This window comes from Kribbella sp. NPDC050470, assembly GCF_044458365.1.
GTDB lineage: Bacteria > Actinomycetota > Actinomycetes > Propionibacteriales > Kribbellaceae > Kribbella.
In genome coordinates this window covers 167458-221950 of record NZ_JBITHV010000008.1, presented here as the reverse complement: position 1 = coordinate 221950, position 54493 = coordinate 167458, and the positions used below count along the sequence as shown (strand labels likewise).

The 54493-nt window shown below is 68.3% G+C and carries 58 protein-coding genes and 1 pseudogene (2 of these 59 running past the window's edge); 28 read left to right on the top strand and 31 right to left on the bottom strand.

The genetic code is table 11. The annotated features are described in order from the left end of the window. Window positions 1-792: the 5' portion of an adenylate/guanylate cyclase domain-containing protein gene (locus tag ACIBGM_RS25140; RefSeq protein WP_396386910.1), read on the bottom strand. The gene continues 444 nt to the left of window position 1, outside the view; only the first 792 of its 1236 coding nucleotides appear in the window; the start codon lies at window positions 790-792; its stop codon lies beyond the left edge, outside the window. Beyond that, window positions 789-1340, bottom strand: coding sequence for a class I SAM-dependent methyltransferase (locus tag ACIBGM_RS25135; RefSeq protein WP_360531777.1), 552 nt, complete (start codon window positions 1338-1340; stop codon window positions 789-791). The genes ACIBGM_RS25140 and ACIBGM_RS25135 overlap by 4 nt, the downstream gene beginning before the upstream one ends. A gap of 135 nt (window positions 1341-1475) precedes the next feature. Between ACIBGM_RS25135 and ACIBGM_RS25130 the strand changes: the two genes are divergently transcribed. Genes ACIBGM_RS25130 through ACIBGM_RS25120 form a run of 3 tightly spaced genes read left to right on the top strand, consistent with a single transcriptional unit; the run spans window position 1476 to window position 4175 of the window. Next, window positions 1476-2912, top strand: a complete 1437-nt coding sequence (locus ACIBGM_RS25130; protein WP_396386909.1) for an MFS transporter — start codon at window positions 1476-1478, stop codon at window positions 2910-2912. A 39-nt stretch (window positions 2913-2951) separates the two neighbouring features. After that, a complete protein-coding gene (locus tag ACIBGM_RS25125) occupies window positions 2952-3350 on the top strand; it encodes a DUF6632 domain-containing protein (RefSeq protein WP_360531783.1) in 399 nt (132 codons plus the stop codon). Between the two features lie 9 nt (window positions 3351-3359). After that, window positions 3360-4175: a DUF3152 domain-containing protein gene (locus ACIBGM_RS25120; protein WP_360531786.1), complete on the top strand. Its 816-nt coding sequence runs from the start codon at window positions 3360-3362 to the stop codon at window positions 4173-4175. A 42-nt stretch (window positions 4176-4217) separates the two neighbouring features. Here ACIBGM_RS25120 and ACIBGM_RS25115 read toward each other — a convergent pair whose 3' ends face one another. Both ACIBGM_RS25115 and ACIBGM_RS25110 read right to left on the bottom strand, forming a co-directional pair. Further along, on the bottom strand, window positions 4218-5003 hold the full coding sequence (locus ACIBGM_RS25115) for an arginase family protein (protein WP_360531789.1): 786 nt from the start codon (window positions 5001-5003) through the stop codon (window positions 4218-4220). A gap of 222 nt (window positions 5004-5225) precedes the next feature. Further along, entirely contained in the window at window positions 5226-5786 is a 561-nt protein-coding gene (locus ACIBGM_RS25110) for a DJ-1/PfpI family protein (RefSeq protein ID WP_360531792.1), read from the bottom strand. 388 nt (window positions 5787-6174) lie between these two features. On the opposite strand from ACIBGM_RS25110, the gene ACIBGM_RS25105 reads away from it, so the two are divergent. Then, window positions 6175-7476, top strand: coding sequence for an ABC transporter ATP-binding protein (locus tag ACIBGM_RS25105; protein WP_360531795.1), 1302 nt, complete (start codon window positions 6175-6177; stop codon window positions 7474-7476). 14 nt (window positions 7477-7490) lie between these two features. Here the strand turns inward: ACIBGM_RS25105 and ACIBGM_RS25100 are convergent, their stop codons facing one another. The 4 genes from ACIBGM_RS25100 to ACIBGM_RS25085 all read right to left on the bottom strand — a co-directional run bounded on the left by ACIBGM_RS25100 (window position 7491) and on the right by ACIBGM_RS25085 (window position 11125). Beyond that, window positions 7491-8159, bottom strand: a complete 669-nt coding sequence (locus tag ACIBGM_RS25100; RefSeq protein WP_396386908.1) for a hypothetical protein — start codon at window positions 8157-8159, stop codon at window positions 7491-7493. Window positions 8160-8349: 190 nt separating this feature from the next. After that, window positions 8350-8826: a hypothetical protein gene (locus ACIBGM_RS25095; protein ID WP_360531801.1), complete on the bottom strand. Its 477-nt coding sequence runs from the start codon at window positions 8824-8826 to the stop codon at window positions 8350-8352. Window positions 8827-8856: 30 nt separating this feature from the next. Further along, window positions 8857-9255: a phosphotransferase gene (locus ACIBGM_RS25090; RefSeq protein WP_396387067.1), complete on the bottom strand. Its 399-nt coding sequence runs from the start codon at window positions 9253-9255 to the stop codon at window positions 8857-8859. Window positions 9256-9739: 484 nt separating this feature from the next. Next, on the bottom strand, window positions 9740-11125 hold the full coding sequence (locus ACIBGM_RS25085; RefSeq protein WP_360531807.1) for a helix-turn-helix transcriptional regulator: 1386 nt from the start codon (window positions 11123-11125) through the stop codon (window positions 9740-9742). Window positions 11126-11495: 370 nt separating this feature from the next. On the opposite strand from ACIBGM_RS25085, the gene ACIBGM_RS25080 reads away from it, so the two are divergent. Both ACIBGM_RS25080 and ACIBGM_RS25075 read left to right on the top strand, forming a co-directional pair. Further along, on the top strand, window positions 11496-11756 hold the full coding sequence (locus ACIBGM_RS25080) for a hypothetical protein (RefSeq protein WP_396386907.1): 261 nt from the start codon (window positions 11496-11498) through the stop codon (window positions 11754-11756). 26 nt (window positions 11757-11782) lie between these two features. Then, window positions 11783-12106, top strand: coding sequence for a hypothetical protein (locus ACIBGM_RS25075; protein ID WP_360531813.1), 324 nt, complete (start codon window positions 11783-11785; stop codon window positions 12104-12106). 328 nt (window positions 12107-12434) lie between these two features. Here the strand turns inward: ACIBGM_RS25075 and ACIBGM_RS25070 are convergent, their stop codons facing one another. The 6 genes and pseudogenes from ACIBGM_RS25070 to ACIBGM_RS25045 all read right to left on the bottom strand — a co-directional run bounded on the left by ACIBGM_RS25070 (window position 12435) and on the right by ACIBGM_RS25045 (window position 15647). Further along, window positions 12435-13169, bottom strand: coding sequence for an SDR family oxidoreductase (locus ACIBGM_RS25070; RefSeq protein ID WP_360531816.1), 735 nt, complete (start codon window positions 13167-13169; stop codon window positions 12435-12437). A 318-nt stretch (window positions 13170-13487) separates the two neighbouring features. Beyond that, window positions 13488-13952: a hypothetical protein gene (locus ACIBGM_RS25065; protein ID WP_360531819.1), complete on the bottom strand. Its 465-nt coding sequence runs from the start codon at window positions 13950-13952 to the stop codon at window positions 13488-13490. A 96-nt stretch (window positions 13953-14048) separates the two neighbouring features. Further along, window positions 14049-14177 carry a hypothetical protein gene (locus tag ACIBGM_RS25060; RefSeq protein ID WP_360531822.1) on the bottom strand — a complete coding sequence of 43 codons (129 nt, stop codon included), beginning with the start codon at window positions 14175-14177 and terminating at the stop codon, window positions 14049-14051. A gap of 296 nt (window positions 14178-14473) precedes the next feature. Then, window positions 14474-14878 carry a DUF6855 family protein gene (locus tag ACIBGM_RS25055; RefSeq protein ID WP_360531825.1) on the bottom strand — a complete coding sequence of 135 codons (405 nt, stop codon included), beginning with the start codon at window positions 14876-14878 and terminating at the stop codon, window positions 14474-14476. Next, window positions 14878-15243: pseudogene (locus ACIBGM_RS25050) on the bottom strand (SRPBCC domain-containing protein); the annotation flags it as partial. The pseudogene ACIBGM_RS25050 and the gene ACIBGM_RS25055, both read right to left, overlap by 1 nt. A 77-nt stretch (window positions 15244-15320) precedes the next feature. Next, complete coding sequence (locus tag ACIBGM_RS25045; RefSeq protein WP_360531828.1) at window positions 15321-15647, bottom strand: metalloregulator ArsR/SmtB family transcription factor; 327 nt, start codon at window positions 15645-15647, stop codon at window positions 15321-15323. A 168-nt stretch (window positions 15648-15815) separates the two neighbouring features. On the opposite strand from ACIBGM_RS25045, the gene ACIBGM_RS25040 reads away from it, so the two are divergent. The 5 genes from ACIBGM_RS25040 (at window position 15816) to ACIBGM_RS25020 (ending at window position 19940) form a co-directional block, all read left to right on the top strand. After that, window positions 15816-16349 (top strand): hypothetical protein, encoded by a 534-nt coding sequence (locus ACIBGM_RS25040; RefSeq protein WP_360531831.1) that lies wholly within the window; start codon window positions 15816-15818, stop codon window positions 16347-16349. Window positions 16350-17073: 724 nt separating this feature from the next. Next, window positions 17074-17784 (top strand): hypothetical protein, encoded by a 711-nt coding sequence (locus ACIBGM_RS25035; RefSeq protein ID WP_360531833.1) that lies wholly within the window; start codon window positions 17074-17076, stop codon window positions 17782-17784. A gap of 1 nt (window position 17785) precedes the next feature. After that, a complete protein-coding gene (locus ACIBGM_RS25030; RefSeq protein ID WP_360531836.1) occupies window positions 17786-18211 on the top strand; it encodes a phage holin family protein in 426 nt (141 codons plus the stop codon). Next, window positions 18187-18807: a DUF3618 domain-containing protein gene (locus tag ACIBGM_RS25025; protein ID WP_360531839.1), complete on the top strand. Its 621-nt coding sequence runs from the start codon at window positions 18187-18189 to the stop codon at window positions 18805-18807. Before ACIBGM_RS25030 ends, ACIBGM_RS25025 begins: the two co-directional genes overlap by 25 nt. A gap of 218 nt (window positions 18808-19025) precedes the next feature. Continuing rightward, entirely contained in the window at window positions 19026-19940 is a 915-nt protein-coding gene (locus ACIBGM_RS25020) for a cation diffusion facilitator family transporter (RefSeq protein ID WP_360531842.1), read from the top strand. Window positions 19941-19994: 54 nt separating this feature from the next. On the opposite strand, the gene ACIBGM_RS25015 is transcribed toward ACIBGM_RS25020, so the two are convergent. From ACIBGM_RS25015 to ACIBGM_RS25000, 4 genes are read right to left on the bottom strand one after another with little or no spacing between them, the layout of a single operon-like run. After that, window positions 19995-20651: a class I SAM-dependent methyltransferase gene (locus ACIBGM_RS25015; protein WP_396386906.1), complete on the bottom strand. Its 657-nt coding sequence runs from the start codon at window positions 20649-20651 to the stop codon at window positions 19995-19997. A gap of 25 nt (window positions 20652-20676) precedes the next feature. Beyond that, window positions 20677-23109 carry an FtsX-like permease family protein gene (locus ACIBGM_RS25010; protein WP_396386905.1) on the bottom strand — a complete coding sequence of 811 codons (2433 nt, stop codon included), beginning with the start codon at window positions 23107-23109 and terminating at the stop codon, window positions 20677-20679. Continuing rightward, window positions 23106-23813 (bottom strand): ABC transporter ATP-binding protein, encoded by a 708-nt coding sequence (locus tag ACIBGM_RS25005; RefSeq protein ID WP_396386904.1) that lies wholly within the window; start codon window positions 23811-23813, stop codon window positions 23106-23108. Before ACIBGM_RS25005 ends, ACIBGM_RS25010 begins: the two co-directional genes overlap by 4 nt. Beyond that, entirely contained in the window at window positions 23810-24010 is a 201-nt protein-coding gene (locus tag ACIBGM_RS25000; protein WP_396386903.1) for a hypothetical protein, read from the bottom strand. Before ACIBGM_RS25000 ends, ACIBGM_RS25005 begins: the two co-directional genes overlap by 4 nt. Before the next feature lie 162 nt (window positions 24011-24172). Here ACIBGM_RS25000 and ACIBGM_RS24995 point away from each other — a divergent pair, with 162 nt between their 5' ends. Together ACIBGM_RS24995 and ACIBGM_RS24990 are read left to right on the top strand one after the other, a co-directional pair. Next, window positions 24173-25354, top strand: a complete 1182-nt coding sequence (locus ACIBGM_RS24995; RefSeq protein WP_396386902.1) for a sensor histidine kinase — start codon at window positions 24173-24175, stop codon at window positions 25352-25354. Further along, the gene (locus tag ACIBGM_RS24990) at window positions 25351-26043 is read left to right on the top strand and encodes a response regulator (protein WP_396386901.1); all 693 of its coding nucleotides are present in this window, start codon (window positions 25351-25353) and stop codon (window positions 26041-26043) included. Before ACIBGM_RS24995 ends, ACIBGM_RS24990 begins: the two co-directional genes overlap by 4 nt. Here ACIBGM_RS24990 and ACIBGM_RS24985 read toward each other — a convergent pair. Both ACIBGM_RS24985 and ACIBGM_RS24980 read right to left on the bottom strand, forming a co-directional pair. Beyond that, complete coding sequence (locus ACIBGM_RS24985; RefSeq protein ID WP_396387066.1) at window positions 26010-26618, bottom strand: cytochrome c oxidase assembly protein; 609 nt, start codon at window positions 26616-26618, stop codon at window positions 26010-26012. The genes ACIBGM_RS24990 and ACIBGM_RS24985 overlap by 34 nt on opposite strands. 126 nt (window positions 26619-26744) lie before the next feature. Then, window positions 26745-28547 (bottom strand): BTAD domain-containing putative transcriptional regulator, encoded by a 1803-nt coding sequence (locus tag ACIBGM_RS24980; protein WP_396386900.1) that lies wholly within the window; start codon window positions 28545-28547, stop codon window positions 26745-26747. A 121-nt stretch (window positions 28548-28668) separates the two neighbouring features. Between ACIBGM_RS24980 and ACIBGM_RS24975 the strand changes: the two genes are divergently transcribed. Beyond that, window positions 28669-29241 carry an OsmC family protein gene (locus ACIBGM_RS24975; RefSeq protein ID WP_360531869.1) on the top strand — a complete coding sequence of 191 codons (573 nt, stop codon included), beginning with the start codon at window positions 28669-28671 and terminating at the stop codon, window positions 29239-29241. Between the two features lie 18 nt (window positions 29242-29259). After that, window positions 29260-30564: an NAD(P)/FAD-dependent oxidoreductase gene (locus tag ACIBGM_RS24970; protein ID WP_396386899.1), complete on the top strand. Its 1305-nt coding sequence runs from the start codon at window positions 29260-29262 to the stop codon at window positions 30562-30564. Here the strand turns inward: ACIBGM_RS24970 and ACIBGM_RS24965 are convergent. Beyond that, window positions 30504-31163 carry a metalloregulator ArsR/SmtB family transcription factor gene (locus ACIBGM_RS24965; protein WP_360531875.1) on the bottom strand — a complete coding sequence of 220 codons (660 nt, stop codon included), beginning with the start codon at window positions 31161-31163 and terminating at the stop codon, window positions 30504-30506. The genes ACIBGM_RS24970 and ACIBGM_RS24965 overlap by 61 nt on opposite strands. A gap of 100 nt (window positions 31164-31263) precedes the next feature. Between ACIBGM_RS24965 and ACIBGM_RS24960 the strand changes: the two genes are divergently transcribed. From ACIBGM_RS24960 to ACIBGM_RS24945, 4 genes are read left to right on the top strand one after another with little or no spacing between them, the layout of a single operon-like run. After that, entirely contained in the window at window positions 31264-32040 is a 777-nt protein-coding gene (locus ACIBGM_RS24960; protein WP_396386898.1) for a methyltransferase domain-containing protein, read from the top strand. Continuing rightward, on the top strand, window positions 32037-33365 hold the full coding sequence (locus ACIBGM_RS24955; protein WP_396386897.1) for a rhodanese-like domain-containing protein: 1329 nt from the start codon (window positions 32037-32039) through the stop codon (window positions 33363-33365). The genes ACIBGM_RS24960 and ACIBGM_RS24955 overlap by 4 nt, the downstream gene beginning before the upstream one ends. Further along, a complete protein-coding gene (locus ACIBGM_RS24950) occupies window positions 33365-34606 on the top strand; it encodes an MFS transporter (protein ID WP_360531884.1) in 1242 nt (413 codons plus the stop codon). Before ACIBGM_RS24955 ends, ACIBGM_RS24950 begins: the two co-directional genes overlap by 1 nt. Further along, entirely contained in the window at window positions 34603-35733 is a 1131-nt protein-coding gene (locus ACIBGM_RS24945) for a cysteine desulfurase family protein (RefSeq protein WP_396386896.1), read from the top strand. Before ACIBGM_RS24950 ends, ACIBGM_RS24945 begins: the two co-directional genes overlap by 4 nt. A 313-nt stretch (window positions 35734-36046) precedes the next feature. On the opposite strand, the gene ACIBGM_RS24940 is transcribed toward ACIBGM_RS24945, so the two are convergent. Next, window positions 36047-37222 carry a cytochrome P450 gene (locus ACIBGM_RS24940; protein ID WP_396386895.1) on the bottom strand — a complete coding sequence of 392 codons (1176 nt, stop codon included), beginning with the start codon at window positions 37220-37222 and terminating at the stop codon, window positions 36047-36049. Between the two features lie 76 nt (window positions 37223-37298). Here ACIBGM_RS24940 and ACIBGM_RS24935 point away from each other — a divergent pair, with 76 nt between their 5' ends. Beyond that, window positions 37299-37883: a TetR/AcrR family transcriptional regulator gene (locus ACIBGM_RS24935; protein ID WP_360531892.1), complete on the top strand. Its 585-nt coding sequence runs from the start codon at window positions 37299-37301 to the stop codon at window positions 37881-37883. A 30-nt stretch (window positions 37884-37913) separates the two neighbouring features. Here ACIBGM_RS24935 and ACIBGM_RS24930 read toward each other — a convergent pair whose 3' ends face one another. After that, window positions 37914-38498 carry a hypothetical protein gene (locus ACIBGM_RS24930; protein ID WP_396386894.1) on the bottom strand — a complete coding sequence of 195 codons (585 nt, stop codon included), beginning with the start codon at window positions 38496-38498 and terminating at the stop codon, window positions 37914-37916. After that, entirely contained in the window at window positions 38480-38824 is a 345-nt protein-coding gene (locus tag ACIBGM_RS24925) for a helix-turn-helix transcriptional regulator (protein ID WP_360531898.1), read from the bottom strand. Before ACIBGM_RS24925 ends, ACIBGM_RS24930 begins: the two co-directional genes overlap by 19 nt. 63 nt (window positions 38825-38887) lie before the next feature. On the opposite strand from ACIBGM_RS24925, the gene ACIBGM_RS24920 reads away from it, so the two are divergent. The 5 genes from ACIBGM_RS24920 to ACIBGM_RS24900 all read left to right on the top strand — a co-directional run bounded on the left by ACIBGM_RS24920 (window position 38888) and on the right by ACIBGM_RS24900 (window position 44906). Then, on the top strand, window positions 38888-39637 hold the full coding sequence (locus tag ACIBGM_RS24920; RefSeq protein WP_396386893.1) for an ABC transporter ATP-binding protein: 750 nt from the start codon (window positions 38888-38890) through the stop codon (window positions 39635-39637). Next, on the top strand, window positions 39634-40428 hold the full coding sequence (locus tag ACIBGM_RS24915) for an ABC transporter permease (RefSeq protein ID WP_396386892.1): 795 nt from the start codon (window positions 39634-39636) through the stop codon (window positions 40426-40428). The genes ACIBGM_RS24920 and ACIBGM_RS24915 overlap by 4 nt, the downstream gene beginning before the upstream one ends. A 43-nt stretch (window positions 40429-40471) precedes the next feature. Then, the gene (locus tag ACIBGM_RS24910) at window positions 40472-42094 is read left to right on the top strand and encodes a LuxR C-terminal-related transcriptional regulator (protein ID WP_396386891.1); all 1623 of its coding nucleotides are present in this window, start codon (window positions 40472-40474) and stop codon (window positions 42092-42094) included. A gap of 97 nt (window positions 42095-42191) precedes the next feature. Continuing rightward, window positions 42192-43007, top strand: a complete 816-nt coding sequence (locus ACIBGM_RS24905) for a class I SAM-dependent methyltransferase (protein ID WP_396386890.1) — start codon at window positions 42192-42194, stop codon at window positions 43005-43007. A 63-nt stretch (window positions 43008-43070) separates the two neighbouring features. After that, window positions 43071-44906, top strand: coding sequence for an ABC transporter ATP-binding protein (locus tag ACIBGM_RS24900; RefSeq protein WP_396386889.1), 1836 nt, complete (start codon window positions 43071-43073; stop codon window positions 44904-44906). Window positions 44907-44923: 17 nt separating this feature from the next. Here the strand turns inward: ACIBGM_RS24900 and ACIBGM_RS24895 are convergent, their stop codons facing one another. The 5 genes from ACIBGM_RS24895 to ACIBGM_RS24875 form a co-directional block, all read right to left on the bottom strand. Further along, a complete protein-coding gene (locus ACIBGM_RS24895; protein WP_396386888.1) occupies window positions 44924-45811 on the bottom strand; it encodes a Clp protease N-terminal domain-containing protein in 888 nt (295 codons plus the stop codon). A gap of 302 nt (window positions 45812-46113) precedes the next feature. Beyond that, window positions 46114-46515: a hypothetical protein gene (locus ACIBGM_RS24890; protein WP_360531921.1), complete on the bottom strand. Its 402-nt coding sequence runs from the start codon at window positions 46513-46515 to the stop codon at window positions 46114-46116. 708 nt (window positions 46516-47223) lie between these two features. Then, window positions 47224-47565, bottom strand: a complete 342-nt coding sequence (locus ACIBGM_RS24885) for a hypothetical protein (RefSeq protein ID WP_396386887.1) — start codon at window positions 47563-47565, stop codon at window positions 47224-47226. A 101-nt stretch (window positions 47566-47666) separates the two neighbouring features. Then, window positions 47667-48047: a hypothetical protein gene (locus ACIBGM_RS24880; protein WP_396386886.1), complete on the bottom strand. Its 381-nt coding sequence runs from the start codon at window positions 48045-48047 to the stop codon at window positions 47667-47669. A 116-nt stretch (window positions 48048-48163) separates the two neighbouring features. Beyond that, complete coding sequence (locus ACIBGM_RS24875) at window positions 48164-49204, bottom strand: hypothetical protein (protein ID WP_396386885.1); 1041 nt, start codon at window positions 49202-49204, stop codon at window positions 48164-48166. 73 nt (window positions 49205-49277) lie between these two features. On the opposite strand from ACIBGM_RS24875, the gene ACIBGM_RS24870 reads away from it, so the two are divergent. Together ACIBGM_RS24870 and ACIBGM_RS24865 are read left to right on the top strand one after the other, a co-directional pair. After that, the gene (locus ACIBGM_RS24870; protein WP_360538956.1) at window positions 49278-49868 is read left to right on the top strand and encodes a TetR/AcrR family transcriptional regulator; all 591 of its coding nucleotides are present in this window, start codon (window positions 49278-49280) and stop codon (window positions 49866-49868) included. A gap of 1012 nt (window positions 49869-50880) precedes the next feature. Then, window positions 50881-52035, top strand: coding sequence for a hypothetical protein (locus ACIBGM_RS24865; RefSeq protein WP_396386884.1), 1155 nt, complete (start codon window positions 50881-50883; stop codon window positions 52033-52035). A gap of 374 nt (window positions 52036-52409) precedes the next feature. On the opposite strand, the gene ACIBGM_RS24860 is transcribed toward ACIBGM_RS24865, so the two are convergent. Both ACIBGM_RS24860 and ACIBGM_RS24855 read right to left on the bottom strand, forming a co-directional pair. Further along, window positions 52410-52682, bottom strand: a complete 273-nt coding sequence (locus tag ACIBGM_RS24860) for a hypothetical protein (RefSeq protein WP_396386883.1) — start codon at window positions 52680-52682, stop codon at window positions 52410-52412. A gap of 597 nt (window positions 52683-53279) precedes the next feature. Then, window positions 53280-53630, bottom strand: a complete 351-nt coding sequence (locus tag ACIBGM_RS24855; RefSeq protein ID WP_360538702.1) for a hypothetical protein — start codon at window positions 53628-53630, stop codon at window positions 53280-53282. A 750-nt stretch (window positions 53631-54380) separates the two neighbouring features. On the opposite strand from ACIBGM_RS24855, the gene ACIBGM_RS24850 reads away from it, so the two are divergent. Next, window positions 54381-54493: the 5' portion of a D-2-hydroxyacid dehydrogenase gene (locus ACIBGM_RS24850; RefSeq protein WP_396386882.1), read on the top strand. Its footprint extends 937 nt past the window's final position; the window shows 113 of its 1050 coding nt (coding positions 1-113); its start codon is at window positions 54381-54383; its stop codon lies beyond the right edge, outside the window.

Below are 54493 nucleotides of genomic sequence, written 5' to 3'. Positions count from 1 at the left end.
CACCTGGTCCAGCAGCTTCACCACGTCCGCCGCCGCCATCACCGCCGATCGCGCCGTGAAGCCGACGATGTCGGCGAAGAGCACGCTCACCGCGTCGTAGTGTTCCGCGATCACTCCCGGCTCCGCCTTGAGGCGCTCGGCGATGGGCTCCGGCAGCACGTTGAGCAGGAGCCGCTCCGAACGCTCCCGCTCGGCCTGCAGGTCTCGATGGGCGCGCTCCCGCTGCTCCACGAAATAGCCGAGCATCACGTAGGCGCTCACGATGACTCCGCCGACGTTCAGCACCAGGAAGGTGACCACGAAGCCGGTGGGCAGCGCCGGCAGGGACGGTGCGAGCCGGGAGTCCACCAGGGCGAGCGCGACCAGTTCGGCGAAGAACGCCACCAGCCACGGCACGGAACGCCGGATACCGAGCAACGCCAGCGCCGCGAGTGGTGCGAGCATCGCCCAGAGAATCATCGCGCTCGAGGCGACGAAGCCGCCGAGCGACAACTGCAGCAGACCTGGCAGCACCAAGATCGCCAGCAGTTGCGTGGTGCGGAACGTCGCGAAACGACGTGTCCGAGCCAGGACGGCAAGCCCGATGATGGTGATCACCTGGTAGGACGCGGGGATCGCCGCCGAGACCGGATCGCCGTACGCGAGGTAAGTGATCACCCAGATCGTGGACATCGCCGTGACCAGCAGCGCAGAGAAGATGAGCGTGCCCTGCCGGAGCCGCTCGTCGTGGGTGTCCTCGGCCCGAGCGCCGAGATCTGCCAGTCGCACCAGCGGTGCGGATCGCGGCCTCATTCAACGGGCTTTTGTAAGCGGACGCGTTCGAAGTAGCCGGCCCACAGGCGCTGACGCTCGACCATCGTGAAGCCGGCCCGTTCGCCGAGCGTCGCCGGTCGTCCGTGTCGCCAGCGCTTCTCGAAGTGGTCAAGCAGCACCAGCGATCCACCCGGCCGAACCACGCGATAGGCCTCAGCCAGGGCCGCCGCACGGTCTTCCATGTCACAGATGGCCAAGGTGCAGACCACGGTGTCGAACGAGTCGTGATCGAACGGGAGCTGCTGACCGTCGGCGACAGCTACGCGAACCGCCTCACCCTGCTCACGGACGCGCTCCTCCGCGACCTCGATACGCTCGCGGTCGACATCCACGACGACCAGGTCGACGTCGCCCGGGTACCACCGGAGGTTGAGCCCCGTGCCGGCCCCCAGCTCCAGGGTTCGCCCGCTGGCCCGGCGACACACCCACTCACGGCTGTTCCGGATCGTCAGCCACTCGCAGCCGTACCCCGAGCTACGGTCTAGCCGGCGGCGTCGGTCACGGTCGGATCGGTTTCTGCGCAGCATGTGGAACTCCTAGACGCGAGCGTACGCCAGGACCCTCGCGCCGCATCCGGTGAAGCACTTGCGCATCTCGTCTATACCCCCCTAGGGTAACTCCATCGTCTTTTAGCGATACCCCCTACGGGTAAGGAGTATATGATGAGTGAGTCGGAGTCGTCGCGGCGCTGGTGGGCGCTCGGCTTGATCGCCGCGGCGCAGTTCATGGTGATCATGGACACCTCGATCATCGGCGTCGCGCTGCCGAAGATGCAGGCAGAGCTCGGATTCAGTCCGGGCAACCTGTCCTGGGTGTTCAACGCGTACGTCGTCGCGTTCGGCGGCCTGTTGCTGCTCGGCGGGCGGCTGTCGGACCTGCTCGGCGCCCGCCGAGTCTTCGCGGCCGGCTGGGCGGTGCTGCTGGCCGGTTCGTTGCTGGCCGGCTTCGCGACCGGTGTCGGCGCGGAGCTCACCGGCCGCGCCGTCCAGGGTGTTGGCGCTGCGCTGATTGCACCGGCAGCCTTGACCCTGTTGATGATGTTGTTCGGCAGCAATCCGAAGGAACTGACCAAGGCGATCGCCCTGTACGGCGCGGCCGCTCCGGCGGGAGGTACGGCGGGCGTCTTCCTCGGCGGCGTGATCACCGAGTACCTGTCCTGGCCGTGGGTCTTCTTCCTCAACGTGCCGATCGCTCTGATCGCCCTCATCGCAACCCCGGCATTGATGCCGAATTCCGCTGTACGTCGTGGCTCGGTGGACCTGCTGGGGGCGCTGACTGTGACTGCGGGTCTCGGTGCCGGTGTCTACGCGATCGTCCGCGCGCCCGAGGTCGGTTGGTCGGCGGGGTCGACGCTCCTGGTCGGCGCGTCGGCCGTCGTACTGCTGGGAGTGTTCGTCGCGGTACAGGCCAAGCGGCGGGAGCCGTTGATGCGGCTCGGGATCTTCGCGGCGCCGAACCTGGCTGCCGCGAACGTGGCCCAACTGCTGCTGGGCGCCGCGTGGGTGCCGATGTGGTTCTTCCTCAACCTGTACCTGCAGCAGGTCCTCGGGCTGAGCGCATTCCCGAGCGGCTCCGCTCTGTTGCCGATGACAACATTCATCATGCTCGGGATGATCCTGGTCGCGCCCAAGCTGATCGCGACCGCCGGCCCGAAGAAGACGCTGGTCGGCGGCATGGCGATCCTCACCGTCGGCCTGGCCGGGCTGTCGCTGATCCGCTCGGACGGCTCCTTCTGGGTCGACGTACTGCCCGCCTCGCTCATCGCGGCCGCCGGGATGTCGCTGGCGTTCATCCCCAGTCTCGGGATCGCGCTGTCGTCAGCTCGTCCCGAGGAGGGCGGTCTGGCGTCCGGGATCGTGAACACCAGCTACCAGATCGGCTCCGCGCTCGGCCTGGCCGCGATGACCGCGGTGGCCGCCGCGAACGGCGCCGACCTGCTCGGTGACGCCGGCGCCCTGACGGACGGCTACTCGGCGGCCTTCATCGGCGCCGCGGTCATCGCTGCCGTCGGCGCAGTCCTGGCCGCGGTCACCTTGCGGATCCCAGCTGCTGCCCCGCAGTCGGACCCCCAAGTCGTGGACGTCTCGACGACCCGGTGAGCTGTTGCTTCCGTCAAGGAACCTGACGAGACTCCCCCTATGCGCACCGAGCTGAGCATCGCCGGCGTACGGCGGCTGCGGATAGCGCTCGTCGTCATCGGGAGCGTCTTCGTCGTCGCGGTGTACCCGCTCATGCTGCTCTGGCCTGCCGGCTTCGCCTGGCAGCCGGAGCAGCACGAGTACGAACAGATGATCGCGGTCCTTTACGTCGTACTCGGCGTGTTCCTGATCCGCGCCTCGCGGGCACCACTGGACCACCTGTCCCTGATCTGGTTCACCGTGTGGTCGAGCCTGGCGCATGCCGCCGTGATGACCGTCCACGTCGCGATGAGTCCGACCGAGTGGGTCCACCTGATCGGCGACATCCCCGCCCTCCTGATCGCCGCCGGCGTCCTCACCGCACTCACCCCCCGCCAGCAGGCAGGACGGGCCCCCTAGAGTGTCGGGGTGACCGGGAGCGGACGACATCGACTAGCGGCCGGTCGTCGCACGTCCTCGGGTCGCGGCCGGTCTGTCACGATCGCGACGACGACGGTCGGGGTCGGCCTCCTGACTCTGGCCGTCACGGCAACGCACAACTCGGGGCCGGACGGTGGTCGAGCGGCTTCCTTCGGCAGGTCGCCCAGTACGACGGTCTCCGCGCCGGCGACCGTGGCCGGAACGGCACGACCGCCCGCGTCCGCTGTTCCGTCCAGGGCGTCCCGCGGTGGCGAGCGGACGCCGTACGTTGGCGTGCCGTCCGCCGGGAGCGGACGGCTGCGGATCGTGCCGGGCGAGGAGCAGGCAACCAGCCCCGGTCGGCGACTGACCTACCGCGTCGAGATCGAGCAAGGAATGCCGTTCGATCCCGCCCAGGTAGCCGCGACCATCCACCGGATGCTGACCGACAGCCGCGGCTGGCAGCCGATTCGCCAGGTCGCGTTCCAGCGCATCGACCAGACGGCCGAGCTGCGGATCATCGTCGCCTCCCCCGCGACCACCGATCAGCTCTGCCGACCGCTCGACACCGGCGGGCAGGTCTCGTGCCGAGTGCGCGATCGCGTCGTACTGAACGCGAAACGCTGGGCCGAAGGAACTCCCGGCTACCGCGGCCAGCTGGACGCCTACCGCGCGTACCTGGCGAACCACGAGGTCGGCCACGCCCTCGGCTACCAGCACGCAACCTGCCAGACCCCAGGCGCTCCGGCCCCAATCATGATGCAGCAAACCAAGGGCCTCGCCTCCTGCCTGCCGAACCCCTGGCCGAGCGTCCGCATCAAGTGAGACCAACCCCCGTCCGGCCCGGGTGTCGAGGCCGCCGGACGCTCAGCGGCGGAGCGCGGCGCCGAGTCGCCGGAGGATGTCGGCTTCGGCGGGATTGTCGTAGGCCGGGGCGTGTTCGGTGATCGCCGCGCCGACGACGTTGTCCAGTCGTGAGATCAGCTCGACCAGGTCGGATGACCGGACGCCGGCTGGTTCGGGATAGCAGACCGAACCGAATTCGGTGGGCTCGAGCACGTCCAGATCGACATGGACGTACGTCGGACCGGACAGCCCGTCGAACGCGCTCTCCAGCTGGTCGACGCCGTACACACGAAGGCCGGTTCTGCGGACATACTCGTGTTCGCTGTCACCTCCGGCCCTGACGCCGGCGAGAATCACCTGCTCCGGCGCCAAGGTATGTGCCGGTGTCAGCAGCGCAGGCCCGTCACCCAGCAGCGTACGCACGACCATGCCGTGGAACGCCCCGGACGGGAGCTCGCCCGGCCCGTAGACGTCCGGATGTGCGTCGATCCACAGCACGGCTAACTCGTCGCCGTACTGGCGGCGAGCTGCGGCAATCGGCGCGAGGTCGACGCCGCAGTCACCGCCCACGGTGATCACAAAGTCATCGATCTCGGCGAGCGCCTCGCCGATCAGCTTCAGGTTCTCGACCAGGACCGCGCGGGCGCGAACCCCGTCCGTGATGTCGTCGCCGCCGTCGCCAACCGGCACCGACACCACGGCGTCCGCGTGCAGCAGGTCAGCGGTCCGATGCGCCCCCTCAGCCAGCAGCGGCGCCCTGTCCGAGGCTGATCCCTGCCATTGCGGCACACAAAGCACTGTCGTCATGACTGTTTCTCCGAGCAGGTAGATGTTTTCCGGGACTGGGTCAGTACGACGTCAGGTCGGTCCATCCCGCTCGGTTCTGCCGGAGCAAGCGCCACAGCTCGAGCGTGTGCACGGGCACGTCAACCCGACAGCTGAGCACATCACTCAACCGCGAGGAGCCGCGCGTACACATCACAGCGCCGACTGTACAAGGTGCTTCTGCGTGCGCTGTGGCTGCTGTAACTAGGCCGGGGCGTGCTCCTTCAGGATTGTCATGAAGGCGCGCATCCAGGTCGGGTGGTCCGGCCAGGCGCGGCCGGAGACCACGTTGCCGTCGACGACCGCGTCGCCGTCGACCCACTCCGCTCCCCCGGCCGTGATGTCGAGGGCCAGCGCCGGGTAGGCCGAGGTCTTGCGCCCGTTCAGTACGCCGGCCGCCGCGGCGACAAGCGGTCCGTGACAGAGCTGGGCCACGGGTTTCGACTCGCCGTAGAAGTGCTGAACGATTCGCTGACAGTCAGCATCGTTGCGGATGTACTCCGGAGCCCGCCCACCCGGAATCACCAGCGCAACGTAGTCGGACGGGTCCACATCGGCGAACGCCACGTCTGCCTGCCAGGTGTGCCCCGGCTTCTCCGTGTACGTGTCGAAGCCGTCCACGAAGTCGTGCACCACGAACTGCAACTTCTTCACCGCCGGCGCCGCGATGTCGACGTCGTACCCCTCCTCGAGGAGTCTCTGGTACGGGTAGAACACCTCCAGATCCTCCGCCGCGTCCCCGGTAAGAATCAGCACCTTCGCCATGTTCGCCATCCCCTTCACACACCCGCCGTCTTACCCGCCAGCCTCCGCCGCCGACAGAACCGGGTCAAGCTCGTACTAGCGGGCGTGGCACGATCGCAGCAGCTCATCCGCTCCAGGCCCCGCCAGGCTTCGCCTTCCTCTCCTCGTTCACCTGCGTCCTCCAGAAACGCTTGTTCCTGGTCCAAATCCCACCATCCGGACCCCCTGCTCCCGGCCGCGTAGCCGAACGTATACCGAGTGTAGTTGGCATCTGAACGTGCCTCGGTCCTCGACGAGTCTGCTTGCCAGAGGCAAGCACCAGCCGATTCCCGAAGACTGCGACGCGAGCTATGGACAAGGTGTACGGCGGGCCGCTGTACTCAGGCTCGTTCGTCTGGAGGAGGTGCTGATGACCGCAATCAAGCTGGACTCGGTGTCCAAGGTGTACGGCGGCCGGTACCTTGCCGTCGACAACGTGACGCTGGACATCGCGGCCGGCGAGGTCATGGTGCTGCTCGGGCCCTCCGGCTGCGGCAAGACCACCTTGCTCCGGATGATCGCCGGCCTGGAGGAACTCACCGCGGGCAAGGTCTGGCTAGGACGCACCCACGCAACGGACCTCCCGCCCAAGGATCGCGGCGTCGCGCTGGTCTTCCAGAACGGCGCCCTGTACCCGAATCGCACCGCCCGCCAGAACATCATGTTCCCGTTGCGGATCGCCGGTGAGGACGCCGAGGAGGCCAGCTCGAAGGCCGCCGGCCTGGCCAGGATTCTCGGCATCGACGCAGCACTCGATCGGCTGCCACGAACGCTGTCCGGCGGCCAGCGGCAGCGCGTCGCCATCGGCCGGGCGATCGTCAGACAGCCGCGGATCTTCCTGATGGACGAGCCGTTGTCGAACCTGGACGCGACCATGCGCACCGAGTTGCGGCAGGAGATCGGCGCCATGGTCCGCGACATCAACGTGACAACGGTCTACGTGACCCACGACCAGGTCGAGGCTCTCACCCTGGCCGACCGGATCGCCATCATGCGCGACGGCCGGATCGAAGACGTGGGGACTCCCGAACAGGTCTTCAACAACCCCGCCACAGCCTTCGCTGCCGGCTTCCTCGGAACGCCACGCATCAACCTCATGTCCGCCACCGTCCGAGTCACCGCTCATCATCGCGTGAGCCTGGACTTCGGCGGCCAATCCCTCCACCTGCCACCGACCGACCGCCGATCGATGATCCTCAGCCAGCACGACGGCATCCAGGTCATCGTCGGCGCCCGCTCGGATGCGTTCACGCTGGCCGCCGGCGGCGGTCAGAACAACCAGCTCTCTGGATCACTGCGCGCACTCGAGTTCCACGGCAACCAGTGGATCGCCTTCGTCCAGTGCGGCATCGAGATGCTCAACCCCGACGTCGTCCGATCGCATGCCCCGCACCCAAAGTCGAAGCCTTCCGACGGCCACTCGCACCACCGCCACGCAGCCCCACGCATGTCGACCCTGACAACCATGGCCCGCTCGGTACTCCGCAAGTCCGCCCCACCACCCGCCCCCGAGCCGGCCGCCTCCCCCACCCACCGCCGAGCCGACCTGGTCCTCGAGATCGACCCCGGCAGCGGCCTCCAGTCCGGATCAAACGTCCACCTGACCGTCGACCCCGCCCACCTCCACCTCTTCGACAACCACGGCCAACGCATAGACCGCGTCGTACGCTGATCCTTCGGGCACGCCTAGCTCGCGGTAGCCGGGCGGGCGTCAGACGAGTGAGGCAAACCCAGCAGGGCACCGATGAAGAAGCACAGTGCGCCGAGTGAGGTGCACCAGTTCGAGGCGGCCAGGTTGAGTATCGAGCCAGTGGCCGGCACGACGAACGAGGCGACGGCCGAGATGCCGAACAGCACGCATCCGAGCAGATTCACAGCAGCCATCGTGGCCGCCCTGTCCATCCGCGCCGGGCGGATGCTCCGCCCAGCCGCGACCCAGTAGGCCAGCACACCGGATGCGAGAAAGCACGCCGAGCCGAACATATCCGGCGCCCAAATCAGCCGATTCTCCTGCTGCGTCGACAGACTCTCCTGCATCGCGGCAAACGTACTGAGGTTGAACAGCAGAGTCCCAGCGAACTGAACCGCAGCACTCCACCACGACAGATCACGCCCCCACCGCTGCCCGCGCCGAACAGTCCCCTCCCGCAACTCCATAGCGGCAGCAATCGTGAAGAACACGGACCCAACAAAAAACACCACCCCGTCCACCGCCGCCCCCACCACCTGCACAAACCCAGGAAACGGCCCCACAAAGAAGCACACCGACCCCACCGCAAACCCCACGCCAATAGCCCGATCCCACCCCACCCGATCCACCGGCCGCGGCAAAGAAACCAGCGCATGCCCAATCACCCACACCACCCCCAACCCGCCGACCGTACGGCACCCCCGCCACCCCCTCCTCCCCCAACCCGGATGACCTCAGCACACCCTCCCTGGAGCGCTCCCCACGCCCTGGTGAGCTCCCCCGCCCCAAAGCACCCGCCGCGCCCCGGTGACGCCGCGCGCATAACAGGCGCAAATCGAACGACAGGACTGCGACTCAGTCCCGCGTGACGCCGGCCGGCCAGATGACCGTCACCGGCAGGTCCCGGTCGCGTGCTGCTTGGACGACGTCGGCGGTTCCGCCGGGGCCGCGGGCGGGTTGGCCGTCCCAGATGGCGATCAGCTCGTCGGCGCGGTCGAGCATGCGGAGGCTGGCGTCCATGTGGGCATCCGCGTCGGAGACTTCTCGATCGAGGGCGACTGCTTCCGAAGCCTTGGACAGCAAAGTGTCGTAGGTCTGGTGGTGCGACACCGGGAGGCCGTCGCGGTAGGTGGTCGCTGGGATGACCGCGATAAGCCGGCCGCCTAGGTCGAGGACTGTTTGGGCGAACAGCGCATCGGCACCATCAGCCAGACACGAGATCCCGACAAGCTCGGTCACCCCTTTGGACTCGATCGCGTGCCGTAGCTCAGCCGCGGTCCAAGCCTTCACCTCTTCAGACAGGCCACGATGACCCGAGACTGCGAGATACACGACTACCCCTCCCCCTCCACGCGCGACCAACTATTTGTAGCGGTGCCAGAGTTCGTTGGCGCCGGATCTGAGGGTGGATAGGCGGTGGGCGTGGACCTTGGCGATGCCGGGGCGATTGCGGAGGTCGGTGATGACGCTGGTGACCAGGACCAGTTCTCGGATGCGGCTGAGAGTCGGCCAGGAGGACAAGGCGGTGACGTCTAGGCCATAGGTGGCGGCTAGCGCTTCGTGGTCCTGGGTAGCGCCGAAGCGGCGGGCGCTGACGGCAGCGACCACCAGGTCGTAGGCGAGAGGGCCGATGCTCGTGCCGTCGAAGTCGCAGAGGACGAAGCGGCCGGAGCGTTCTCGCAAAAGGTTGCCGATGTAGGCGTCGCCGTGCAGTAAGCCCATCTTGAGATCGGGCGTGAGGGCTCGGTAGTCGGCCTCGATCTTGGCCCCTGTGTGAGCCAGGCGTGATCATCCGGTGTGATGCCGTCGGCCATCGCTAGGCGACTGCGGGCATTGCTGAAGGGGTCCCAGGGCTTCAGGGCGGCCATCGGTTCGAGTTTGTGCCAGCCGAGCAATGGGGCTGCCAGCTCGGCACCGGTCCACTCGGGATTTCCGCCCTCCAGGAGCTGCCAGATGGTCGCCGAGTAGTTCTCGAACAGGACCGGCTGATCGAGCGCCGGAGCGAGCCGTACGGCGGGAGCGTCGTGTTCGCCCAGCCAAGTGGCAATACGCGCGACGTGGTCGGCACGCTGGCTGGCTAAGTCGCCGGCACCGAACCTGACGACAACGCCTTGGCCTGGAAGTCGGAAAACGGCGTTGTTCGTGTACTTGATGAGCTCGGCTTCGTCCGGGAGGAGCCCGGCTTCTTGGCAGATGCCCTTGAGAGCGTGCTTGAGCCTCTGGTCGAGCTCTGCGGACAGGTTGGTCATGCGGTGAGTGCCTTCGGCGCGGTCGTGCGGACGGACTCGAGCTGATGCAGCAGGTCCACGGCGTCGGAGTTGTCGGAGTGTTGTGACGCCGCGGTGCCGATCTCCGCGAGGCGGCCAAGCCCGCGACCGCTTCGGAGGTGTTGAGCTTCGTTGATCACATCACGAGCCACGTCGATGCCGAGGTCCAATTCATTCGTACGCAACAGGTTCGTCGACAGGATTATCCGATCGAACGTCCGGCTTCGACGCGACCTGTCAGGCCCGGACTCGTTGATCGCCTGCTGTGCGAATGCGACAGCGCGTACGGCGTACTCCCGGGCCTGTGCAACGTCTTTTGCGTAGCCCGACAACGAGTTGTAGACGAGCGCCTGGTGGCCGGTGTAGTCGCCCGGCGTGAAATACAGCGTCGTCCACGGTGAGACCCGGCGCTTATCGGCACGGCCCATCTCGTGTTCGGCCCGAGCCAGCGCGTCGAGGACGTGATCGTGCTTACCGAGCATCGCGTAGGCGAGAGCTTCGTTGGCGTGCAGTCGTGCCACCTCGGCGGGATCGCCCGCGTCCTGTGCAGCGAGTTGGCCGAGTTGCAGCATCTTCAGCGCCTCAACCGGTTGGGCTTCTTGCATGCTGACCCGGCCGAGCCGGTACAGGATCGAGGCAGCGAGCGAGGGCTCATCGGCATCCTTTGCGAGAACGAGAGCGTTCATCAGGAAGCGTCGGGCCGCTGCTTGGTCGCCGATGTCATGGAACGACCAGCCGAGCATGCTGCTGAAGTCCGCAAGCGACACCTTGAGGTCGCGGTGCGTGCGGTGGTCGGCGGTGGAGTGGATCATCCGCCGCGCGTATCCGTAGAAACCGCGGGCCGCGTCGACCGCTGCTCCCCCGCCGTACTGCTGATCGAGCTTCCGGAACTCGGCGGTCATCGACGCCACTTGTTCCACATCAGATCCGGTGATCACCGACGGTACTGCGGCAACGCTGGTGGGCAGCTCGGGCAACCACTTCCGAGCCTGGTCATTCACCGAACCGAACGCCACGCTCGCCACCGCGCCGGCGAAGTTGCGGCGATCGTCGCTGGTCAGCTCATGCGAGCCGTCGCTCTGTCCATCGCCGGTTGAGGCGTATGCGAGCCCCATCTGTCCGCGCGGGATCTCGAACGCGTCGGCGATGCGTTCAAGGACGTCGTACGCCTTGACCTGGCGCCCGTTGAGGATCTCCGAGACTTCGCCCTGCGACGGGTAGGTGCGGGCGCCAATCTGCGTCTGGCTCCAGCCATGCCGCTGCAACCAGCGGAAGATACCTGCCACGTCACGTGACGCGAGCACCGGTCGCAGCTCCGCGCGATCCCACCAGGACGAGTCGAGCAGCGGCTGCGGTGGTGTCATCGTCACTCCTTGTCCCTAGGCGGCTCTGCGAAGTTAGTCGGAGCGCATCCGGCGTGTCTATCGGCACCGCCGATAGGTCGCCTCGATGAGCACAGCCTGTAGTGAGAAGACTCCTCCCAGCGCCATGGTGTGAATACAGAGTGTTACGACACCGAACGAAGGACGCCCACCATGACGACGCCACTGTTGATCGCGTTCTGCCTGGCTGCGGGCCTGACACTCGCAATGGTCACCGATCTGTTCCGAGATCTGTCCGGCCGCAACGAATGACATGGCGGCAAGACAGATGATCAGCAAACTTGCCGGTGCAGATCACCACGAGCGGGGCAACGCCATGCGGGCTTACGGCTACATCCGGAAGCACTTCCTCATGAGCGAGAACGAGCTGGCGAGCGCTCGAAAGCTCGTCGTCGAAGCCGCTCACAGTCGTGGGACTCACCTGGTGGCGATTCATGTCGAGGAGATCGAGACAGCGCCTGAGGCGTTCCACGACTTGCTCGCGGTCGTGATGCAGGAAGCAGAGCGAATGATCATCACGCCCGGCATCCAGCACCTCGGGGTTGCCGGCGACCCATCGTCGGTAAGGCAGCGCCTCGAGTCGAACGGCATCACGATCGTGGTCAGCGGCTAGGCACGGCGGACGTAGGAGCGGCACAGATGTCCGTCACCCCAGCCCTCGGGTTCATCTCGATGCATTTCGTAGGGAACACAGGCCAGCTGCTCGCTGTCCAACGACAGTTGCAGGCGTTCGCGAGCGCACACGGACTTCAGCTGACCAAGGTGTACGTCGAGGAGCCCGGACCACCCAGCGCGGCCCTCGACCTCCTCGAATCACTCCTGCGATCCGACGGACAACCTCTCGTCGTACCGACTTTGCACCACCTCGCCGTACTCGGGCACCCAGCCAAGATCAGACACCACCTCCGCCACTGCACCCACGAGGTTCTGATCGCCACCAAGCCGGCGGAGCGGACGTGCTGAGGGGACATCCCTCGTTCTCCTCAAGTCCCCTGCACCCCACGTCCGTTCCGCCGCTCCACCATCGGGAGGACTTGTCAGCCAGCGCACTCCGCGACCGCGCGCGTGACTGCTCACTGACTCCGGTTGGCCGCGACCACGGGGCGGTCGAGGGCGGGCGGCAGCCCGCAACCGCCGGCGGCGGCCAGCAGGAATGCCGGCGGCAAGCCGGAGGGTGGGTGGGAGTGGGCGTAGCAGGTGCGTCGAGGAGCGTAGCGACGATGAGCGCCCGCGTAGCGCGCGTGGGAAGAACTACCTGATGGCTAGCGCCCGTAGTCAGGCGTTGAGGGTCTCAGACGAGTTGTTGGCCGCCGTCGATGTCGAGGGTGGCGCCGGTGATGGCTGTGTTGGTCATCAGGTGGAGGGCCAGCGTGGCGATGTCGTCGGGTCCGACAACGCGGCCGATCGGGAGCGTCGTACGGAGTTCCTCGCGGCGGGCCTCCAGTTGGTCGCCCAGCAGTCTGGCTGAGAGGGGTGTGTCGACGAAGCCGGCGGCAATCAGATTCGCCCGGATCGGCGCGAGCTCGACCGCAAGGTTTCGCGTCATCGCCGGCATCGCTGCCGTGAGCGCGCCGATCAGGACCAGGCCAGGAGCCGTACGCCGACCGCCGGTGCCACCGATGAAGGTCAGCGACCCGCCCGGGCGGATCCTGCCGATCGCGAGCCGGGCAAGGTGCAGCGGCAGAAAGAGATGTGACTCGATATCGCGGCGTGCCTCGTCGAAGTCGAAATCCTGCAGCGGCGCGTAGTACGGCCCCGGTCCGGTGACCAGGACGTGATCGATCGGCGTCGGCAGCGACTCGAAGAACATCCAGAGCATGTCGAAGTCGGTCGCGTCGAACGCCGCCGTGTCGGCACCGAGCTCCTTGCCCACCCGCTGCAGGCGTTCCTCGTTTCGCGCCGTGATGATCACGGATGCACCCTCCGCCCGCGCGAGGCGAGCCGTAGCGAGGCCGATCCCCTGGCTCCCGCCGATCACAACCACTGTCTGCCCGCTCAGCCCACGGCCGTCCGCTGACGTCATCATGCCTCCACTCCTCGTGCCGACTCGCGGTGTCACCATCCACATTCACCCTCAGTCGACCGTCTCGCACCAGGGAGATTCACCAGTGCCCGTGACCAGCGGCGGGCGACGGGACCGTGGGGGGACCAAGGAGGCAATCGATGAAGCTCTTTCGCGGGTGGCAGTCGCCCGCAACGAGGTCCTCCGCAAGACCTTCTCCAACTCGGCATCACCTCTCGCCGCCGGCTCCGCAGCGCCCTGGCCCGCTCCGCGTGACGACACCAGGCGAGCCGGCCGGAGCGTGAATGCTCCGGCCGGATCGGCCTCGACGATGACTGATGATCACCCCTGCACTCGGGTCGTGGGGGTGTTGCGCGCTTCGATGGCCCGGACGGACGCGTCGAAGGCCTTGCCCAGGACCTGCTTGCCGAAGAGTGCGAAGACACCTCCGATCAGGTGACCCTTGAAGTTCTTGCCTTCGCGCACGATGACGACGTCGATCTCCGTCGCACGGTCGGCCCGTCGCTTGAACGTGTACGTGTGGCCGGACCTTCCGCCCCAGACGTTGGAGTCGGTCGTCGTGAGGACGACGTGGTCGGAGTCGGACCAGTCGTACCGCAGGCGCTCCCAGACGCCGGGCGAGCCCTCGGTGACATCGGCCCAGCCCGCCCCCTGGTCGTGCACCTCGAGGTAGTCGTCATGGCTGTTCCCGAAGATCTTCGAGCGCCCCGGCCCGAAGTCCGTGAGCCCGGCGATGAACTGCTCGGGCGTCGAGGTGGTCACCTCGGTGAGGTGAATCGTGGTCATGGGTCTTCCAATCCTTGGAGGGTTTCCGCTGTCTCCACTGTTGGTCAGTGGCAGACGCGTCACCCCAGGGAAAGTCCCTGGTCCATCACCTGGTGGTCATTGCAGGGAGTCGAGCTTCTGGCGGGCGGCTCTCAGGCGATCGGCAGCCTGGTCGAGGTGGTCGGCACGGCCGGAATCCTCGCCCTGGTACGGGTTCTCGCGAATCGACGCACGCCGACGTGGCACCTCCGCAAGGTCTTCACCAAGCTGGGCATGCCCTCCCGGCAACAACTCCCAACCGTCATCCACGAGGCAGGCAACGCAGCCGCTTCAGGTCGCTCCACAGACTCAGATGACGAAGGCGACGCCGCTCGGTCGTGACGCCGGTCCGCTTCTGCCCTTCACGACACGCCCGGTACGACGCAGAAGTCGAGAACGGGGCCTCCGGCAACCTCGAGAAAGCGCACCCGGGCGCCGCCACATCATCCGCGACCGCAAGTCCTTTCAGCCGGACCGCACCTGCATGCACCTGGTCCGGATTGCTACCGCACCCGGAGACGGTTGTTGCGGGGGTTGTGCTCCAGTTCGACGAGACCGAGGTGCTCCAGGAGCGGGGGCACGTACATGGCGAAGCGGCCGCGGTAGCCCTTGCGGAGGCCGTACCACCCGCCGACCGGGTTCTCATCCGCACGAGCCCACGCCTCCAGCGTCCCGTCCTTCGCCGGCTTGCCCTCGTCCGCGCTGCCCAACTCCATCCAGTCCCCGTGCGCCTTCAGCATCGCGGGTACGTCGTCGAGACAGCGCGCCAGGTACCGCAGCTTCGTCGAGCCGACCTGGCAGACGATCTCGGCCGGGTCGGCGGTGTCGTCGCGGTACATGGAGTACTCGGACGTACCAGGTGGCGTCTTGAGAACCCAGGGGTCCTCTTTCGTTCCAGAGTCGCTCATCAGTCTCCTCCTTCGGTTGTCGCGGAAACGAAGTACCGGAGCAGCCCGCGCCAGCCGTCGGCGCTCGCATCCCGCCAGCGCTCGGCATCGGCACCCAGTCGCTCCCAACCGCTGTGGACGATGTCCAACTTGCTTCGGCCTCCCGGTACGGCGACGAAGCGAACGTCAACGTCCGTGGCCTCGTCAGCCGGCCGGCGGATGTGCCACCGGTAGCTCAGTCGGTGCGGGGGATCCCACGCCGTGATCTCGCCCCAGTCGATCTGCTTGCCATCGCGGGTCAGTTCGTAGATGCGCCCGCCGACCTTGGGCTCCAACGTCACCGCGGCCGGGTCGCCGCTGACCGAGTGCCCCCGAGGCCACCACGACGAGAACCGCTCCGTCTACGTCGCAAACGCGTGCTCGACCGAGCAGTCCAGCTCGACCTCGACGCGCAGCGGCTCGATCATTCCGCTCCCCCGGACGGCCGCGTGTTCTCGGCCAGCAACTTGAGCCGCCCGACCGCCTCGCCCCACACCTGCAGCAGGTACGCCTGCACGATCTCAGCGCCGGACTCGTGCAGGTGATAGATCCGTCTGGTGCCCTCGGGCACCTCCTCGACCAGCCCGGCTTCCTTGAGCAGCCGCAGATGCCGCGACACCGCCGGCCGGCTGACCGGCAACTCCCCGGCCAACTCCCCGACCGACCGCGGCTCGTCAGCCAGCAACTCGAGAATCCGCCGCCGCGTCGGATCCCCCAACGCCGCAAACGGATCCCGCTCGGCCTCAGCCATCACTCCGCAAGCGTAACCCATCAGTTACGGTAACCATCGTGTTACAGACGGCTCATCGAACCCTGAACGTGCCCTGATCCTGGCCTGACCGGCGCGTCGACACCTTGACCCTGGACTTGGGTACGGCCTGCACGCTGCAGGTCAGCTAGCGATGTCTGGAGGCGTGTGATGGGCACTGTGGATGCTTCGGCAGGGCATGGCGTTACGGCAGGTGCCGGCGGATCTTGTAGTCAGATCGGGCCGTGGGGAGTTGCGGCGCGACTGTTGCTCGGCGGGTACTTGTTGTGGGCGGTCCTGGGACCGCCGTACCCGATCGATTTCGGCGGCTCGGAGGTGCTCGGCCTGGTCGGGTTCCCGGCGCTGTTGCTGGCGTGGCAACGGTGGTGGACGCGACGCCATCCGGCACCGGTACACGCGACCGGCCCGGTGGCGAGCGTGGTGAACCTGGCGGTGGTCGCCGCCTTGTACCTGACGCCGTGGTACCTGCCGGCGTTGTCGGCCACGAGCGACGCAGCGATGATCTTTTACGGGGCGTCGATGCTGATTGCCGCGGCCCGCCGCTACGCCAGCTGTGAGGTGTTGGCCGTCTCGAACCTGGTGCTCGGTCGCGACGACCAGATCGGTTGCCTGGTGTTCGCCCCCGTCGACGCCCTGGAACGCAGGCACCACCACCGCAAGACAGGATCGAGGACCCCGTCATGACTGCTGTACCGGAGGGGTCGCTGTGCTGGTGCTGCGACTCGGAGTACGACGAACAGAATCTGGTGCGCCTCAGGTCACGGCCTGAGGTCGGCATCTGTCTTGGCTGTGCACGCGACCTGCAAGTGCGAGCCGCCGAACGACACGACCTACTCAACCCCTCCTGGGCAGGCCGACTGAGATCCGGCATCCGGCAGACCCGCGAAGCCGTGATTGGCCGCGGCTGGCACGACCGGCCCGTCGTCGGCCGCCTCCTACGCGCCATCGACCGCTTCCTGCCCTAAGGACGCTCAGTTAGGCGCCGCGATCTCCGCGCCTGGCGGGACGAGAATTGGACGTGATGGTGCAGTGGCGCCTCCGGAGGGCGCTACGAGGTCACTCTGGCCTCCGCCATGGCCGCCCCGAGGACCGCGAAGTTCCTGACCGGACCAGGTGATGCCACGACCCTGGCGCAAGGCAGCCGTACCTATCACATGACCAGATGCTGCGGCGGCAGTCATCCCCAGCCGACGTTGAGCACTTGTTGGTGTGTTCAGGGGTAGTGGGTTCGGGCCTGGGTACAGGTCGGCCAGTTCAGCGGCGGTACGACAGTGTGCCGCCGAGCTTCCTTGATGCGCGGTAAGGATCCCGCGCCTCCATCACTCAACGACTGTCGCCGGCGCCGTCGGCGGATCAGTCGCGCGCGTTTGCCCAAACACCCATTCATGCTTCTGGAAGGAGCAGTCACATGACGCCCACGACAAACCACCGGCTGGATGTCTCCAGTCCACCCGCGGAAGGTGTGGCGGGTACAGCCCGGGACGAGGCCGGGCAACTGAAGGAAACCTCGACCGAGGCGGCTCGCCAGGTTGCCGGGACCGTCAAGGACAAGGCATCGGAGGTGAAGTCGGGTCTCGGCCACGAGGCCCGGCGGATGGCCGGTCAGACACGCGACGAGCTCGTCCAGCAGACGAGTCAGCAGAAGGAACGGGCCACGCAGAGCCTGCGCTCGATCGGTGACGAGCTGCGCGGGATGGCCGAGCACGGCCAGTCCGGCCTGGGTGCTCAACTGGCGCAGCGCGGCGCCGAGTTCACGGATCAGGCGGCGGAATTCCTGCAGAATCACGAGCCCGGCGACCTGCTCGAGCAGGTCCGCGGATATGCACGGCGCAAGCCGGGCACGTTCCTGCTGGCCGCCGCAGCAGCCGGTATCGTCGCCGGCCGGCTGACCCGCGCCCTCGCGGCGGGCGGCAGTACGGCGTCCACGCCGGACTCGATGGCTACCGGCAACGGGGCAATCAACTCCGTCGGTGACGACTATCCCGTCCCACCCGCATCGACGACCTTCCCTCCAGTGGCTCCTACCTCGGCGCCGCCGCCCGCGCCCACACCGGTGGCACCCGACCCGGATCCCGGGGCGCCGGTGACACCCAGGTTCAGCCCCGGATCGGGCCAGTGAAATGACTGTCGGCGGATCACCACCCGACAGCGGTCCGAACCGGCTGTCGATGGACGACTCGGTCGGTCAGCTCGTGTCCCAGCTGACCACCGACCTGGGGCAGCTGACCCGCCAGGAGCTGGCGCTGGCGAAGTCCGAGCTCCAGGTGGAAGCGAAGAAGGCCGGCAAGGGAGCGGGCATGCTCGGGGGCGCGGCTTTCGCCGGCTGGATGGTCGGGCTGTTCGTCTCCCTGGGCGTGATGTGGGCGCTGGGCGAGGTCATACACCTTGTCTGGTCGGCGCTGATCGTCGCGGCGGTCTGGGCGATCGTCGCCGCCGTACTGGCGTCGACGGGACGCAAGGAACTGCAGGAGGTCAACCCGAAACCCGACCAGACGGTCGAATCACTCAAGGAGGACGCGAAATGGCTGAAGACCCGGAACAGCTGAAGCGAGACATCGAGGAGACGCGGCGTAACGTCGGCCGCGACGTCGACGCCTTGACCGAGAAGGTCAGCCCCGGCCGGGTCGTCGGACGGCGGGTGGACCGGGCTCGCTCCGGCGTACATCGACTGAAGGAGCAGGTGATGGGGTCGGTGGACTCCGTCGGCGACACGGCCGGTTCGGTGACATCGACGGTACGGGATGCCGGCGCCAAGATCGGCGACGCGGTTGGTTCGGCACCGGACATCGGCCGGGCACGAACACGGGGTACGCCGTTGGCCGCCGGAGTCATCGCCTTCGCGGCCGGCTGGGTCGTGGCCGCCGCACTGCCGGCGTCCACCAAGGAACGTGAGTTCGCGCAGGAGGCCAAGGACAAGGCGATGGACGCGGCCGGCCCGGTGAAGGAACAGGCAGCTCAAGTGGCGCAGGAGGTCAAGGACCATCTGCAGGAGCCCGCCCAAGAAGCGGTCGAGCAGGTCAAGCAGTCCGCCTCCCAGGCGGCCGGCGAGCTAGCGGACGAGAGCAAGTCGGCCGCCCAGCACGTAGCCGGAGACGCGAAGCAGTCGGCGAACCACGTCCGGCAAGCCGGTTCGCCCGGCTGATAGGTCGAGACGGCCGGGTTCCCGGAACCCGGCCGTCCCAGACGCCATCTACGCACGGAAACTGCAAGAAGCACGCGGCACCGGCGCAGGCTGGTCACGGCCACGGGCATGGTCACGGACATGGCCACGGAGATGGTCATGGGCACGACCACCACGACGGTCTTCTGGGCAAGCTCAAGGAGATCTTCGTCCCGCACTCGCACGACAGCGCCGACAAGGTGGACTCTGCGCTGGAGGCCAGCCGGGAAGGGATGCGCTGCCTGAAGATCAGCTTCGCCGGCCTCATCGTCACCGCGCTCATCCAGACCGTGGTCGTCTACTTCACCAACTCCGTCGCGCTGCTCGGCGACACCCTGCACAACTACGCCGACGCGCTCACCGCGATCCCGTTGGCGATCGCCTTCATCGTCGGCCGCCGGCTCGCGACCCGTAGCTACACCTACGGGTACGGGCGGGCCGAGGACCTCGCCGGAATCGTCGTGGTGGTGCTGATCGCCGCCTCCGCCGCGTACGCCGGCTACGAGGCGGTCATGCGGTTCATCAATCCCGGCGAGGTCAAGCACCTCGGCGTCCTCGCGGTCGCCGGCGTGGTCGGGTTCCTCGGCAACGAGATCGTCGCGCAGTACCGGATCCGCACCGGCCGCAAGATCGGCTCGGCCGCCCTGGTCGCCGACGGTCTGCACGCCCGCACCGACGGCTTCACCAGCCTCGCCGTCGTCCTCAGCGCCGCCGGCGCCTGGCTCGGCTTCTCCCTCGCGGACCCGATCATCGGCCTGCTGATCACGATCGCGATCCTGTTCGTCCTCCGCGACGCCGCCCGCGAGGTCTACCGCCGCTTGATGGACGCAGTCGATCCCGCACTGGTGGACCAGACGGAGCAGGTCATCCGCTCCACCCCCGGGGTCATCGACGTCAACGACATCCGGCTGCGCTGGCTCGGCCACAGCCTCCGCGCCGAGGCCCGCATCGCGGTCGACTCCGGCACCTCACTCGTCGAAGCCCATCACCTCAGCCACCAGGTCGAGCAAGAGCTGGTTCACGGCGTACGGCGCCTTACGTCCGCCACCATCCACGCCGAGCCCCTCGCCCCCGACTCCACCCCCGCCCACGACCTCGTCTCACACCACCGCTGAACACCGCGGGCGGCTGGGCCTCGGCTCAGCCGCCCGCGCCCACGGCTCCGGCGGTCACGGCCGGTTGGCTCGGACGAAGCGGAGGAACGGGCGTCGGTCGCCTGTTTCGGCGACGTCGAAGCCGGCTGAGGTGATCAGGGCGGGAAGTTCGTCGATCGGGTTGTGTTGCATGGCGTGCCCGCTCAGGGCGCCGATCAGATGGTTCAGCACCCGGCCGCGCGGCGGGCGGAAATCCGCGACGAGCAGCCGCCCGCCCGGCTTCAGCACGCGGAACATCTCGGCGAAGGCCGACCCCCGATCCGCAGGCGGGATGTGGTGGATCGCCAGGCTCGTGACCACCACGTCGAAGGTCGCCTCCCCGAGCGGCAGCCGCTCCGCGCCGGCCAGCTGGAACGACGTGTTCGTGGGCGCATGCTCGTTGGCATAGGCAACGACATCGGGTGACGGATCGATGCCGACGACTCGGCCCGACGGTCCGGCAGCCATGGCAGCCCGGCGGGTCAGGTATCCGGTTCCACAACCGATGTCGAGGACCTGGTCGCCGGCCCGGACATCGGCGAGCCGGACCAGTCCGTCGTACACCCGGGCGCGCTGACCGGCGAAGCCGATCGCGGCGGCGAGCTCGTAGCGGCGCGCGTGCTCGATGTGTCCCCCACTGCCGTCATCGCCGTGGCCGTGGCGGCTGCCGAGGAATCGCTGTCCGAGTCCCATGTGTTCTTCTCCTCGATCGTGGGTGTCACAGATAGGCGAGGGCCTCCCGGACCGTGATCCGGGACGAGCGGGTCGCGGCCGCCTCAGTGGCCAGGACGGAACCGAGCACGGCCAGCGCGGTCCACAGTGCGACTGCCGGCAGCGACACCCGGAACGGCAACGGAGCCGACATGAACAGGTTCCCCAACCCGTTCCCGAGTACGGCGACGAGTGCGAGCGCCGGCCCGATCGCGATCACACAGCTGGCGAGGGCGAGCAGGACAGACTCGGTCTGGACGATCCGCCGGACCGACCGCGGCCGCGCCCCGATCGCCTGCAGGACGCCGAACTCGCGAGTGCGGTCGAGCACGTTCGCAGACGTCGTACTGGCGAGGCCGATCATCCCGATGATGCCCAGCGGCAGCGCCACCCCGACGAGCACCAGCACGATGGGATCTGTGTGCCCGGCGCTGATGGCTTCGCTGCGGCTGACGGACGCGGACGAGGCGACCTGGATACCCGCGGCCGTCAGTGTCTTACCGATCGCGTCCGCGGTCGCCGTACGCGACGCTTCGTCGTGTGCGTCGGTGACGACGCGCAACTCGTTCGCCTCGACCGGACGCCCGTTGGCCGCCGCGAATCCCTCGCTCGTCGCGTACACCGCGCCATCTCCTCGTTCCTCGACGATCCCGACGACCCGCCAGGTGGATGTCCTGGTCTCGGTCACCAGGTCCAGCGAGTCGCCGACCGCAAGATCCGGGACCGTGTTCTTCAGGGTGACTTGGCTCAGCACCACCGCGCCCTTCTCCCCCGGCTGAAGCCACCGGCCAGCCAGCAGCTTCCGCGCGGCCCCGCCGCCACCAGGGACGGTGACCAGCCGGATGCTGCCGTGACCCTGGTCGGGATACGTGCGCGTCACCGGAAGGCGACCTGGACGCGCGACCGCGGTCTGTACGACGTCCGCTCCCGTGACGCCAGCGACACCGGGCAACGAACGCATCAGCTCGGTCAGCCGATCGGTCGCGACCGGCTGGACAAGCCGCACATCGACATCCCAATCGCGCTGCGCGACCTGCTCTTGCGTAGCCGCCTCGGTCCCTGCCGTCAACGACATGCCGCTGACGAAGACCGCGCCCGCAGAGGCCAAGAGGCCCGCCGACAGCCAGAACCTCGCCGGGCGTCGCACGGTGTTCCGCAACGCCAGCAGCAGCGCTCGGTTGATCCTCCGGCTCCGGCTCAATGTCGCCACGATCCCCGAAGCCCGCCCCGCTCCACGACCGGTGCCACGGTGGTCGATCGCGGCACGGACCGTGGTCCTGCTCGCCTTCACCAGCGGAACCGACGCAACCAGCGGAGGCAGCGCGACGCCGACAGCCACCGCGACCACGATCGCCCAGGCGGGCGCGGCGAGACTGACCGGTACGACGCCCAGCATGTCCAGCAGCATCCGCAGGAAGGATCGCCCGATCAACACCGCCGGCCCGAAGGCGAGCAGTGTGGCGACCGACGAGACGGCGACCGTCAACGCCAAGTAGCCCCGGCCGATGACCCCCGCTCGGGCACCGACGGCCTTCAGGATGCCGATCTGCGGGATCTGCTGGGTGAACAGGTTGTTCAGCATTGTGGCGACCAGCATCGTGCTCAGCAGTAAGGCGGCCCCGGCGCCGACCAGGAGCGTGAGCAGCAGTACGTCGGCCTGCCACTGATGCGGATGCGCATACGGCTCGGGAACCTGGATCTCGGCCACCCGTACGCCGTACCGCTGCTGCAGCGCCTCACCGACCTCGTTGGCAACGGCAACGATCCGGTCGCGATCGTCGCTCGCGACCGTGCCGCCCGGATCCGCCACCTGCAACTTGAGCTGGTCGAAGCGCACCGGTCCGACAGCGCCGGACGACACATATCCGCGACCGCGTTGCTCTTGCGGCGACGGCGCCAGGCTGGGGTCGTACACCGTTCCACCCACCCGCAGGCTCACGGTGCGCCCAGTCGGCAAGCGCAGCCGGATCGAGTCGCCGACAGCGACGCCGACCAGCTCGAGCGAGTCACCTCCGAGCCGGATCTCGCCGTCCGCAGGAGGCAAGGCCGGTCCGGTCAGGTCGAACTTCGCCAGCCGCATCGGATCGTCCGGGCCGGCCACGAAGACCTGCAACGGGTAGGGCCGGGAGGCTCCCGCGACGTCCACCTCGGTGTCGAACTGGGTCCGCCCGGTCGCCGCGATCACTCCCGGCAGGCCGCGCGCGGTCGCCACGGCGGCCGCCATCGCTCGCTCGTCGAGCCCCTCCGCGAACACGATCGTCGCCGACGCGGGCTCGGTCCTCAGGTACGCACCGCTGGTCTCGCGGCCGATCGAGCTCCACGCGAACAGCATGCCGCTGAACACCGTCAGGCTCACCACGAGAGCGACGACCATCAGCGCGAACCGAGACCAATTCGTGCGGACGTCCCGCCGCAGTTTGCGGCGCAGCAGGCCACTCATCGCACGACCCCGGCCGCATCGAGGTCGCTGCGGATCAGGCCGTCCTGGATCGTGATCTCACGACTCACCAGCGAGCGGATGTCGGTCTCGTGCGTCACCACGACGATGGTCCGGCCCTCGGCGTTCAGGCCGGCGAACAGCTCGAGGACTGCGTCGGCAGTGGCCGAGTCGAGGTTGCCGGTCGGCTCGTCGGCCAACAGCAGCGGCGGGTCGTTCGCCAGCGCGCGGGCGATCGCCGCGCGTTGCTGCTGACCGCCGGACAGCGCCATCGGCAACTTGTCCGCCTGATCGCCGATCCCGATCCGGTCCAGCAGGTCGCGGGCACGTCCGTACCGGTCCCCCGGTGCGACCTGATTCGCGAAGTCCATGGGCAGCAGCACGTTCTCGATGACGGTCAGCGTCGGCAACAGCTGGAAGAACTGGAAGACCAAGCCCACTGTCCGCCCGCGCCAGGCCGCCAGATCGGACTCCGATAGCCCACCCAGGTCGGTCCCGGCGACCTCCACAGTCCCCGACGTGGCCCTGTCGATGCCGGCGAGCAGATTCAGCAGCGTCGTCTTCCCGCTCCCGGACCGGCCGACCACCGCGACGAACTCCCCGCTGCGGATGTGAAGATCGATGCCCCGTAAGGCGGTGAAGTCGCCGGCAGCCGTCCGGTAGGTCTTGCCGACAGCCTGCAGCGCGATCGTGTCCGGGCCACTCATCGCGTCAACCCGTCGAGCAGAGCCACCGTCGCACCACTCTGCGCCTCGCTCCCGTGCCGCGAGGGTCCGTGCCCGCCGGTTCCGCGGGCCAGCATCATCACCACGCTGAGCAGCAGCAGCACCAGTACTGCGACCGCCGCGATCGTCAGCCACCGGCGCAGGCGCTCTGCGCCGGCCCGTTCCGACCAAGGTCCCATCTCTGTTCCTTTCGAGCTCCGTTCATCGGCTCCAGCCTCGCCCGGCACCGGCACCCCGCGAATCTCCCGCCAGGGCGATCTCCGACGTCCCCGCGGAGTCCACGAAGATCACCCTGCTGGGTGACGTAGTCCCGGTACGGTGGCCGATACGCTCGGCAGACCATGTCCGGCCACACGGCGCACCCCAGGTCGCCCGCGAATCCTGCGGTTCCGCGGGCGCTCGACGTCGCCGTGACCCTGCTCGCATCGGCCGCCGCCCTCGTCCAGCTCTGGCACAGCATCGGCTCACAGCCCGAGCCGACGCCGGACGTGACAGCCGTGCAGGTCGCGCTGACACTCGGCTCGTGCCTGCCTCTGGTTGCCTGGCGGCGCTCGCCAGTGGCGGTGCTCGTTCTGACCGCCGTCTTCAACACACTGCTCGCCGCGGCGGGCCAGACGATCGAGCTCAACCCCGGACCAGCCGTCGCGCTCTACCTGGTCGCCACGACCCGGACGCGCGCCGCTCCGTGGACCGGCCGGACCACCTCGCTCACAGTGGCACTTCTGATCAGCTACTTGATCGCGGCCTGGATCTCGCAACAGCGACCACCAGTCACCGAGCTGCTCCATGCCGGTCTCCTCTGGGGCGCGGCCTGGTTCGCGGGCGACCGCCACCGGCTCCGGCGCGAACAGCTCGACGAGCTCCGCGCCCGGGCCGACCGGATCGAGCGGGACGCCACCCGGGAACGCCTGCTCGCGGTGGCCGAGGAGCGCGCCCGGATCGCGCGTGACCTGCACGACTCGGCCGGGCACGCGATCACCCTGATCGCGGTCCGCGCCGGCGCGGCCCGGTTACGGCATCACGCCGATCCCGATCGCTCCCTCGCCGCACTCCAGGCCATCGAGGACCTCGCCCGCCAGACTGCCGCCGAGATCGACGACACGGTTCGAACCCTCCGGACGCCGGGGGCCACCGACACCGAGCCGGCCGGCGGCCTGGCGACACTCGAACTGCTCGTCTCCCGGCACGCCCGATCCGGCCGGCCGGTGACCCTGCGCCGTACCGGTGAGCCCAGGCCGTTGCCTGCGGCCACAGACCGGGCGGCGTACCGGATCGTCCAGGAAGCACTCACGAACGCGGCGAAGTACGGCGCAGGCCGGGCCGACGTGCTGGTGACGTACGACGGCGACGTCGTGGAACTGCTCGTCACGAACCCGATCGGCCCGGAGCCCGGAACGTCCGGCGCCACCGGCGGGCACGGTCTCGTCGGAATGCAGGAGCGGGCCGCCCTGGCCGGAGGGAGCGTCGTCACTCGCCGTACGACGGAAGCGTTCGAGCTCCGCGCGAGGCTGCCGGCCGGATGACACGCGTACTCATCGTCGACGACGAGGACCTGATGCGCGCCGGCCTGGCCGAACTGCTGACCGCGGACCCGGCCATCGAGATCGCCGGGCAAGCCGGCACCGGGCAGCAGGCCATCGACCAGGCCGCCGCGGTAGCGCCGGACGTGGTGCTGATGGACGTCCGGATGCCCGACCTGGACGGCATCGCCGCGACCCGCGAGGTGCTGCGCGTGGCGCCCTCGGCGAAGGTCCTCATCCTGACCACGTTCGAGCACGACGAGTACGTGTTCGGCGCGCTGCGTGCCGGCGCCTCCGGCTTCCTGGTCAAGCGAACGCGCCCGGAAGACCTCATCGCCGCCGTGCACGCCGTTCACGCCGGCGACGCACTGCTGTCCCCCTCGGTCACCAGGTTGCTGATCGAACACGTCGCCCGGGAACAGCAACCACCCGTCGTGGATCGGACGGCTCTCGAGCAGCTCGAGGTGCTCACCCCGCGCGAACGCGACGTCCTCACCCAGGTCGCCCGCGGACTCTCCAACCGCGAGATCGCCGCCGAGCTCGTCGTCGAGGAGTCCACCGTCCGCACCCACGTCAAGCGGCTGCTGATGAAACTCGGCCTCCGCGACCGGATCCAGGTCGTCATCCTCGCCTACGAAACCGGCCTGATCCGGCCCGGTCAGCGACCGGACGCCGACTCCTGGAGGCGCTGAAGCTTCGCGTTGTAGGCCGCCAGCGCGGCGTCGCCGTCGCGATCTGCCTGACGATCCAGCCGGGCGGCCTCCCGCCGGTCGGCGCGCAGCCACTGGGCGAAGACGACAAGCGTGACGAGCACGATCGGCGCCTCGCCGAAGCCCCAGGCCACGCCGCCCGCTGTCGACTGGTCGGACAGCGGATCCACGCCGAGCCGGCGGGCTGACTCGGCCAGCGTCGCACTGAGCGGAGCCGCTGCCTGCATGACGATGACGCCGAAGAACGCATGGAAGGGCACGGCCAGCAGCATCTCGACCAGCCGGAGGCCAGGCGCCGTACGGCGGGGCCACGGGTCGACGCGCAGGATCGGGCCGAAGAACAGCAGCCCGACCAGAAGGAAGTGGATCAGCATCAACTGGTGGCCGCGATGGCTGGACATCGCCAGGTCGAACAGGCCGGTGAAGTACAGGCCGAAGAGGCTGACCACGAACGCCGGCACTGTCACCCCTGGGTGCGACATCGGCCGGGCCGGCCGGGAGTGCAGCACGACCAGCAGCCCTCGCCGTACCGGACTGTTCCACGCCGACGAGGCGATGGGTCCACCACCTGTACGCAGGCCACGTAGCTGTGACGGAGCAGGAATTTGCCCATAGCAACGTTGATGACCAGTCGGGGTTTCAGGGCCTGGAGGCGGTCGCTGAAATCGACGCCGTCGGTGAGGTCAGTCGGTGCGGAGGACTGCTGGGTTGTCGACCTCGGCGGCGAGGACCGCGGCGGCGTCGCCCGCCGCTCGATCGCCACTGCGGCTGCGATGCAGGTAGGCGCGGGCCACGAGTTCACGCATCCCGGTCCGCGTCGCGAGAGCCTCGAGGTCAGCAGCCCACTGCGTCGCGTCGCCTCGGCCGCGTTCGATCGCGAGCGCACACAGGGCGTCGAGGCAGTAGCCTTCGACCCAGAGCCAGGCGTCTGGCAGCCGGATACAGCGCATGCGCGCCTCGGTAACCCAGCGCATCGCCGACTCCGTGTCTCCGCGGCGGTCCGCGACGAGGCCCTTCCCGCGTGCTGCGAGTCCTTCCCAGCACGGGTCGCCGAGCTGGAGCGACAGCGCGTAGGCATGGTCGTACGCCGAGGCCGCGGCATCCGTGTTTCCCTCGGCCAGGTCGACGTCCGCGAGTAGCGACTCGGGCAGCGGGACGAACGCCGTCCAACGCAGTTGTCGCGCCACTGCCAAGGCGGCCTCGAGTGCCTTGCGTGCGGGTACGAGCTCGCGGCGCAGCAGACGGCTGCGGCCGATGAAGGTCAACGCCCAGGCCTCCACCGAGCCGACGTCGGCAGCCCGGGCCAGCCGCAACGCCTCCTCCAACTCGTGCAAGGCGTCGGTGTGCCGGCCGACATCGGTCAGGGCCACTCCTTGGATGGCATGGGCCCATGCCTGTTCGGCCGGGTCGTCGCCGGCGAGCGAAACCGCTTCGTGAAGCCAGCGCTGAGCCCGGTCATAGCGGCCGCGAAGAAGCTCGACATAGCCGAGTTCGCGGTATGCCTGCGCGGCCGATGTGTCGTCGTCGACGCGGTGCGCGACCTCGATGGCTTCCAGCAGTACGCCGGCTCCTTCGCCATCGCGACCGCGGACGCCGTGCACGAGCGCCGAGCCGAGGGCGACGAGCGCCTTCGTTTGAAGGCCTGGGTCGTCGATCTCGTGCACCTGCGCAACTGCCTGGCGTAGGGCGGCCACGCCGGCGTCAACCGCACCGGCGTCCATCGCGGCGATCCCGGTCTCCAGTCCTGCGGTCACGCCGGCGACAGACGGCGGTTGCTCGCGCGCTTCGGGCGACGGGCTCGGGTCGGCGGCGTCGAGGATCGCCTGCCCGGGATCCGTGCCGAGCTCGCGGCGGAACAACGCGACGCACGAATCCCTTTGACGTCGCGCTGCAGCCCGGTCGCCCGCGGCGGCGTACGCGCGGATGAGCAGTTCTTGGGCTTCCTCGTCGAGCGGGCTGGCGGCGACAACTCGAATGGCCAGCCGCACAGCCCGCTCCGCGTCGCCAACTGCCAGTTTGGCCCGTGCCGCCTCGCGCAGCGCGTTCTCCGCGGCCGCCGAGAACCGGCGCCGCTCAGCAAGCAGCCACGCCTCGAACGCCGGACTCGACGGGAACGCCATACCTTCCAGGAGTTCGCGGCCCAGCCCAGGAACGCGGAGGGCCTGGACCCAGGTCCCCGTCGTCAGGGCGCGTACGTCGACGAAGGTGCCAGGCGGCAACCGAAGTTCCACCGGGCCGCCGATGATGGTGGACTCCGGCCCCAGAAGCCGGCGCACCTGGCTGAGGTTCCAGCTCAACGCGTTCAGCGGGTCGTCGGCGTCCGAGAAGAGCAACTCGGCGAGCCACTCGCGGCTGGGCGCCGAGGCGGTCGTGAGCAGATAGGCGAGCAGCGCCCATCCCTTGCGTCCGCGCGGTGCAGGGTGCGGTTCCCCGCCGCTGGTCACGTGCGGCTCGCCAAGCAGGTGAATCGCGAGTGTTGCCGACACGTTTCCCAGTATCCGCCGCCGGCCGTCCGATCGCAGGGTGGTCACAGCCAACGTCACATCCGCGAGGTGCACGATTCCCACAACACCCGGCTCAGGAAACTCGCACCGAAGGAGAACCACCATGACCACCACGGCGAACGAGTCGACCCGCAACGGCGTCGACACCGCCGCTCTCTTCGCCACTCTCGACGCGGTCCAGGCTGCACCCGCGGCGGCGAAGTTCCAGTTCCGCGCGAGCAACGAGTGGATCAGCGGAACCCACAGCCGCAGCACCATCCGCGGCTTCCACGGCGTCGGCGAGGAGCGCGCCCACGAGCACACCTTTCACTTCGACGCCGACCACCCCGCCGTACTGGTGGGACGCGACAACGGTCCGACCCCGGTCGAGTACGTGCTCCACGCTCTGGCCGCCTGCCTGACCGCAGGTCTGGCCAACATCGCCGCCGCTCGTGGCGTCACGCTCACCGAGGTCTCCTCGACGGTCGAAGGTGACATCGACTTGCTGGGGATCCTCGGACTGTCCGACGAGGTCCGCAACGGCTACCAGCAGATCAAGGTCAGCTTCGTCCTCAGGGGTGACGACCCGGAGAAGCTCCGCAAGGTCCTCGAGCAATCGCGCCGGCGTTCCGCCGTACTCGACATCATCTCCAACGGCGTGCCCGTCTCCATCGACGTCGACGCCGCACGAGACTGACCTTCCAGGAGAGAACACATGCTCGCCTATGACGTCGTGGTAGTTGGCGCTCGTGCTGCCGGCGCGGCGACCGCCCATCTGCTCGCCCGGCACGGCCTGCGCGTCCTGCTCGTCGATCGCGGCCGGTACGGCGCCGACACTCTGTCCACGCACGCCCTCATGCGCAGCGGCGTGCTGCAACTCTCCCGGTGGGGGCTGCTCGACCGGGTCATCGCCGCGGGCACGCCGCCGGTACGTACCGCCACCTTCCGGTACGGCGCGGAGGTGGTTCCGATCAGCATCAAGTCCTCCTACGGAGTCGACGCCCTCTACGCACCGAGACGCACCGTGCTCGACCCGATCCTCGCCGACGCGGCCGGCCACGCTGGGGCCGACGTGCGGTTCGGAGTCGCTGTGATCGGCGTCGACCGCGACACTCGCGGCCGCGTCACAGGTGTGACCGTCCGAGCCGGCAACGGACAGGTCCTGCGCGTCGGTGCCCGCATCGTCGTCGGCGCCGACGGCATCCGCTCCACGATCGCCGAGGCGGTCGGCGCGCCGTACGAACGCCTCGGCCGATCGGCCGCCGCCACGACGTACGGGTACTGGACCGGGCTCGAGACCGACGGCTACGAGTGGAACTTTCGTCCGGACGCCGCGTCCGGCGTGATCCCGACCAACCACGGCCAGGCATGCGTCTTCGCCAATGCCTCGCCCCGGCGGATCGGCCGAGGCGGCCTGGACCCACTCATCCGGATCGTCGCGCAGACCTCCGGCGACCTTGCCGAGCGGCTGGCCGTCGCGACGCCGCCGGCCGCCCTGCGGACGTTCACCGGCCATCCCGGGTATATCCGTCGCTCCTGGGGTCGTGGCTGGGCGCTGGTCGGCGACGCCGGCTACTTCAAGGATCCCATCACCTCACACGGCCTGACCGACGCGATGCGCGACGCCGAGTTGCTCGCGCGCGCGATCGTCGCCGTGATCCGCGACGGTACGGACGAGCGCGATGCCCTCGCCGGGTACCAGGCGACCCGCGACGCGCTGTCCCTCGCGCTGTTCAACGTGACGGAGGTGATCGCAGGCCACCAGTGGACCGATTCGGAGATCCCCGGCCTGCTGCTCGACCTCAACTCCGCCATGGGTGACGAGCTCGAAGAACTCGCCGCGGTGCCCGCTCCGCCCGGCTCCGGCGAGGCTCCTCAGAGAGCCCGGCCCGAGCTACTGTCCAGCCGGTGGCGTCGGGCACGGTTGGAGCGGGTTCTGCGCAGCATGTGGAACAGCGCTCACCTCTCCACCGGTAGGCCTGCGATGGACCATTCGGGGAAGCCGTCTTCGAGCCGATAAGCTGTCCGGCCGTTCTTGGCGAGGAGCCGCACCGCGTCGTCGGCATAGACGCAGTACGGTCCACGGCAGTACGCCACTACCTGCGCTCCGCTGCGCACCTCCCCCAAGCGCTCCTCGAGTTCGTTGACCGGCAGCGAGATCGCGCCGGGCAGATGGCCGGACGCATACTCCGGTGCCGGCCGCACATCCAGTACGACGACGTCGCCCGACCGAAGGCGCTTCGTCAACTCGTCGCGGGTCATGGTCTCGAGCGAATCCCGGTCGCCGAGGTAGTCCTGGGCGAGTCGCTCGAGGCCGGTCACATGCTCCTCGGCGGCTGTCCGCATCGCGCTCCACAGCATCGCAACCGCCGGGCCGGCGAGCGCGTAGTAGACGTGCGTCCCGGACCGGCGAGTCCGGACCAGGCCGCAGCGCAGCAACCGCTGAAGGTGGTGAGAGGTGTTCGCGACGGACTGGTGGATCTCGGCCGCGAGTTCTTCGACCGGCCGCTCCCCCTGCGCCAGGACGTCGATCAACTCGGCACGCCGGCCGTTCCCCAGTGCCTTCGCCGCCTCCGCCAGCGCGTCGAACAGCCCCGCCTTCGCCGCGTGATCACCCATCCCAGCCTCCTGACCTGCCTATTCAAGTCTTCTCTTGACAATACAGCAGGCCCCGAGGTCTTATTCAAGTAATTCCTTGAACAAGGGCGGAGGGGGAGCGATGGCAGCGACGCCGGACACCACGGAGCTGGTGACGAAGGTCAAGCAGATGTATCGCCAGGTAGCGGAGAATCCGCGCGGCGACTTCCACTTCGAGCTGGGCGAGCAGCTCGCCCTCCGCGTCGGCTACGAGCCGGTCCGGCTGGCCGCTCTACCGGGTGCGGCGGTGGAGTCGTTCGCCGGCGTCGGCTACTTTTTCGACCTGGCCGACCTGCGGGCAGGTGAGGCCGTGCTCGACCTCGGCAGCGGCTCCGGCATGGACGCGTTCTACGCGGCCGGATTCGTCGGTCGCGCCGGAAGCGTGATCGGTGTCGACTTCACGCCCGAGCAGATCGACAAGGCCCGACGCCTGGCCGGCGAGGCCGGCCTCCTCCAGGTGGAGTTTCACGCTGCCCGGATCGAGAGCCTGCCGGTGCCCGACGAGGCCGTCGACTGCGTGATCTCCAACGGCGTGATCAACCTCTGCGCGAACAAGGCGGTCGTGTTCGCCGAGGCCGCGCGGGTGCTCAAACCCGGGGGCCGACTGGCGATCGCCGACATCGTCAGCGAGACGCAACTGAAGGACTCGATCGTGTGCAACGCCGACCTCTGGGCGTCCTGCATCGGCGGCGCCGCTCAGGAGCAGCAGTACGTCGCCACCATCGAGGCGGCCGGCTTCGCGATCCGGGAGGTTCGGGTCAACCCGTACGAGTTCATCTCCGAGCAGGCCCGCAACGCCGGCAAGACGTACGGCGTGAAGAGCGTGTCGGTGCTCGCCGTCAGGAACGGAACACGATGACCGTTGTACCCCTGGTCGACGAAGGACTCGGCAACTCGTCGTACCTCGTGGATCTGGGCGACGGACGGGCCTTGGTGGTCGACGTCAGCGTCGACCTGCGATCCGCAACGGCGGCACTTGAGCGGCGCGGGTTGACGGTGGCGTTCGCGGCCGACACGCATCTGCACGCCGACTTCCTCTCCGGCGCCCGCCTGCTCTCCGCACGCCAAGGAGCCCAGGTGCTCGCCTCGGCGGACGGCCGGCGCGAGTTCGGGCATCGCGGTCTGCGTGACGGCGCCGAGGTCGACCTCGGCGGGCTACGGCTCCGCGCTCTCGGCACGCCGGGCCACACGCACGAGCACCTGGCCTTCCTGCTCCTTGACGGCGATCGCCCGCTCGGCGTCTTCACCGGCGGCTCACTGATCGTCGGCGCCGCGGCTCGGACGGACCTCGTCTCCCCCGACCAGACCGAGTCGCTCGCCCGGGCGCAGTACGCATCTCTGCAACGGCTGATCGAGTTGCCCGACGATGTGGCCGTGTGGCCGACGCACGGTGCCGGCTCGTTCTGCTCGGCTCCCCCAGGTGCGGATCGGGTCAGCACGATCGGACATGAGAAGGCAACGAACTCGCTGCTCCGACTCGACAGCGAGGACGCGTTCGTGAAGGAACTGCTCGGGTCGCTCGGCAGCTTCCCGCCCTACTTCCGTAAGCTCGCCGAGGCCAACCGCCGCGGTTCGACCCTGGTCGACCCCTCGATACGACCGCTCCCGGTCCACACGGTCCGCGCGATGCTGGCGCAGGGTGCCGAACTGGTGGACGTACGCCCGATGCAGGACTACTCGGCCGGCCACGTCCCCGGCGCGTTGTCGATCCCGCTGCGGGCCGCGTTCGCATCCTGGCTCGGTTGGCTCGCACCGGACGACCGGCCACTGATCATCGTCCGGCGACCCGACCAAGACGCCTCAGAGATTGCATGGCAGGCAGCGAAGATCGGCTATCGACTGGCCGGGGAACTCGCGGGCGGCATGGATGCGTGGGACGGGGAGACCGCACGCACCCGGCTCGTCGGCCCCGAGGAGATCGACGGCGCGGTGCTGGACGTGCGGCAGGACTCCGAGTTCGAGGCCGGCCATCTCCCGCATGCCCAGCACATCGAGCTCGGTGCGCTCGCCGGCCGGACCGATGAGGTACGACGCGAGCCGTTGGCGGTGATGTGTGGCCACGGCGAGCGCGCCATGACTGCAGCGAGCCTGCTCGAACGCGCCGGCCACGGGGATCTCGCCGTACTCACAGGTGGCGTCGAGGACTGGGCCGCCGCGACCGGTCGCGACCTGGCGGCCACCTGATGCGGCTCGGGATCCGCGCCAACCTCGCCCAGTTCAGCCTGCTGGTAGCGGTCAATGCGCTGGTCGGGGGCATGCTCGGCCAGGAGCGGACCGTACTACCTCTGCTGGCCGAGGAGACCTTCCACCTGACCGGCTACACCTTCCTGCTCACCTATGTCCTCGCCTTCGGTGTCACCAAGGCGGCGGCCAACTACTTCGCCGGCACTTGGTCGGACCGCTTCGGCCGCAAGCCGGTGCTGCTGGCGGGCTGGCTGATCGCCGTCCCCGTGCCGCTGCTCCTCATCTGGGCGCCGTCGTGGGGTTGGGTGGTCGCCGCGAACGTCCTGCTCGGCATCAACCAGGGCCTGACCTGGTCGACCACGGTGATCATGAAGATCGACCTCGCCGGGCCGCATCGGCGGGGGCTGGCGATGGGCCTCAACGAGGCCGCCGGGTACCTGGCCGTGGCGGCCACCGCGCTCGCCACCGGCTACCTCGCCGCCCACTACGGACTGCGGCCCGCGCCGTTCCTGCTCGGATTGTCGTACGCCGCCCTCGGACTCGGCCTGACCGCCTTCGCCGTCCACGAGACCCGCGGGCACGCACACCTCGAGGCCGCGGGGCACAGGACTCCGGGTGAGCTCTCCGACCGGCAGGTCTTCGCCCGGACCAGCGTGCGCGAGCCAGCGCTGTCGTCGGCCAGCCAGGCCGGGATGGTCAACAACCTCAACGACGGCCTCGCCTGGGGACTGTTCCCGATCCTGTTCGCCACCGCCGGGCTGCCGGTGTCCCGGATCGGGATCCTGGCAGCCCTCTATCCGGCAGTTTGGGGCCTTGGGCAACTTGTCACGGGCCCTCTCTCGGACCGGTGGGGACGCAAGTGGCTGATCACCGCCGGCATGCTCGTCCAGGCGCTCGCGCTGGCCGGCGTCGCCCTCGCCGACGACTTCACGGGCTGGGCAGTCGCGGCCGTGCTGCTCGGGATCGGCACCGCGATGGTCTATCCGACGCTGCTCGCCAGCATCGGCGACGTGGCGCATCCGGCCTGGCGCGCGCGGGCTGTCGGGATCTACCGGCTGTGGCGCGACGGCGGCTTCGCCGTAGGCGCGATCCTGGCCGGAGTGGTCGCGGACGTCTGGGGACTGCGGGCAGCCGTCTGGGTCGTGGCCGCGGTCACGGCGCTGTCGGGTCTGGTCGTGGCGCTCCGCATGTATGAGACCCATCCCCGCCGTACCGGTGAGCTTCGGGCAGGTGCCCGATGATCTATCTCGACCACAACGCCACCACGCCGATCGACGCCGAGGTCACGGCCGCGATCCTGCCCTACCTCAGCCACGCCTTCGGCAATCCGTCCAGCGACCATCAGTACGGCGCCGCGCCACGAGCAGCTCTGGACGGCGCCCGCCGGGAGATCGCCACGCTGATCGGCGGACGCGACGGCCAGATCGTGTTCACCGGCTCGGGATCCGAGGCCGACAACCTCGCGATTCGCGGCACTGTGCTTGCCGCCGGCATCGATCGCCCGCACGTCGTCACCCAGGTCACGGAACACCCGGCTGTCCTGCAAACCTGCCGCGCCCTCGAGCGATGGCACGGCGTGGACGTCACCTATCTCCCGGTCGACAGCTCCGGACTCGTGGATCCGGCAGACCTCGAAGCGGCGCTGAGAACGCGAGCCGTCCTGGTGTCCATCATGGCGGCAAACAACGAGACCGGGGCCCTGCAACCGATCGCCGACCTCGCCCGCATCGCGCACGACCACGACGCGCTGTTTCATTGCGACGCCGCGCAGCAGCTGGGCAAACTGCCGTTCGATGCCGATGCCCTGGGCATCGATCTGGCGACGGTGGTCGGGCACAAGATGTACGCACCCAAGGGAATCGGCGCGCTGTACGTCCGGTCCGGCGTACGCCTGGAGCCGCTGGTTCACGGCGGCGGACAGGAGAACGGCCTGCGCGCCGGCACCGAGAACGTCGCCCTGGCCGTCGGGCTCGGCACCGCGGCCCGGCTGGCGTCGGAGCACCTCGGCGAACGGCCTCGGATCCAGAAACTCCGCGACGCGCTCCACGACCGGCTTGCCGAAGCGCTGCCCGGCCGCGTGCTGCTCAACGGTCCTGCCGGACTGCGGCTGCCTAACACGCTCAACATCAGCATCGCCGGAAGCATCGGCTCCGAGTTGCTACGCAACGCGCCGGACGTCGCAGCCTCCACCGGCTCCGCGTGCCACAGCGGCGATCCAGAGCCATCGCCCGTGCTGTCGGCGATGGGCATCGACCGTCCTCGTGCGCTGGCGGCGATCCGGCTGTCACTCGGTCGCTGGTCGACGCCCGACGACGTCGACACCGCCGCTGACCAGCTCGGCGGCGCCGCCCGGAACGGTGGCAGCTGATGTCCATCGACGACCGGGTCGCCGAAATCCAGGCTCACTTGCCTCGCCTCCACCCAGCTGAGGCGTTCGACGCCGTACGGCGAGGCGACGCGTACATCGTGGACACGCGACCGGAGTTCCAGCGACGGGCGAGCGGTGAGGTGCCAGGGGCCCGCCTCGAGTCTGGCCGCCCACGCATTACAGCAACTCGGACTGCACCGCAGTACGGACGTCATCGGCGGCTTCCAGGCCTGGCAGGCAGCTCGCCTCCCGGTCGACCACCCGAACACTCCGCATCCGCCTCGCACCACCCAGGCCGCGAACTGAGCCGGGCTCACCAGCGCACGGGCAACTCGACCAGCCCTCCGGTCAGCGTGTCGCGCCGCAGCTGCAGGTCGCCGATGTCGACCGCGAGATTCATACCCGGGAAACGTTCGACCAGCTGGGTGAGGACGGCCTGGAGCTCGATACGGGCCAGCGGTGCACCGATGCAGTATCGGGCGCCGTGCCCGAAGGTCAGGTGGGCGCCTGCCTTGCGGGTGACGTCGACCCGGTCCGGGTCGACGAACACGGCCGGATCGTGGTTGGCGGCGCCGTTGTCCAGCAACACCAGGTCACCGGCGCGGATCGCCGTACCCTCGATCTCGAAGTCGGTACGGGCGTAGCGGGGAATGCCGCCGCCGCCCTTCGCCGGTGCCCGCAGAACCTCCTCGACCGCCCCGGGGACCAGACCCGGGTCGCGGGTCAGCGCCTGCCATTGCTCCGGATTCGCAAGCAGGTGCAGCGCGCCGAGCCCGATCTGGACGACCGTGGTCTCGTGCCCGGCGAACAAGAGCGCCATCGACAGCCCCGCCGCCTCGGCGTCGGACACCCCCTCGGTCGCACACAGACCTGAGATCACATCGTCGCCGGGCTCGTGCCGCTTGCGCGCGACGAGTCCCAGGCCGTAGCCGAACAGTTCACCCAGCCCGCGCTCGGAGCGGGCCCGGTCCCGGACGTTCGCCGCATCGGCCGTCCAGGCCCGGAACTGGTCGCGATCCTCGTACGGAACGCCGAGAAGCTCACAGATCACCAGGATCGGCAGCGGCACCGCCAGCCTCGCGTGCAGGTCGGCCGGCGGTCCTTGCGCTGCCAAGTCGTCGACAAGTTGCTCGGTCAGCGTTTCGATCCGCGGCCGCAGCGCTCGCATGCGGCGCGGACTGAAATGAGGCTGCAGCAGCGATCGCATTCGGGCGTGGTCGGTCTGCTCGGTCTCGAAGTTGCCCAACGGACCGCCGAACAGCGCCGACTCCCCGGTCCGAGCCGCGGTCTGAGGCAGCGGGTGAGCGCGCCCGAGCCGCGGGTCGTCCAGCAGTTCCCGGACCTGCGCGTGGCTGGTGACGAGCCAGGCTTCGTCGCCGACGGCGGTCCGGATTCGGTGGATCACGCCGTTCGTCTGCAGCTCACGTAGTTGCGGAGCCGCGTCGAGCAGGTGCGGCTGCTCGAACGGAAGCTGGGCGAGCTCGGACATGGAAACCTCCGCTTGTAAAAGCTGACTTAAACAACCGTAGATGTATCATTGGGCCTTAACAAGTGGGAGGACGACCGTGGGCTCAGAGACCGATTCCCCGCCGCGCGTCCGGCGGCTGCCGCGGGCCGAGCGGCGAGAGCAGATTCTCGGTGCGGCCACCCGTGCGTTCGCGCGGGCCGGCTACGCCTCCACCGGGCTCGACGACGTCGCCGCGGAGGCCGGCATCACCCACGTGATCGTGTACCGGCACTTCGCCTCGAAGTCCGAGCTGTACCGCGCGGTGCTCGACCGCGCCTGTCAGCGGCTCGCCACCACTGTCGGCACCGGCGAGTACGGCGACGACGCCATACCGACGCTGCTGCACGCAGCCGCGGCCGACCCCGACGGCTTCCGGCTGCTGTTCCGGCATGCGGCCCGCGAACCGGAGTTCGCCGACGTGGTCGACCAGATCCGCACCGGCGCAACGCAGATCGCCGACCGCCACCTGAGCGCCGAGATCCCCGCCGGCCCCTGGCGCGACTGGGCGACCAGCCTGATACCGACCCTGGTCCTCGAGGCCGTCATCGCCTGGCTCGACGCCGGTCGGCCCGACCCCGACCAGGCCGCGCAACGCATCTCCAGCGCTATCGACGCCATCACCAACGCCGCCCGCCCGGCCTGACGCCTCAGCAGCTCGAGGCCGCGGCGACCCTCAGCCCAGCGGGCTACGGCGGGCGATGCGCGGGAGCATGCGCACGACATAGGCGGCGCGGGCAAGGCTGGCGGGGATTGCCACGGCCATCGGCCACACCGGTGACGGTGCGAGCGCGACGGTGGCGGCGATCAACCCGGCGTCCAGCAGGAGTGCGCCGGCGCCGCCGATCGCGGTGAGCCTGGTCCGCGCGCACCGGGTGGCCCTCAGCGCAACGGCCAGTACGACGACCGCCGCGAAGAGACCGAGGCCGAAAGCGATGGCAGCACCGACCGGCAGGTGCCACGTCCAAACCGTGGCGGTCAAGAAAGTGGCCGCCCAGGACAGCCCCACCAGCGGTCCAGTGAACAGGAGGACCCGGGCCGCGCGGTGACCCGGAGCGTTCGCGACGAACGCGTGCGAGATCTGCTCGATCGTGCCGAAGTCGTGCAGTGCCCCAGTCGCCGCGGCGTCTTGCTCCAAACCGGCTGCCAGGTTGTGCTCGTAGGTCTCGAGCAGGCCGTCGGCGAGCTCGTCCCACGCACTGCTCGGCACATGCGGACGCAGCTCGGCCAGGTAAGAGTCGATCAGGACGTGGCCGGCCATGGCCGGGGCTCCAGCATCGAGGTGACTGTGTCGGCGAACTCGCGCCAGTTCGCCCGCGCGCTCTCGAGTTTGCGGCGGCCCTTCGGCGTCAGCCGGTAACCGCGCCGGCGGCGTCCGTCGACGATCGACCAGGAGCCGTCGATCAGACCGGCGTCCTCCAGCCGGTGCAGGGCCGGGTAGATCGTCCCGGTCGGCAAGTCGAACCGGCCTCCGCTGCCGTCGCGCAGCGCCTCCTTGATCGCATACCCGTGCAGCGGCCCGTCGGCCATCGTCGACAGCAGCAGCACGTCGAGATGGCCCTTGAGGGCTTGCGCATCGGCCCGCATAGCTAGTTATCCTACACTTGATCCATAGGTAGTAATCCTAGCTATCCCGGAGTGGGTGATGGCATGGACCAGGCGATCCTGGCCGAGGGGCTGAGCAGACGCTTCGGCACGCTCCTGGCGCTCGACGGAGCGGACTTGCACGTCGCGCCAGGCGAGGTGCTTGCGCTGCTCGGGCCGAACGGCGCAGGCAAGACCACCCTGGTGCGGATCCTCACCACTCTTCTCCCTCCTGACGGCGGTAGAGCCTTCGTCTGCGGGTACGACGTCACTCGTGAGGCCGCCGCGGTCCGGCGGAAGATCGGACTCTCCGGGCAGAACGCGGCCGTCGACGGCTACCTCACCGCGATCGAGAACCTGCGGATGATCGCCAAGCTGTCCGGACTGACCACGGCCGCCGCGCGGCGCCGTACCGGCGAACTGATCGAGCTCTTCGACCTGAGCGCCGCTGCGGACCGACTGGTTCGCACCTACTCCGGCGGCATGCGGCGACGGCTCGACGTGGCAGCCGGGTTGATCGCGCGCCCCGCCGTACTGTTCCTGGACGAGCCGACGACTGGGCTCGATCCGCGCGGTCGCGCCGCCGTCTGGGAGGTGCTGGAAGGACTGACCGCCGCCGGAACAGCGTTGCTCCTGACGACGCAGTACATGGACGAAGCCGATCGCCTCGCCGACCGGATCGCGCTCATCGATGCCGGCCGGGTCACTGCGACCGGTACCGCCGAGCAGCTCAAAGCACAGGTCGGTGCGGAGCTCGAGCGCCGGCCGAGTTTGGACGAGGTCTTCCTTGCCCTCACCGCCGGGAGGTCGACATGAGCGAGATGGTCCGGATGAGCGGGCCGGGCTGGCTGGTCGCCAACACCGTCACGATCACCGGGCGGAATCTGCACCGCCTCGTCCGGGTGCCGACGCTGATGGTCTTCGCGACCGCCCAGCCGGTGATGTTCGTGCTGCTGTTCACTTACACCTTCGGCGGCGCGATCCGGCCACCCGGAGTCGAGCAGTACGTCGACTACATCCTGCCTGGGATCTGCGTGCTGTCCATCGCGTTCGGCGCCTCCCAGACCGGCGTCGCCGTCGCCGACGACCTGGCCGGCGGGATGATCGACCGCTTCCGCGCGCTGCCGATGACCCGAACCGCCGTACTGGCCGGACGCACCATCGCCGACGCAGTCCGCAACGTCTTCGTCCTCGGCCTGATGACCGGTGTCGCCGCCGCGATCGGCTTCCGCTTCCACGCCGGGCCGGTCAAAGCCGTCGGCGCACTCGGGCTCGCACTCGCCGTCGGAGTCGTCTTCTCCTGGCTCAACGCACTCATCGGCCTGCTGGTCCGCGACGCCGAGTCCGCCGGTCTCGTCGGTCTGCTCCCCGTCATCCTGCTCGTCTTCACCAGCTCCACCTTCGTCCCGATCGAGACGATGCCCGACTGGCTGGAAACCTTCGCCGCCGTCAACCCGATCACTGTGATCGTTGACGCGATCCGCGCTCTCACCCTCGGCGGACCCGCGTCCGCCGACGTCCTGCATTCCGTCGCCTGGATCACCGGTCTGCTCGTCACCCTCGTCCCCGCCGCAGTCCTCCGCTACCGCCGTACGACGAACGCCTGAGCACCCCTGTGAATCCCTGAGGCCTGTAGAGCACACTGAGGCTGTGACGGCAAGCGGGGTGCTCGACCTGGCGCGGGAGTCTTTCGCCCGGCGCTTGTGGGCGGGCGCGTACCGCGATTTCGCCGCCGCGGACGCTGCAACCCCGCTCGAGCCCGCCGATCTGGAGAGTCTCGCGCTGGCGGCGTACCTGTCCGGTCATGACGAGGAGTCGACGCGAGTCTGGACGCGCGCACACCACGAGGCGCTCCGTCGCGACGAACCGATGCGCGCCGCCGAGTACGCCGTACACATCGGAGCAGGACTGCTGTTCCGCGGGGAGGCGGCGCCCGCGATGGGCTGGTTCGCCCGTGGCGAGCGTGCATTGGAAGGTTGCGGCGACTGCCCGGAGCGTGCATGGCTGCGCACCTGGAACGCCTTCGTCTGGATGTGGGCCGGAGAGTTCGAGAAGGCTCACCCGGCCTTCGCGGACAGCGCGGCGGCCGGACGGCGGTACGGCGACCTCGATCTGCTGACGATGGCCCGCCTGGGCGACGGGATGACCCTGGTCCTCCAAGGCGACGCCAAGGCCGGGATGCCGCTGCTGGACGAGGTCATGGCCGGCGTCACCTCCGGCGAGGTCTCACCGATGTACGCCGGCATCGTCTACTGCACGGTCATCGCCGGATGCTCGGGCGTGTTCGATCTCCGGCGCGCGAGGGAGTGGACCGAAGCGCTGACCCGCTGGTGCGATGCCCAACCCGAGCTCGTTCCGTTCCGGGGCAACTGCCTGGTTCACCGCTGCGAACTGATGCAGCTGGACGGCTCCTGGCGGGAGGCTGTCGCGGCTGCGCAGCAGGCGTGCGATCACCTGTCCGGCTCGGTCAAGTGGGACACCCTCGGTTCGGCGTACTACCAGCTCGGTGAGCTGCAGCGACTGCGTGGCGACTATCCCGAGGCGGAGGAGAGCTTCCGCAAGGCCAACGAGGCCGGCCGCTCACCCGAACCCGGTCTCGCGTTGCTGCGGCTGGCTCAAGGACGTGCCGACATCGCGGTCGGCGTACTCGCGCGCGCCGTGAGCGAAACCCTCGAACCAACCGCGCGATCACGGATCCTGCCGGCGTACGTCGAGACGCTCCTGGTCTCCGGAGACGTCGAGTCGGCACGGGGATACGCCGACGAGCTCAAAGAGATCGCCGAGCTCATCGACGCGCCGTACCTGCACGCGATGGCCGACGCCGCGCTCGGCGCCGTTCTGCTCGCCGAGGGAGAGGCCGGCTCGGCGCTTCGGATCCTCCGCGTCGCCGCCACGACGTGGCGCACGCTGAACGCGCCGTACGAAACGGCGCGCGTCCGAGTGCTGATCGGTGCCGCCTGCAACGATCTCGGCGATCCGGAGACGGCGACCCTGGAGATCGAAGCGGCCCGCAAGGTCTTCGACGAACTCGGCGCCAAGCCGGACCTCGACCGGCTGACGGGCCCGGGCCCGGGCAGCCTGACCGCGCGGGAGGCCGAGGTGCTGAGCCTGCTTGCGGCCGGGAAGACGAATCGGATGATCGCGCGAGATCTTGGCCTGGCGGAGAAGACGGTCGCTCGGCACGTCAGCAACATCTTCACCAAGACCGGTGTGCCGTCCCGAGCGGCGGCCACGGCGTATGCCTACGAGCACCACCTGATCCAGGTGCGATGAACTACCCACCGCTTCCCAGGAGTCCGTGGGTCGTTTGACCGATGCCGCCGCGGGACCCGCCGCCTAGCGTCGATCTCATCCTCGAAAGGAGACGATGATGACCGACCTACAGACCAGCCCGGTGGAGGCATGGGACGCGATCGCAGCCCAGTACGACGAACACGTCGCGTCCGGCGAGTCCGACCTTGCTACGGCGGCCCTCCGGATCGCCGGGCTACGGCCCGGTGACACCTTCCTCGACGTCGCCGCGGGCACCGGTGGCCTGAGCCTTCCGGCCGCACGCCTCGGCGCGAAGGTGCTCGCGACCGACTGGTCAGCACAGATGATCGACCGCTTCACCGCCCGCGTCGCCGCCGAAGGTCTGGACGCCGAGGGTCGCGTGATGGACTGCCATGCACTCGACCTCCCCGACGACAGCTTCGACCTCTGCGGTTCGCAGTTCGGCGTCATGCTCGTCCCGGACCAGGCGCGGGCGCTCCGCGAGATGGTGCGGGTCACGAAACCCGGCGGCCGCGTCCTGATCACGGCCTACGGCAACCCCGGCGAGTTCGAGGCCCTGCACTTCTTCGTCAGCGCCGCCCGGGCCGTCGTACCCGGCTTCGAAGGACCACCGGAGGACGAGCCCCTGCTCGAGTTCCAGGTCGCGGACCCCGACGTACTGCGGCGGCGGCTGCTCGACGCGGGCCTGCACAACGTCGCCGTCGACACCGCTCACCAGGAGCGCATCACCCCGGAGAACGGCCGCCAGCTCTGGGACTGGACCCTGGGCAGCAACCCCATCCCCAACCAACTCGTCGCCGACCTCACCCAACGCCAACGCGAAGACATCATCCACGTCCTCGACGCCATGCTCCGCGAACGCGGCCCTCACCCCCTCACCGCCCCCCTCAACATCGCCACCGGCACCAAGTAGCAACCGCCGCCCCCAGGTTCGTACCGGCGACGCCCCGATGCCTGGAGGCGCATGATGGGCCACGTGGGCACATCGGCAGAACGCACGGGCCTCCCCGACACCGAGGGCATCTCTGCACTGCCCGCGGATGTGCCGGCGTGGCGGGTGCTGTTGTCGTACGTACGGCCGCATCGAGGTGCTCTGCTGGCCGGTGGAGTGCTGAGCCTGGCGACAGCGGCAAGTGGCTTGGTGTTGCCACTGGTTGTGCGGGAGCTGATCGACAACCTTGGCAGTGACGGTCCGGTAGCTGAGCTGGTCGCCGCGATGGCCGCACTGGTGCTGATCAACGCGGCGATCGGGGCGCTAGGCAGCTATGTCTTGCACCGCACCGCGGAATCAGTGGTGCTGGAGGCACGACACCATCTGATCGGCCGCTTGCTGCGGTTGCGGTTGTCCGCGGTGGAACGGCACGAGCCGGGCGATCTCATGTCGCGAGTCACAGCCGACACCACGCTGCTGCGCGTGGTCACCACCGACTCCCTGGTCGGGGGTGTCACGAGCGTGCTCGCGCTGGCCGCAACCGTGGTGATGATGGGGCTGATGGATCTCACGCTGCTTGGCGTGACGCTGCTCGCGCTGGCGGTTGCCGTCGTAGTGATCGGGTTGGTCGTGCCACGGATCCATCGCGCGGCACGGCACGCGCAGGAGTCGGTCGGGGTGATGGGCGCGGCTCTGGAACGCATGTTCGGCGCTTTCCGGACGGTCAAGGCCTCTGGCGCGGAGGACCGCGAAGGCGACCGCCTGCGGGGCGCGGCGAGCGAGGCTTGGCGGGCGAGCGTACGGGCCGGCAAGTGGGAGGCAGTCGCCGGCAACACCGGCGGCCTCGCCGTGCAGGCCGCGTTCATCGCAGTGCTCAGCGTCGGCGGCGCCAGGGTGGCGAGTGGCGCGATCGAGGTCGGGACCCTGGTTGCGTTCCTGCTGTACGTCTATTACCTGATGCCACCGGTCAATCAACTGGCGAGCGCGGTGACCCAGTACCAGGTAGGCGCAGCCGCTGTCGCCCGGATCCAGGAAGCCGAAGCACTCCCCATCGAGCAACTCGGCCCGCTGCCGCGAGCAACAGACCAGCCGATACCCTCTCCCCCGCCCCGGCTACAACCGACGGGGACGACATCAGCCCCGGCCGCGGTCACCTTCGATCGGGTGTCGTTTCGGTACGACCCCGAACTACCGGTCGTCCACGACGAGGTCAGTTTCGCCATCCCGCCCGGTGGCATGACCGCGTTCGTCGGCCCGTCGGGGGCCGGAAAGACCACGGTGTTCTCGCTGATCGAAAGGTTCTACGAACCCGACACGGGCCACGTGCTGCTCGACGGCATCGACGTACAAGCCTGGTCGCTGACCGAACTCAGGGCCGCCATCGGGTACGTCGAGCAGGACGCGCCCGTACTGTCCGGGACACTGCGCGAGAACCTGGTCTTCGGTGCTCCGGGCGCCACAGCTGAGGAGGTCGAGCGCGCGCTGCGCACCACCAGGCTGTCCGCGATGATCAATGCACTCCCGGATGGCCTGGACACAACCGTCGGACATCGCGGCATGAAACTGTCCGGCGGAGAGCGACAGCGCGTCGCCATCGCGCGTGCCCTGCTGAGACGACCACGACTACTTCTGCTCGACGAAGCGACCTCACAACTCGACGCGGTCAACGAGGCCGCGCTCCGCGACACGATCGCCGAAGCCGCCCGCACAACCACCGTGCTGGTCGTCGCCCACCGGCTCTCCACCGTGACGCTGGCCCACCGCATCATCCTCATGGACGCCGGCCAGGTCCGCGCCATCGGCACCCACCGCGAACTCGTCACCAACAGCCCGCTGTATGCCGAACTCGCCGCCACCCAGTTCCTCGCCACCGCCGGCTGACCGAGACCGCCACCACGCTACGTCGCGTCGCTCCTCTGTGCTCGAGTCGTCGCCACGATGTCAGACGCCAGCACCACGCACTCACTGCAAATCCGAACACCAGGTCCGTTCACCATCACCCGGTCCGCGTCGCCGCACCCGCAAAACGAACACGCCTGTCCGTCGCGATCGGGCTTCCCCGTACGACGACCGCGCCGACCGGACCGCGGAGCCGGTGGCATGAAGTCGGCCAACTCCTTCTTGACGCGGGCCGGCTCGACACCGAGGTGATCGAGCACTCGTCGCGCGGAAGAACCCGGATCCAACGCAATGACCATCAACAGATGCTCGGTGCGCGTCTCGCGCTGTCCACGGCTCGCTGCGAAACGCCGCGCCGCCTTCGCCGCCGCCTCACCGTCGCCAACGGTCCGCTCGCCATCCTCGTCGCGCGCGGTCAGGAGCAGAGCGCTCGTCTCCCTCACCGCGTCACGAGAGACCCCCAAACGATCAAGGACGTTCGCCGCCACACCGACATGTAGCAACCCGAGCAGCAAGTGCTGCGTCCCCGCGACACAGCCTTCCGTCTCCGCCGCCGTACGAGCGACCTCCAAACATGCCTCCAACCGCGGCGCCAGCCCAGGCAACTGCTCTTCCACCGTCAGCAACCCGGCATCGGTCTGCAACCGAGCAGCGAACCGCTGGCGAGCAGCCTGCTTCGACACCCCCAACTGCTCACCGATGACGGTCCAAGACAAACCCGCTGCCCGAGCAGCGCCGACGTAGTGATCAACCATCCCATCGGCCATCTCACCAACCCGCCCGGCCACACTCACCGCGGTCTCGAGCAACACCAACGGATCCTGACTGCCCGCCTCGCCACCCACAGCCTCGACAAGCTCCCGAGTACTAACCCGCAAACCCTCCATCCGACAACGCTAAGTTGTCACAACCCAATCCGACAAGAACAAGTTGTCAACTCTCCAGCCCGGCCGCCTCCGCCGCTGGCGGAGCCGCCGAACTCTCCAGTCGACGTCCGGGGCCAACAACATCGGACGCATCAATGCACTGCTCGCGGAGGTCGATCGACTGCGGCGCCAGGCCGTCGAACTTCAGCACGCCGACGCCGTGCTTCGTGAGGCTTTGTCTGAGGCGCAGATGCGATTGGTCTCGTCTCGTACCAGGTATCGCAAGTGGGACCTGATCGATGGGTCCCGCGGGCATTATGTGGTCAGGACTTGAGGGATGCGTAGGCGTCGCGGAGTTCTGTGGCTTCAGGGAGGCCGCAGGCGTCGACGGCTTTGATGACTTCTTTGGCGCGCCAGAAGTTGGAGGGGACGAGGCGGCCGGAGGTCAGCGCTTCCATGGTCACACCGCTCGCTTCATCGGGCTTGCTGCTCGCGATGAGGGCCAGGGAAAGGTCGAGACGGGCGGTGGCTGCGCGGCGGGGTCGTGCACTTCCGGATGACAGGTTCTCCAGCTGGGTGAGGACCTGGCGGGCGATCGACTCCGCACGAGGGTCGCCCAGCCAGGAGAGAGTTGTGGCTACATAGGCGTTCGACTTCTCGGGGTCGTAGCGGTAGTGATGCTCGGGTCGATCGGGCACCTCGAGTGGTGCGACGAGCTGCTCCACACGGCCGAGAGCGTTCAGAGTTTCGCGGCTGTGGCCGAGTCTGGCGTGGGCGCGACCCTCTTGTGCTGTGGCTTGGATGTACGCCGAACTGTCGTGCGGAGCGATTGCTTGGGCACCTTGGCTGAGCCTCAGAGCGCGTCGGTAATCGCCATCGGTGACCGCTTGCCATGCCTCCGTCTCGAGGCACCACGTAGACAACTCGGCGTGTTCGCCTTGCTCCGCCAGTTGCGTCGCCGTACGCAGTCTGGCCGCTGCCGCTGGACGGTTCGCGAGGTCGATGGAGCAGGTTGCAGCCAGGAGGGAGAGCCAGCTGCCGACCACAACAAGGCGGCGGTGTGCCGGTCCCCGCACCCGCGCACGGCCTGCCTTCCACCTCATCCGTTGAGCCCCCGCACCTGAACGGTTCAGCGCAAGGCGTGGCTTGCGATGGCGTATGTGAAGGATCAGTGGACTCGACCGGTGAAGCAGGCTGATGGATTGACGTCCAGTCGCGAGTCCAGCTCACCAACAGCCTGCACGCCGCAGACATCGGCTCCGAGCCCTAACGGTCGGGAGCCTCCAACCTCATCCCACAACTCGCGTCTTCATGCCTGAGATCCGGCCGTACTGCTAGGAGTAGGCGTTACTGGAATCTGTGGTTGTTCCAGTTCCCCGGTGATGCTAGTCGGTACAACAGGCTGCATGACCTGGCGCTCAAAGGCGTGGCGTCTATCTCAGCCAGTAGCCCAACACGATGCCGAGCAGACCGGCCCCTGTTGATTGTTGGGTTTCGTCGCCGAACACGAGGATGAGGGCCACGACCGTGACCACGATAGAGAGCCCGAGCTGCATCAGTGCCCTAGAGCGGTTCGGAGCCGACACTTCCGGGTCCTCCCGCTGCTGCCGCCCCCGTTCGGCGTTGCGTAGCTTCTCGGCTTTGCATTGCTGCTTGCGAAGCTCGCGCACCAGAGCCTTGCGCTCAGACTCTGACCCCCGTTGGCGGCCGTCATCCTGGCCATACTTCAACGCGAGCGGATCAGGCCGCTGGCCCGAGAGTCCCAGATCGTGCAAGAACCGACGGACGGTAGTTCCTAGGGCCCCAGCGGCGTTCATGAACCCAGCGTTCCACGGAATCGGGTCGCTCATGCTGGCCGCCCGGCCTGTCTGACGCGCTAGGCGAACGGCACGTCCTCCGGCTGCGGGTCGGGACGTAAGCGCACGTACCGCATGCCGTAGCGGACCTGACCGGCCTGGGTCGCGGCGTCGGCGGTGACCTCGGCGACGACGGTCGGCTGGACCTTGGTGAGCGGCTTCTTCGCGTCCTGGCCGCCCCAGCGATAGGAGCTGATCTCGTCCGGCCAGGGATGCTCGGGTCCGGCTGGCGTCAGCGGCGCGCCGAGCTGGGCTGATTGCGCTGGTTTGAGAGGAACGGTGCGGCCGATCACAACCAGCTCGCCGTCGGCGTTGTAGAGGCCGGCGAGGATCACGTCGGGCCGCCTGATGGTGCCGAGGACACCGCCGACGATCACCTCGCGGGTTTCGCGGTGTTTCACCTTTCGTCGGGTTTCGGAGACTGTCGCGCGCTGTCGCACGGAGGCCGCGCGCCACTGGGTGCGCGACACCCGATGGCGTGCCGCCGTGGAAAGCGATCCCGACGTCGGCTCGGGTTCTATTTGAGGTGGAAGACGTGGACCAGGTGTGGTGTGTCGGCGAGGGTATGGGGCGCGAGTGCGTGATAGGCCCAGACGTGGACCCAGGCGTTGCCGGTTCGCACCGTGAGGACGGTCTTGAACATTCCCGGCGTAAAGTACGTCAAGAGCAGGAAGGCGACTGACAGGGCGGCGTTGCCCGGTGAGTTGAAGATCGCCCAGGCGTCCCAGACGTGCAGCGCGGTGTAGGTGAGGCCGCCCAGGATCACCGTGGTTGCGGTCGACCCGGTGAGGCGGAGGAAGCGTGGCACCAAGATTGCGTAGACGAAGATCATCGCGGGCAGGACGGCGCCGGCCAGATACAGCGCGAAGGTCAGGGGAACCCCAAGCGCGAGTTGAGGTGCGGTCAGTTCGAAGATCTGCGGGTTGAGCGCGGCGAGCTGAACGAGTGATTCGATCAACAGGATCACGCCCACCAGCACGGTGTCGGCGCGGCGGTTGCTCGAGCGGAGATTGAGCGCCGCGGCCGAGTAACGGCGCCGAAAGACCAGGAGCGGGACTACCGCGTAGACGACGAGGTTATAGGCGGCCCAGGCGATTGACTCCGCGCGGCTGACATGTTCATGCGTTCCGTAGATCGACCCGGCGAGGTGCAGGCCGAAAGGATGCCAACCGGCGAGTCGGGCCAGGATGAAACCGAGGCCCAGTCCGGCTGCCCCGTAGAGCAGCAGGAGCAGCGTTTCGCGGGCGGCCACGGACCGCTCGGGGGCGCGGTCGGCCAGGTTGGGCACGGTCCGCTTGCGGGTCAGCCGCCAGACCAGCGCGGTGAGTAGGAGAACCTCAACAAGGGCAAGGTTGGCGTCCACCAGGTGGCCGACCGGAGTCCGCGCCGCAGCGGTCGGCCAGTCGAACGGCAGGCGGTCCCCCGCAACGGCAAAGACCAATGCGTTGGCAGCGATCCAGCCCAGCACGGCGAGGCGGACACTGCGTTGACGAACCAGCGCGGCGAGGTGGCGGCGGGTCGGTCTTGGATGCGCCTCAGGGTCTTGGACGAGGGTCATCGGATCTCCGAGCGTTTCGTAGTACGACTGTGCTATCACGATGAGACTAGCACGACTGTGCTATAAAAGGTCAATGCCGAAGGTTGTGGATCCTGTGGAGCGCCGCCAGGACGTTGTCGAGGCGGTACTTCGGCTGGTACGCCGCGACGGTCTGGAGCAGGCCTCGGTCCGCAACGTCGCCCGCGAGGCCGGGCTGTCGATGGGCTCGCTGCGCCACTACTTCGCGAGTCAGTCCGAGCTCATGATGTTCGCGTTCCGGACCGTGATCGACCGGATCGAGGCCCGCCTTGCCAGCTTGGAGCCTGAGCCCGACCCGAGGCGAAGAGCAGAGCGTGTACTGCTCGAACTGCTACCGCTCGATGACGAACGGCGCGCCGAGAACGAGGTCTGGTTGGCCTTCACATCCCGCGCCATGGTGGACCCGGCGCTCCGGGCCCTGCGCGACGAGGGGTACGACGCGCTCCGGGCGGGCTGCCGTGCGATCCTCACCGAACTGTCGGCAGCCGGCCTCGCCCCGACCGACATACCGGCAGAGACCGAGCGGCTGCACGCCCTGCTCGACGGCCTCGCCGTGCACGCGACCATGCGGGCCGACATCCACACCGCCGAATCGTTGAGAGCCGCGATCGGCCGTCACCTCGACGGCCTCGCGATCGAAACCTGATCGTCACGCAGGGCACCAACGAGCGCTCGGCGTATGTCAGTCACTGGCTGCATTGGCCTGCCCGGAGGCGGCGATGTCTGCGGCTTAGTCGTGCCCGACAGGTGTTGCGCACGCATCGCCGGCTGCACCCAGCGCCGATTGCCGCCCAATCGGCGGGTCAGTCGCAGGACCGAACACCTGCCCACACCTACAGAATTCACCTTCACCCAGGGCGAGTTTGGTGTCGTGCATTGTCTGGCTGGAGTGGTTGATCGGCGGGTGCACGACCTCGCCTCCGAGCTGGTCCACCCCGCGACCGGTAACGCCCGTCGTCCCGGCGCCCCGGGATGGTGAATAACAAACCCCGTGGATCGCGGCATCTAGGTGATCAAGGGGACGCAAAAGGGCGGACGTCAGCCGGCACAGTGCTCGACCGACCACAGCCGATATCGCGGCCGAAAGAGAAGCGATTCTGGGGCTCTCGCGACGCTGATTGGAAGGGCCTTGAGATGTTGCATTTTTCATTGGCGCTGGCGCCGCTGTGCGGTACGCCGGTGCCGCGGCCACGACCGCGGACTGCGTTCACACCGGGCGGGGTCCTCCGGCGAGTGGTGGCGTTGCTGCGTAATAGAGCTCTCGGTTCAGGAACGCCGACTTCCGTGTCTGGTGGGCCGAGTATCGCATCACCAAGCACTGCCGCCCCGCCGTCGTCGGTGATCTCACCCTCGACTGCGACCTCTGGAACAGCCCGACGGCTCGCGAAGAGGCCCCCGGAGGGCTCTCCCTGGGCCGGCCGAACGCTGGCCTGCTCACGTCCGGGCCGGTCCACACCGCGACCGGTAACGCCCATCGTCCCAACGTCCTGGTTTGGTGAATAACAAACCCTGTGGATCGCGGCATCTAGCTGAGCAAGGGGGGAACGCAATAAAGGCGAACGTCGGCCGCAGCAGTGCTCGACCAACCACAGCTGATATCGCGGCCCAAGACAAGCGAGTTCTGGGGCTCTCGCGACGCTGATTGGAAGGGCTTTGAGATGTTGCATGTTTCATTCGCGCTGGCGCCGCTACGCGGTACGCCGGTACCGGAGTCACGACCGCCGACTGCGTTCACCGCGGGCCGGGTACTCCGGCGGGTGGTGTCGATACTCCTGACAGCGCCACTGGTGGGGCTGTTGCTTGGAGCGATCCCGTCCGCTCAGGCGGCACCGGATCCGAGACTGACCATCACCGACGTCACCCTGGACAAGACCGCGGTCGCGGTCTCCGGCCTCAACACAGTGGCCGTGCAGGTTCGGGTCAAGGGCGGCTACGACTCCGCCGAACCCAACGACGCGAACATGCCGCTGGTGGCCCATCTCCAGCGGACCGGCGGCACCGGCAGCCCGACCTACCTGATCTCGACCGATCTGCCGCGGGTGTCCGGCACGACGCAGGACGGCGAATGGGCCGGGCCGGTGTATGTTCCGTCCACGGCCGACGGGAAATTCACCGTGATCGGCGTGACCACCGGGCCATTGATCGTCTACGAGCTGGGACCCATGCCGGCCGATCCGACGCTGGTGGCTGGGCCGACCCTTACGGTGACCGGCTATCACCTGCCGAAGATCACCGCGAAGGTGACCCCGCCGATCGTGCCCTTCGGATCCGGTTTCAGCATCACCTGGTCGGTGATCGACTCGGCGACCGGAAAGCCCTACGCGACCCGGTTCCGGGTACTGGTCGGCATCGACAGCCAGTGCGACCAGGACGTGGGCGGCGACTTCCCGCTCACCAGCCCGAGCGGGACCGTCACGAAGGCGTATCCGGCGTCGGCCGCGAACGCCCTCCACTGCCTCCGGATCCCCGCCCGCCCGGGCGACAGGGGGGACATCGCCGGTCTGAAGTTCTTCGTCGCCCGGCCCGGGATCGTCTCGGCCATGCCGTCGAAGACCAGCGCCCCGGTCGGCACGATCGTCCCGGTCAACGGCTCGGTCGCCGGCGCCCCACAAAGCTGCAAGGTCTGGCTGCAGCGGCTCTACGGAGCGACCCAGTGGCGTTCGGTCAGCTCCGGGCTGGTCCGAGCGAGCGGACGATTCACCCTCAACGCCCAGCCGGCGTACAAGGGCCTGATCCCGTACCGGGTCTACTTCCCGACGTGCTACCACTACCAGTCGGGCCTCAGCAAGGTCTTCTACATCCGCGGCCTCTGATCCAGCTGTACGACGACCGCCCCGCGACCAGCACCAGAGTCGCGGGCGGTCGCCGTTGCCGGACCGTCCGCACACACACGCGCCGGTCAGCCGGCAGAAACACAAACAGGCGAACCGGGACTAAGTGGGCGAGAGGATCGCAGAACCATCATCTAGGTCCAGGCCAGCATCGCCGGATCCTGCAGTCGGCCGGGGCGTCCCACCGAGGCCGCACCAGCCACTCATTGACGGCTGGTGACACGTTTCTACCAACACACCCACTCGTGCGCGACACCTGTCGCGCACCATCGCCCAGCAACGACCCGCGGCCTGACCTCGCAAGATTCGGTCAGGGTGCGAGAACCGAACACCGCCTCCCCCAACAGAATTGACCTTCAGCCAGGCGTCTCTGCGGCCGGGCGTGTAGCGGGTGGCGGCGCCTTTGACGACGAGCCCTTCGGCGCGCCCATCGCGGCCGGCAGGACCTCGAACCAGTCCGTTGCCTCGTCGAGATCGCTGGTGACCGGGGTCAGTTGCAACTGGCGGCGCCCAGGTCGCCGCCAGCCGCCGATGGCCAGCAGGTCGAACGCCGCGTAGGCGGCGGGCAGCTCGGCGGCGGCGACGACATCGGGGAACCGGTCGCTGATGTCGTTGCGGTGCGCGTCCACAGCCGGGCCTGGCTGCCTCGACGGACCACCGCGACCCGGCTAGTTGACTGAACTCGTTTGGAGCGCTGCCTAGCGCTCGGAACCTCATGTGCCGCAGCGCAAGCACGGTCGGCGACCCGGATCATGCGGTGAGGTTGGAGACGACCAGAGCTTGCGAGGTACATGTGCTCCGACCCTTGGGTGTTATCGGGCCCTATGCCGGAGATCGTGGCATCGAATGGCTATCTTGGAGATCGCACCTATTGCTGCCTGTGGCCGCAACATGGATCGCCGTTGGGTCGGCGCTAAGTCACACTGACCGACCGGAAGCTGCAGGACACGCATGGAGCTAGGCGACGTCGCTGGCCAGATGGGCTACGGCCACGGCGGCTGGTACACCCCGGCAGTAGGTCAACCTACCGGCCAACCGCGGTGGTGTTCGGGCGAAGGACTCGGTTCCCCTCGAGCGCTGACCAGTTGTTTCCCGAATACCAGCACGTGGCCGTCGGAGGCATCATCTGCGGCGGGCACAACTACGCCTCATACGTTCGCGCCCAACATGTGGATCCACGCACGCCCTGGTACGGACTCGGGCTAACTGCCCGCCGCCGGATGTTGCTATCCCTCCGGCGGTACGGGCGCCCGTACCACGGTGGCGGTGCCGTCGGGGTCCGTGACCGTGCAGCTGACCGCGTTCGAGGCAAGGCCAGTCTTCTTGCCAAACGCCTTGGCGACGATTTCTACGCCCCCAGTAGGCGTAAAGGTGATCAGTAGCAGGACCATGTGCTGGTCGTCGATCCACCGGCTCGCCGAGTCGCCGGGCGTGCCGACGACCGTGATCGCGCCTTCGGCGCAGGCGACGGTGAACGTCTCCAGACCATGTCCGGGCGGGGCGTCGGCGCCGGCCGGCAGCGCGGGCAACGCGACCGCGGCGGCCGTTGACGCGCCAAGTGCGAGAAGTCGCTTCATGTGTTCCCCCCGGTGAGGTGGCTTAGGCATCCACTATCCCGCAGCCAGCGTGCTCCAGTCTCGTGTTTGAGCGATCGCGTCTTACTTCCACCGCTAGTCGGAGGATCGCTGGCGGGTCGCCGACCCCGAAGGCAACGAGATGGTGATCGTCAGTCGGACATGAGCTCGCGTTGCTCCGATCGATCGAGTCCGGCCTGCCACCGATTCTTGGCAACGATCTGGGCACGCTCCGACGTAGATCGTCCCAATGAACACCGACCTCGCACCCCCTGCCCACGCTCCTCACGCAGGACCGCAACTGACCACTGCACTCAAGCAGGTACCCAGAACATATGTTCCCTTAAGTCTTCGTAACGATGTCTTCCATGTAGCCCACGAAGGCTCCTTGAGCAGGCCTTGTGCTCCAGCTGTAGACCGTGATCGCGCTGGTCGGGCCCGGCAGCAGACGTGTGCGGCCAGGTAGGTCACACTCCGAATGACGCGAGCGCTTCGGTATCAGAAGTGTTAGCGGGCGTCTTCGGAACCGGCGTCGAGCAGCTTGGTCGGGTCGTCGCCCACTACGCCGGAATCGCCGAACGCACCAAGAGCGCGCGTCGGGTCACCGAGCTAGCTGGGGTTCTGACGGGACTGCTGCCGGACGGACGGGGCATGTCCAGTCCAGTGAACATCTTTCCGTCTGTGGTCCGGGCGTCGTATGCTGCGCTGTAAGCCAAGTCCGCTACCGTGCGGGGGGAAACCTGGAGGAGTTCGGTGTCGTCCAGCATCAAGATCGCCATCGCCACGCCGCTCGAGCCCGGCCTGCGGCCTCTGCTGACCGAGGTCGACCCGCGGGTGGACCTGCTGGTCGACGACGCCCTGTTGCC

Coding starts and splice junctions, on each gene's coding strand:
- ACIBGM_RS25135 (WP_360531777.1), bottom strand. CDS start 1,340: ATGCTGCGCAGAAACCGATCCGACCGTGACCGACGCCGCCGGCTAGAC.
- ACIBGM_RS25130 (WP_396386909.1), top strand. CDS start 1,476: ATGAGTGAGTCGGAGTCGTCGCGGCGCTGGTGGGCGCTCGGCTTGATC.
- ACIBGM_RS25125 (WP_360531783.1), top strand. CDS start 2,952: ATGCGCACCGAGCTGAGCATCGCCGGCGTACGGCGGCTGCGGATAGCG.
- ACIBGM_RS25115 (WP_360531789.1), bottom strand. CDS start 5,003: ATGACGACAGTGCTTTGTGTGCCGCAATGGCAGGGATCAGCCTCGGAC.
- ACIBGM_RS25110 (WP_360531792.1), bottom strand. CDS start 5,786: ATGGCGAAGGTGCTGATTCTTACCGGGGACGCGGCGGAGGATCTGGAG.
- ACIBGM_RS25105 (WP_360531795.1), top strand. CDS start 6,175: ATGACCGCAATCAAGCTGGACTCGGTGTCCAAGGTGTACGGCGGCCGG.
- ACIBGM_RS25085 (WP_360531807.1), bottom strand. CDS start 11,125: ATGACACCACCGCAGCCGCTGCTCGACTCGTCCTGGTGGGATCGCGCG.
- ACIBGM_RS25080 (WP_396386907.1), top strand. CDS start 11,496: ATGAGCGAGAACGAGCTGGCGAGCGCTCGAAAGCTCGTCGTCGAAGCC.
- ACIBGM_RS25075 (WP_360531813.1), top strand. CDS start 11,783: ATGTCCGTCACCCCAGCCCTCGGGTTCATCTCGATGCATTTCGTAGGG.
- ACIBGM_RS25070 (WP_360531816.1), bottom strand. CDS start 13,169: ATGATGACGTCAGCGGACGGCCGTGGGCTGAGCGGGCAGACAGTGGTT.
- ACIBGM_RS25065 (WP_360531819.1), bottom strand. CDS start 13,952: ATGACCACGATTCACCTCACCGAGGTGACCACCTCGACGCCCGAGCAG.
- ACIBGM_RS25055 (WP_360531825.1), bottom strand. CDS start 14,878: ATGAGCGACTCTGGAACGAAAGAGGACCCCTGGGTTCTCAAGACGCCA.
- ACIBGM_RS25045 (WP_360531828.1), bottom strand. CDS start 15,647: ATGGCTGAGGCCGAGCGGGATCCGTTTGCGGCGTTGGGGGATCCGACG.
- ACIBGM_RS25040 (WP_360531831.1), top strand. CDS start 15,816: ATGGGCACTGTGGATGCTTCGGCAGGGCATGGCGTTACGGCAGGTGCC.
- ACIBGM_RS25035 (WP_360531833.1), top strand. CDS start 17,074: ATGACGCCCACGACAAACCACCGGCTGGATGTCTCCAGTCCACCCGCG.
- ACIBGM_RS25030 (WP_360531836.1), top strand. CDS start 17,786: ATGACTGTCGGCGGATCACCACCCGACAGCGGTCCGAACCGGCTGTCG.
- ACIBGM_RS25025 (WP_360531839.1), top strand. CDS start 18,187: ATGGCTGAAGACCCGGAACAGCTGAAGCGAGACATCGAGGAGACGCGG.
- ACIBGM_RS25015 (WP_396386906.1), bottom strand. CDS start 20,651: ATGGGACTCGGACAGCGATTCCTCGGCAGCCGCCACGGCCACGGCGAT.
- ACIBGM_RS25010 (WP_396386905.1), bottom strand. CDS start 23,109: ATGAGTGGCCTGCTGCGCCGCAAACTGCGGCGGGACGTCCGCACGAAT.
- ACIBGM_RS25005 (WP_396386904.1), bottom strand. CDS start 23,813: ATGAGTGGCCCGGACACGATCGCGCTGCAGGCTGTCGGCAAGACCTAC.
- ACIBGM_RS25000 (WP_396386903.1), bottom strand. CDS start 24,010: ATGGGACCTTGGTCGGAACGGGCCGGCGCAGAGCGCCTGCGCCGGTGG.
- ACIBGM_RS24995 (WP_396386902.1), top strand. CDS start 24,173: ATGTCCGGCCACACGGCGCACCCCAGGTCGCCCGCGAATCCTGCGGTT.
- ACIBGM_RS24990 (WP_396386901.1), top strand. CDS start 25,351: ATGACACGCGTACTCATCGTCGACGACGAGGACCTGATGCGCGCCGGC.
- ACIBGM_RS24975 (WP_360531869.1), top strand. CDS start 28,669: ATGACCACCACGGCGAACGAGTCGACCCGCAACGGCGTCGACACCGCC.
- ACIBGM_RS24970 (WP_396386899.1), top strand. CDS start 29,260: ATGCTCGCCTATGACGTCGTGGTAGTTGGCGCTCGTGCTGCCGGCGCG.
- ACIBGM_RS24965 (WP_360531875.1), bottom strand. CDS start 31,163: ATGGGTGATCACGCGGCGAAGGCGGGGCTGTTCGACGCGCTGGCGGAG.
- ACIBGM_RS24960 (WP_396386898.1), top strand. CDS start 31,264: ATGGCAGCGACGCCGGACACCACGGAGCTGGTGACGAAGGTCAAGCAG.
- ACIBGM_RS24955 (WP_396386897.1), top strand. CDS start 32,037: ATGACCGTTGTACCCCTGGTCGACGAAGGACTCGGCAACTCGTCGTAC.
- ACIBGM_RS24950 (WP_360531884.1), top strand. CDS start 33,365: ATGCGGCTCGGGATCCGCGCCAACCTCGCCCAGTTCAGCCTGCTGGTA.
- ACIBGM_RS24945 (WP_396386896.1), top strand. CDS start 34,603: ATGATCTATCTCGACCACAACGCCACCACGCCGATCGACGCCGAGGTC.
- ACIBGM_RS24940 (WP_396386895.1), bottom strand. CDS start 37,222: ATGTCCGAGCTCGCCCAGCTTCCGTTCGAGCAGCCGCACCTGCTCGAC.
- ACIBGM_RS24930 (WP_396386894.1), bottom strand. CDS start 38,498: ATGGCCGGCCACGTCCTGATCGACTCTTACCTGGCCGAGCTGCGTCCG.
- ACIBGM_RS24925 (WP_360531898.1), bottom strand. CDS start 38,824: ATGCGGGCCGATGCGCAAGCCCTCAAGGGCCATCTCGACGTGCTGCTG.
- ACIBGM_RS24920 (WP_396386893.1), top strand. CDS start 38,888: ATGGACCAGGCGATCCTGGCCGAGGGGCTGAGCAGACGCTTCGGCACG.
- ACIBGM_RS24915 (WP_396386892.1), top strand. CDS start 39,634: ATGAGCGAGATGGTCCGGATGAGCGGGCCGGGCTGGCTGGTCGCCAAC.
- ACIBGM_RS24905 (WP_396386890.1), top strand. CDS start 42,192: ATGACCGACCTACAGACCAGCCCGGTGGAGGCATGGGACGCGATCGCA.
- ACIBGM_RS24895 (WP_396386888.1), bottom strand. CDS start 45,811: ATGGAGGGTTTGCGGGTTAGTACTCGGGAGCTTGTCGAGGCTGTGGGT.
- ACIBGM_RS24875 (WP_396386885.1), bottom strand. CDS start 49,204: ATGACCCTCGTCCAAGACCCTGAGGCGCATCCAAGACCGACCCGCCGC.
- ACIBGM_RS24870 (WP_360538956.1), top strand. CDS start 49,278: ATGCCGAAGGTTGTGGATCCTGTGGAGCGCCGCCAGGACGTTGTCGAG.
- ACIBGM_RS24865 (WP_396386884.1), top strand. CDS start 50,881: ATGTTGCATGTTTCATTCGCGCTGGCGCCGCTACGCGGTACGCCGGTA.
- ACIBGM_RS24855 (WP_360538702.1), bottom strand. CDS start 53,630: ATGAAGCGACTTCTCGCACTTGGCGCGTCAACGGCCGCCGCGGTCGCG.